General features: G+C 46.1%; 49 protein-coding genes and 1 tRNA gene (1 of these 50 running past the window's edge). 9 read left to right on the top strand and 41 right to left on the bottom strand.

Going from position 1 to position 49,279, the window contains the following annotated elements:
• Positions 1 to 180 precede the first annotated feature (180 nt).
• Genes Q7C_RS12950 through Q7C_RS12940 form a run of 3 tightly spaced genes read right to left on the bottom strand, consistent with a single transcriptional unit; the run spans position 181 to position 6,301 of the window.
• Complete coding sequence (locus Q7C_RS12950) at positions 181 to 3,633, bottom strand: DEAD/DEAH box helicase family protein (protein ID WP_014705238.1); 3,453 nt, start codon at positions 3,631 to 3,633, stop codon at positions 181 to 183.
• 29 nt (positions 3,634 to 3,662) lie between these two features.
• Positions 3,663 to 4,823 (bottom strand): restriction endonuclease subunit S, encoded by a 1,161-nt coding sequence (locus tag Q7C_RS12945; RefSeq protein ID WP_014705237.1) that lies wholly within the window; start codon positions 4,821 to 4,823, stop codon positions 3,663 to 3,665.
• Positions 4,820 to 6,301, bottom strand: a complete 1,482-nt coding sequence (locus tag Q7C_RS12940; protein ID WP_014705236.1) for a type I restriction-modification system subunit M — start codon at positions 6,299 to 6,301, stop codon at positions 4,820 to 4,822. Before Q7C_RS12940 ends, Q7C_RS12945 begins: the two co-directional genes overlap by 4 nt.
• A 382-nt stretch (positions 6,302 to 6,683) precedes the next feature.
• Here Q7C_RS12940 and Q7C_RS12935 point away from each other — a divergent pair, with 382 nt between their 5' ends.
• Together Q7C_RS12935 and acuI are read left to right on the top strand one after the other, a co-directional pair.
• Positions 6,684 to 7,316, top strand: coding sequence for a GTP cyclohydrolase II (locus Q7C_RS12935; RefSeq protein WP_014705234.1), 633 nt, complete (start codon positions 6,684 to 6,686; stop codon positions 7,314 to 7,316).
• Positions 7,317 to 7,326: 10 nt separating this feature from the next.
• Complete coding sequence (gene acuI / locus Q7C_RS12930) at positions 7,327 to 8,313, top strand: acrylyl-CoA reductase (NADPH) (protein ID WP_014705233.1); 987 nt, start codon at positions 7,327 to 7,329, stop codon at positions 8,311 to 8,313.
• A gap of 8 nt (positions 8,314 to 8,321) precedes the next feature.
• Here the strand turns inward: acuI and Q7C_RS12925 are convergent, their stop codons facing one another.
• The 28 genes from Q7C_RS12925 to Q7C_RS12790 form a co-directional block, all read right to left on the bottom strand.
• Positions 8,322 to 9,476, bottom strand: a complete 1,155-nt coding sequence (locus Q7C_RS12925) for a YbfB/YjiJ family MFS transporter (protein WP_014705232.1) — start codon at positions 9,474 to 9,476, stop codon at positions 8,322 to 8,324.
• The gene (ccoG, locus tag Q7C_RS12920) at positions 9,473 to 10,891 is read right to left on the bottom strand and encodes a cytochrome c oxidase accessory protein CcoG (RefSeq protein WP_014705231.1); all 1,419 of its coding nucleotides are present in this window, start codon (positions 10,889 to 10,891) and stop codon (positions 9,473 to 9,475) included. Before ccoG ends, Q7C_RS12925 begins: the two co-directional genes overlap by 4 nt.
• Before the next feature lie 32 nt (positions 10,892 to 10,923).
• Entirely contained in the window at positions 10,924 to 12,318 is a 1,395-nt protein-coding gene (locus Q7C_RS12915; protein ID WP_014705230.1) for an aminotransferase-like domain-containing protein, read from the bottom strand.
• Positions 12,319 to 12,577: 259 nt separating this feature from the next.
• Positions 12,578 to 13,207 carry an arylesterase gene (locus Q7C_RS12910; RefSeq protein WP_014705229.1) on the bottom strand — a complete coding sequence of 210 codons (630 nt, stop codon included), beginning with the start codon at positions 13,205 to 13,207 and terminating at the stop codon, positions 12,578 to 12,580.
• 2 nt (positions 13,208 to 13,209) lie between these two features.
• Positions 13,210 to 13,986 carry a TatD family hydrolase gene (locus Q7C_RS12905; RefSeq protein ID WP_014705228.1) on the bottom strand — a complete coding sequence of 259 codons (777 nt, stop codon included), beginning with the start codon at positions 13,984 to 13,986 and terminating at the stop codon, positions 13,210 to 13,212.
• A 31-nt stretch (positions 13,987 to 14,017) separates the two neighbouring features.
• Positions 14,018 to 14,371, bottom strand: a complete 354-nt coding sequence (locus Q7C_RS12900; RefSeq protein ID WP_014705227.1) for a PilZ domain-containing protein — start codon at positions 14,369 to 14,371, stop codon at positions 14,018 to 14,020.
• 8 nt (positions 14,372 to 14,379) lie between these two features.
• Positions 14,380 to 15,330, bottom strand: coding sequence for a DNA polymerase III subunit delta' (gene holB / locus Q7C_RS12895; RefSeq protein ID WP_014705226.1), 951 nt, complete (start codon positions 15,328 to 15,330; stop codon positions 14,380 to 14,382).
• Positions 15,331 to 15,332: 2 nt separating this feature from the next.
• The gene (gene tmk, locus Q7C_RS12890) at positions 15,333 to 15,959 is read right to left on the bottom strand and encodes a dTMP kinase (RefSeq protein WP_014705225.1); all 627 of its coding nucleotides are present in this window, start codon (positions 15,957 to 15,959) and stop codon (positions 15,333 to 15,335) included.
• Positions 15,956 to 16,966: an endolytic transglycosylase MltG gene (gene mltG, locus Q7C_RS12885; RefSeq protein ID WP_014705224.1), complete on the bottom strand. Its 1,011-nt coding sequence runs from the start codon at positions 16,964 to 16,966 to the stop codon at positions 15,956 to 15,958. The genes tmk and mltG overlap by 4 nt, the downstream gene beginning before the upstream one ends.
• Complete coding sequence (gene pabC / locus Q7C_RS12880; protein WP_014705223.1) at positions 16,963 to 17,796, bottom strand: aminodeoxychorismate lyase; 834 nt, start codon at positions 17,794 to 17,796, stop codon at positions 16,963 to 16,965. The genes mltG and pabC overlap by 4 nt, the downstream gene beginning before the upstream one ends.
• A 10-nt stretch (positions 17,797 to 17,806) precedes the next feature.
• Positions 17,807 to 19,048: a beta-ketoacyl-ACP synthase II gene (gene fabF / locus Q7C_RS12875; RefSeq protein WP_014705222.1), complete on the bottom strand. Its 1,242-nt coding sequence runs from the start codon at positions 19,046 to 19,048 to the stop codon at positions 17,807 to 17,809.
• A gap of 95 nt (positions 19,049 to 19,143) precedes the next feature.
• Positions 19,144 to 19,380: an acyl carrier protein gene (gene acpP / locus Q7C_RS12870; RefSeq protein WP_014705221.1), complete on the bottom strand. Its 237-nt coding sequence runs from the start codon at positions 19,378 to 19,380 to the stop codon at positions 19,144 to 19,146.
• Between the two features lie 140 nt (positions 19,381 to 19,520).
• Positions 19,521 to 20,264, bottom strand: a complete 744-nt coding sequence (gene fabG / locus Q7C_RS12865) for a 3-oxoacyl-ACP reductase FabG (RefSeq protein WP_014705220.1) — start codon at positions 20,262 to 20,264, stop codon at positions 19,521 to 19,523.
• 2 nt (positions 20,265 to 20,266) lie between these two features.
• Positions 20,267 to 21,199 (bottom strand): ACP S-malonyltransferase, encoded by a 933-nt coding sequence (gene fabD, locus Q7C_RS12860; protein WP_014705219.1) that lies wholly within the window; start codon positions 21,197 to 21,199, stop codon positions 20,267 to 20,269.
• Positions 21,200 to 21,219: 20 nt separating this feature from the next.
• Complete coding sequence (locus Q7C_RS12855) at positions 21,220 to 22,179, bottom strand: beta-ketoacyl-ACP synthase III (RefSeq protein ID WP_014705218.1); 960 nt, start codon at positions 22,177 to 22,179, stop codon at positions 21,220 to 21,222.
• Complete coding sequence (gene plsX, locus Q7C_RS12850) at positions 22,176 to 23,195, bottom strand: phosphate acyltransferase PlsX (RefSeq protein WP_014705217.1); 1,020 nt, start codon at positions 23,193 to 23,195, stop codon at positions 22,176 to 22,178. Before plsX ends, Q7C_RS12855 begins: the two co-directional genes overlap by 4 nt.
• 11 nt (positions 23,196 to 23,206) lie before the next feature.
• The gene (rpmF, locus tag Q7C_RS12845) at positions 23,207 to 23,386 is read right to left on the bottom strand and encodes a 50S ribosomal protein L32 (protein ID WP_014705216.1); all 180 of its coding nucleotides are present in this window, start codon (positions 23,384 to 23,386) and stop codon (positions 23,207 to 23,209) included.
• A 24-nt stretch (positions 23,387 to 23,410) separates the two neighbouring features.
• Positions 23,411 to 23,929 (bottom strand): YceD family protein, encoded by a 519-nt coding sequence (locus Q7C_RS12840; RefSeq protein ID WP_014705215.1) that lies wholly within the window; start codon positions 23,927 to 23,929, stop codon positions 23,411 to 23,413.
• Positions 23,930 to 23,971: 42 nt separating this feature from the next.
• Positions 23,972 to 25,480 carry an amidophosphoribosyltransferase gene (gene purF / locus Q7C_RS12835; protein WP_014705214.1) on the bottom strand — a complete coding sequence of 503 codons (1,509 nt, stop codon included), beginning with the start codon at positions 25,478 to 25,480 and terminating at the stop codon, positions 23,972 to 23,974.
• Between the two features lie 23 nt (positions 25,481 to 25,503).
• The gene (locus tag Q7C_RS12830) at positions 25,504 to 25,992 is read right to left on the bottom strand and encodes a CvpA family protein (protein WP_014705213.1); all 489 of its coding nucleotides are present in this window, start codon (positions 25,990 to 25,992) and stop codon (positions 25,504 to 25,506) included.
• A gap of 101 nt (positions 25,993 to 26,093) precedes the next feature.
• Positions 26,094 to 26,831, bottom strand: coding sequence for an SPOR domain-containing protein (locus tag Q7C_RS12825; protein ID WP_014705212.1), 738 nt, complete (start codon positions 26,829 to 26,831; stop codon positions 26,094 to 26,096).
• Positions 26,832 to 26,848: 17 nt separating this feature from the next.
• On the bottom strand, positions 26,849 to 29,278 hold the full coding sequence (gene lon / locus Q7C_RS12820; protein ID WP_014705211.1) for an endopeptidase La: 2,430 nt from the start codon (positions 29,276 to 29,278) through the stop codon (positions 26,849 to 26,851).
• A gap of 124 nt (positions 29,279 to 29,402) precedes the next feature.
• Positions 29,403 to 30,674 carry an ATP-dependent protease ATP-binding subunit ClpX gene (gene clpX / locus Q7C_RS12815; RefSeq protein ID WP_014705210.1) on the bottom strand — a complete coding sequence of 424 codons (1,272 nt, stop codon included), beginning with the start codon at positions 30,672 to 30,674 and terminating at the stop codon, positions 29,403 to 29,405.
• Between the two features lie 27 nt (positions 30,675 to 30,701).
• Positions 30,702 to 31,337: an ATP-dependent Clp endopeptidase proteolytic subunit ClpP gene (clpP, locus tag Q7C_RS12810; RefSeq protein ID WP_014705209.1), complete on the bottom strand. Its 636-nt coding sequence runs from the start codon at positions 31,335 to 31,337 to the stop codon at positions 30,702 to 30,704.
• An 83-nt stretch (positions 31,338 to 31,420) separates the two neighbouring features.
• Positions 31,421 to 32,719, bottom strand: coding sequence for a trigger factor (gene tig / locus Q7C_RS12805; protein WP_014705208.1), 1,299 nt, complete (start codon positions 32,717 to 32,719; stop codon positions 31,421 to 31,423).
• A gap of 60 nt (positions 32,720 to 32,779) precedes the next feature.
• A tRNA-Leu gene (locus Q7C_RS12800) sits at positions 32,780 to 32,864 on the bottom strand.
• 104 nt (positions 32,865 to 32,968) lie between these two features.
• A complete protein-coding gene (locus Q7C_RS12795) occupies positions 32,969 to 33,916 on the bottom strand; it encodes a 5'-nucleotidase (protein WP_014705207.1) in 948 nt (315 codons plus the stop codon).
• A gap of 5 nt (positions 33,917 to 33,921) precedes the next feature.
• Positions 33,922 to 34,503: a nuclease-related domain-containing protein gene (locus Q7C_RS12790; protein ID WP_014705206.1), complete on the bottom strand. Its 582-nt coding sequence runs from the start codon at positions 34,501 to 34,503 to the stop codon at positions 33,922 to 33,924.
• Positions 34,504 to 34,639: 136 nt separating this feature from the next.
• Between Q7C_RS12790 and Q7C_RS12785 the strand changes: the two genes are divergently transcribed.
• On the top strand, positions 34,640 to 36,274 hold the full coding sequence (locus Q7C_RS12785; RefSeq protein ID WP_014705205.1) for an alpha-D-glucose phosphate-specific phosphoglucomutase: 1,635 nt from the start codon (positions 34,640 to 34,642) through the stop codon (positions 36,272 to 36,274).
• A 6-nt stretch (positions 36,275 to 36,280) separates the two neighbouring features.
• On the top strand, positions 36,281 to 36,862 hold the full coding sequence (locus Q7C_RS12780; RefSeq protein WP_014705204.1) for a Maf family protein: 582 nt from the start codon (positions 36,281 to 36,283) through the stop codon (positions 36,860 to 36,862).
• A 7-nt stretch (positions 36,863 to 36,869) separates the two neighbouring features.
• Here Q7C_RS12780 and Q7C_RS12775 read toward each other — a convergent pair whose 3' ends face one another.
• Positions 36,870 to 37,262: a hypothetical protein gene (locus Q7C_RS12775; RefSeq protein ID WP_014705203.1), complete on the bottom strand. Its 393-nt coding sequence runs from the start codon at positions 37,260 to 37,262 to the stop codon at positions 36,870 to 36,872.
• Positions 37,263 to 37,378: 116 nt separating this feature from the next.
• Here Q7C_RS12775 and Q7C_RS12770 point away from each other — a divergent pair, with 116 nt between their 5' ends.
• Positions 37,379 to 38,353 (top strand): aminoglycoside phosphotransferase family protein, encoded by a 975-nt coding sequence (locus Q7C_RS12770; RefSeq protein WP_014705202.1) that lies wholly within the window; start codon positions 37,379 to 37,381, stop codon positions 38,351 to 38,353.
• A complete protein-coding gene (gene murU / locus Q7C_RS12765) occupies positions 38,350 to 39,039 on the top strand; it encodes an N-acetylmuramate alpha-1-phosphate uridylyltransferase MurU (protein WP_041366755.1) in 690 nt (229 codons plus the stop codon). The genes Q7C_RS12770 and murU overlap by 4 nt, the downstream gene beginning before the upstream one ends.
• Here the strand turns inward: murU and argF are convergent.
• The 9 genes from argF to Q7C_RS12720 form a co-directional block, all read right to left on the bottom strand.
• Positions 39,028 to 39,924 carry an ornithine carbamoyltransferase gene (argF, locus tag Q7C_RS12760; RefSeq protein WP_014705200.1) on the bottom strand — a complete coding sequence of 299 codons (897 nt, stop codon included), beginning with the start codon at positions 39,922 to 39,924 and terminating at the stop codon, positions 39,028 to 39,030. The genes murU and argF overlap by 12 nt on opposite strands.
• A 1-nt stretch (position 39,925) precedes the next feature.
• Positions 39,926 to 41,125, bottom strand: a complete 1,200-nt coding sequence (locus Q7C_RS12755) for an aspartate aminotransferase family protein (RefSeq protein ID WP_014705199.1) — start codon at positions 41,123 to 41,125, stop codon at positions 39,926 to 39,928.
• A gap of 148 nt (positions 41,126 to 41,273) precedes the next feature.
• The gene (sodB, locus tag Q7C_RS12750) at positions 41,274 to 41,855 is read right to left on the bottom strand and encodes a superoxide dismutase [Fe] (protein WP_014705198.1); all 582 of its coding nucleotides are present in this window, start codon (positions 41,853 to 41,855) and stop codon (positions 41,274 to 41,276) included.
• Positions 41,856 to 41,936: 81 nt separating this feature from the next.
• Positions 41,937 to 42,410 (bottom strand): ribosomal protein S18-alanine N-acetyltransferase, encoded by a 474-nt coding sequence (rimI, locus tag Q7C_RS12745; protein WP_014705197.1) that lies wholly within the window; start codon positions 42,408 to 42,410, stop codon positions 41,937 to 41,939.
• Positions 42,411 to 42,419: 9 nt separating this feature from the next.
• Entirely contained in the window at positions 42,420 to 42,836 is a 417-nt protein-coding gene (locus tag Q7C_RS12740; RefSeq protein WP_014705196.1) for a DNA polymerase III subunit psi, read from the bottom strand.
• A gap of 82 nt (positions 42,837 to 42,918) precedes the next feature.
• Positions 42,919 to 43,662, bottom strand: a complete 744-nt coding sequence (pssA, locus tag Q7C_RS12735) for a CDP-diacylglycerol--serine O-phosphatidyltransferase (RefSeq protein WP_014705195.1) — start codon at positions 43,660 to 43,662, stop codon at positions 42,919 to 42,921.
• Positions 43,663 to 43,775: 113 nt separating this feature from the next.
• Entirely contained in the window at positions 43,776 to 44,789 is a 1,014-nt protein-coding gene (ilvC, locus tag Q7C_RS12730) for a ketol-acid reductoisomerase (protein WP_041367214.1), read from the bottom strand.
• A gap of 38 nt (positions 44,790 to 44,827) precedes the next feature.
• Positions 44,828 to 45,322: an acetolactate synthase small subunit gene (ilvN, locus tag Q7C_RS12725; RefSeq protein ID WP_014705193.1), complete on the bottom strand. Its 495-nt coding sequence runs from the start codon at positions 45,320 to 45,322 to the stop codon at positions 44,828 to 44,830.
• Positions 45,322 to 47,064, bottom strand: coding sequence for an acetolactate synthase 3 large subunit (locus tag Q7C_RS12720; protein WP_014705192.1), 1,743 nt, complete (start codon positions 47,062 to 47,064; stop codon positions 45,322 to 45,324). The genes ilvN and Q7C_RS12720 overlap by 1 nt, the downstream gene beginning before the upstream one ends.
• Before the next feature lie 171 nt (positions 47,065 to 47,235).
• Here Q7C_RS12720 and pyrC point away from each other — a divergent pair, with 171 nt between their 5' ends.
• The 3 genes in view from pyrC to Q7C_RS12705 are tightly spaced (at most 58 nt apart) and all read left to right on the top strand, a layout consistent with a single transcriptional unit that may run on beyond the window.
• Entirely contained in the window at positions 47,236 to 48,294 is a 1,059-nt protein-coding gene (pyrC, locus tag Q7C_RS12715) for a dihydroorotase (protein ID WP_014705191.1), read from the top strand.
• 58 nt (positions 48,295 to 48,352) lie between these two features.
• On the top strand, positions 48,353 to 49,033 hold the full coding sequence (locus tag Q7C_RS12710) for a type 1 glutamine amidotransferase domain-containing protein (protein ID WP_014705190.1): 681 nt from the start codon (positions 48,353 to 48,355) through the stop codon (positions 49,031 to 49,033).
• A gap of 32 nt (positions 49,034 to 49,065) precedes the next feature.
• Positions 49,066 to 49,279, top strand: partial view of a peptidylprolyl isomerase gene (locus tag Q7C_RS12705; protein ID WP_014705189.1) — the 5' portion only. 65 nt of this gene lie beyond the right edge of the window; 214 of the gene's 279 nt are visible here — the first part of the coding sequence; its start codon is at positions 49,066 to 49,068; the stop codon falls past the right edge of the window.

The raw sequence follows: 49,279 nt of genomic DNA, 5'->3' as shown, positions 1-49,279 counted from the left end.
TTATAGGCGACATTCTCCAAGATCCTGCTTTAGAATCTGTCTGTTGGGATGTTCACATAATATGTGTTATGACAAAAAACACCGGGGTATTCGGATCGGTTTCAGATTTTAAAATCTGAGTCATTACACGCAGGATTGGCCTGTAGAATTTAAAATTCGAACTGTGCGTGTTCTCAGTCTCTAGCTGGCCGCTGCTGCCAAGGCATTTTGATTAACACGGTCAATCAAACTAATCACCTTGGTCGCGGCAGCATCATCAAACACGCCTAACAGGCCTTGATCGTGGATATGGGTAAATGGCGGTTCGAACAACATGGTTTTTTCAATCACACCATTTCTGTTCAGGTAGCTGATGATGTTATTGATAAACGTCATCTGATCAGCGCGTAAATTCCCAGCCTGAATAAACTCTGCAAAATGTGCCTGAGCAGCAGCCATATCCAGTCCGACAATATTCCTTATAAATACGCCTAGCGGTGTATCACCATAGGTGTCCACGTACTCCTGTCTGGTGCCGACTGTCTGACCATCAAAAAGAATGCTTTCCAGCAGATTGATTTCGGTTTCGGTAATCGGTTTATTGCTTTTCAGCTTTTGAATCACCAGGTGATCACTGTGACTTCGCACATATGACTCTACCCTGTCTTTGTAGCTTTGCAGAGTCACGTAGGTGCCAATGGGCTCATGGATGCTGATGCTATCGTGTTCCAGTGTGTCTTCAAATGAGGTGTTGACGATAGGCTGCTGATCTTTATCGAGATATTTCATCAAGTCGCGCAAAGCGACCCGCACATTTTCCAGTCGGTTGACACTGATTTCCTGCCAGAAAACCTCGGTTTGTAATTCATTCAGCAGGTCTTTTTGCAAAGCGATAGCAGGAATATTCTGCTTTTTTAACAAAGCATTCGCGGTGCTGCTTATTTTGTTAATAAACTGGCTCAGACTATGCGAGCCGGTTAATAAGGCTATCTGAAAATTCAGCACCAGCACATCGAAACGCCGGGCAAACTCATCATCGTTTTTATCAGCCAGCACCAGCTTGGCGAGTTCGGTATTGATATCCAGCAAATCACTTTTGGACAGATTCTGCCAACGGTCTTTGTCGCTGAACTCAACCACATACCTTAGCTTGGCTTTGACCACGAAGCGGTTTCTGTCTAAACCGGCAATCGCCTGATACAGCTCGTTGATATAACTTTCGGCCAGGTCTGCCTGCTCATCTGTCCTGGCTGTGTCGCCGCGAATCAGCATGGCGACTTCCAGTTTCGCTTCAAATACCTGCTGGATCAGGCTTTTAACGATTTTGCCCTGGACACCATCGGGGTTGGCATCAAAAAACTCAAAGTTCTGGCAGTAATCAAAAATGACAAAATGCGTTTTATGCTCACCAATGCCAAATAAATCCGGGCATAAACGTGTACCCCGGCCGATCATTTGCCAGAATTTAGTGGGTGATTTCACCGGTTTGAAAAACACCAAGTTGACCACGCGCGGCGCATCGACACCGGTATCCATCATATCCACCGAGACGGCGATTTGTGGATCGCGTTCTTCATATTCATCCACAAAGACTTCCAGCAAATCCTGGGCTTTGCTTTCGTAGTTATCGATTACCCGTAAAAACTTGCCCGCATATTCGGGGTAATTTTTATTAAAGCGTTCTTCGATGAACAAGGCATGGTCATGACTTTTGGCAAAAATAATGCTCTTGCCGAGCTTATCCCCGCCCTGCACTTTAATGCCGTGCGTCATAAGATGATCGAGCACCTTATCAACCGTATCGCCGTTAAATAACCATTTATTCAGGGCCGCACTATCAATCTCATCCGGCGCTTCGCCCTGAGTCGGATCGCCGAATTTCTCTTCATACTCGGCTTTTTCAGCATCAGATAACTGATTGTAATGCACCCCTTCGCGCATAAATTTCAGCGGCACCGACATCGCTTTGGGCGGTACTAAAAAGCCCTCTTCCACCGCTTTATCCAGTTCATAAGCAAAGGTCGGGTTGTTATCCTCAATGCCGAATAAACCATAGGTATTGTGATCGACCTCGGCTTTGGGCGTAGCGGTCAGGCCAATCAATAGGGCGTCAAAGTAATCAAAAATCGCTTTGTATTTCTGATAGACCGAGCGATGCGCCTCATCGATGATAATTAGATCAAAATGGCCGACTCCGTAAAAGCGGGTATCGCTGTCTCGCATGCCATCAATGCGGTTCATGATGGTCGGATAGGTCGAAAATACCAGGCGGGTGCCGTTATCTTCTTTTTCTTTGGTGAGATCAATCGATGATAACTGTGGCAGCAGCTCACTAAAATTATTTTTTGCCTGTGAGACCAGGGCATTACGATCTGCGAGAAACAACACCCGTTTGGCCCAGTTGCATTTGGTGAGCATATCGACAATCGCCGCTGCCGTGCGGGTTTTACCACTACCCGTTGCCATTACCAATAAGCTTTGCCGCGCCCTGCCCCGTAATTCGCCCTGGCTGTTTTGCGTCACCGTATTTTCAGCAACACGGGCCACGGCTTCTAATTGATAGGCGCGCCCGGCAATGGCTTCATTAACTTTAAAATCGCGACAATCGGTTCGGGTTCTGCGTCGCTCGATGAGTAACTGCAATTCATCTTTGCTATAAAAGCCCTGAACTTCGCGTTCCGGATAAAACTGGTCATCCCAGAGATAGGTTTCAAAGCCGCTGCTATAGAAAATAATCGGCCGCTGACCTTTCAACTGCTCCAGACAATCGGCATACAACTCCGCCTGATGTTTACCTTTGCGGGAATCGACCATGGTTTTTTTGGCTTCAATCACCGCCAGTGGCAAACCATCATCGCCCCACAGCACATAATCGACATAGCCCACGCACGAAGGGTTGGTGCTTTTAGGCATGCCGGTCACTTCATATTCGAGGTGATAACCGTCCTGCAAGTTATCCCAACCGGCTTCTTTCAGTGATAAATCAATATAACGTCGCCGGGTTTCGGCCTCAGAGACCAGTAATGGCACGGCCGCTTCGATATTGACTGTTTTTTCGCGGGCCTGTTTACGTTCAGCCAGCAGGGCTTTTTGTTGTTCGAGTTGTTGTTTTAACTGGGCGTTTTGTTCGGCCAGTTGACGTTGACGTTGCTCGGCTTCACGCTCAATGGCGTTTTTGGCTTCCACATCGGCGACAGTATCGGCAAGCTGCTGTGCATTGGGCTGAGTAGCCTGACCATGTGGGATTAAGGCTTCATCAAATACCTGCGGTTCGGGTGTGTGTTTACCGTAATAAATCGCCAGATGCCGCATAAAACGAAACAGGTATTTCAGCGAGGCCAAAGCATCCTGCTGACTGACCGATTTGCCGTGGGCAGCAATATTACCGGTTTTTCGAATCAGATTAAGTTCATTAAATAAAGTGTTGTTAAATAATGATTTAAAGCTGTGTTCGTGCAGTAAGGTGCTTAAATCAGCACGCCATGGGCGGTTAAGGGAACGGTCATTGTCATACAACCAGTTAACGGCATTTTCGAGGCTGGATCGGCAGAAAATCGCCGAAGCTTTCGGGGAGAGAAAAGTCAGTTGTTCTGCTTCTACGGCATCGGCATGGAGTGCCGGAAAATCGCTTTGCAGAAACTGAAAATTACTCATCAAACATTCCCTGTTGTGAACTCGTCTGCCTATGCTGCCCTATCTGCCGTTAATTCGCCAGTAAAAGCCCGTTGTAACAGGCTGTTAAATAAAGCTTCGGAGTTTTCTAGGTTGGCTTGGGCTTGTTGTTTTTGTTGTTCGATAATGGCGATACGTTCGGCGAATTGGTTTTGGAGCTCTTTTGGAGGTGTTGGCACAGGAAAGTTTCTCATTGTTTTGAGAGATACATTTTTTATAGTACTTCCTGTAGCCAGTCCAGATGCATACTTTATAAAATATGGACTTTCTATCAAACGATATAAAAAAATCTTATTTATCAATGTTTCTTGTACGTTGAAATAGCAAGCGCTTTTGCCAAGGACGATATTTTCACCTCTATAGAAAGCAACTTTCCCTATTGTGCCGTTTATTGATACAAGCATTGTCGACTCGTTAAGCTCTTTTTTGTGTTTATTGAACTCTTCTGAGGAGACTTTTTTAGTCTGAGAATTTATTTGAATTACACCATTTTGTAGATTGTTACCATTGATAAAGTAGTATTCACCTTCTTCGCTATAAGTTGGAGTACCGTGTAAACCGTCGCCTAGTTTTGATACTAGTTCATTTAACGTTCGACACTCCCACCTCATAGGATTAGTCTCTGGATCACCAAACATCTCCAAAAACAGGGATTGGCTGAGTGCGGTGTAATGCTCGACCAGTTGCTGATCTTTTTGTCTGAGGCTATCCGCTGCATCCAAAATCGCTGCAATCTGCTTTTGCTCTGCCAATGGTGGATATGGAATTTGAAAGTTATCGAACCTAGGCTTGGTAATATGTTTCATTGTTGAACCATGAGTTTCTCTACCCATAGCATCTAATGACATCGCGATTAGATGTTTAAAAAAACTTTTATCAAACTCCTTTTTATCAAAAACAACCTTGAATATATGCTGATTTAACCAAGCATCATTCCCTCGCCACTCAAAAATTCCTAAGGTAGCGGACCATGAGATCAGAAAGTCACCTTTTATCACCTTGTATCTTGGGTCTAGCTCACCATCATAGTAATTACTTAAGCCATTACTTTTAGTTAGGTTTTGAATTCTTATTATTTCTAAGCCTTCAGTTTTCCAATCTTTTGGCTTAAATGCATAACCATTGATGAATCTGGCCGCATCACCGAGCCTGATTGTTTCCCAATTATTCAACCCAATAACTCCTTGAGCAATTTCAACGCCTGCCCACGCTCTTTATCCAGTTCCTCTATCTCAGCGATAATCTTGGTCGGTGGGTCATATTCCACCTGCTCATATTCCACTTCTTTATAGCGGTTAATGCTTAAATCCCAGTCGTTTTGTTTGATTTCTTCAAACGGCACCATAAAGCTTTGTTCGGTGCGTTTTCGCTCTGTTTCTTTATCACGCAGTTTAAAGCGCTGGATGATATCGGGAATATCGTTGTGTTTAACCGGGCCGCGTTTATCGTCAAGTGAATAACCATCGGCCTGCATATCGTAAAACCAGACATTATCGGTGCCGCCGTTATTGGTTTTGGTGAAAATCACCACTGCCGTGCTGACCCCGGCATAGGGTTTAAACACACCACTGGGCATCGAGATCACCGCTTCCAGGCGTTGTTTTTCCACCAGGGTTTGCCGCAGTTGTTTATGGGCATTGGATGAGCCGAATAACACGCCATCGGGAATAATCACCGCACTGCGGCCACCGACTTTGAGCATGCGTAAGATCAGGGCGATAAACAGCAGTTCGGTCTTTTTGGTTTTGACGGTTTTAAGTAATGTTTTCTCAACGCCGTCGTAATCCAGTGAACCTTTGAACGGGGGATTAGCCAGAATCAGACTGAATTGTTCACGGCTGCTGGCATTGCTTTCGCCCAGCGCATCGAGACCAATCAGATTGGGTTTATCGACGGCATGCAATTGCAGGTTCATCGCGGCAATGCGCAGCATGGTGCTATCAAACTCAATGCCGGTAAACATCTCGCTGTTGAAGTGTTCACGGAAAGTCTGATCATGCAGCCAGTCGGGATGGTGATCGTAAATATATTCACCTGACGCCACCAGAAATCCGGCGGTGCCACAGGCTGGGTCACAGATTGTGTCTTCGCGATTGGGCTCCATCATTTCCACCATCATTTTGATGATATGACGCGGGGTACGGAACTGGCCGTTGGTGCCAGCGGTGGCGATTTTTGAGAGCAGGTATTCGTATAAATCGCCTTTGGTATCGCGATTGTCCATCTGGATTTTGTCGATCATCTGCACGACCTGATCCAGCAGCTTGGGCGTCGGGATCATAAAGGTTGCGCCTTTCATGTACTGCGCGAATACCCCGGCCTGATTGCCCACCTGTTTCATATGCTCAAACACGGTGAGGTTGTCGGCCTCTTCCTGTGGCTGCGTGAACAAGGCAAACATCGATTGCGGATCGAGTTCCCGGAAACTATGCCAGCGGAAGCCTTGATGCTGTTTTTGATAGAGCGGGTTTTTAAGCTGCCCGCCTGTCATATTGGCTTTTTTTTCTTCCAGCAACTGGGTTTCATCCAGACGGCGTAGAAACAGCAGATAGGTGAACTGTTCGATAACAGTCAGCGGATTACTGATGCCCCCTGTCCAGAAGGTTTCCCATATTTTATCGACTTGGCTTTTCAGTTCACCGGTGACCATCTAATAACTTTTCCATTTGACAAAATAAAGGGATTGATTCTCCCCGATTGATCTCTGGCTGACAAGCGCAGATATGCCCGCGACTGCGCATTCTGCTGTGCTCGAATAGTTGTTTACCCTTAGCTGTCAGACGTTGTTAAATCGTCACCGATTGGCCAAATATCTGCTGGATACTATAAATAAGCCTTATAGACCGAATGTGACTGCTTCAGATGCTCAGGAAAACATTATCCGCATCAAGTTAGCTTGCCAGGCAGCGATCGTCACGCGATATTTGACTCGCGGTTAGACGTTTTACGGTGATACAAATGCGGCATTAGCCCTTTAATTTTCTGGTCTTGCCCCCACTTTCGAAGCTCGAACTTTAATCCACGCTGATATCATGGCCAAAATTAGACAATCTGTTCCCTTAAAAGTGGGCGCTGCACAAGTTGATGCTGAGATCATTTCTTTTTTTGGTCTTGAGTCAGGTCTTGAACATATTGCAATCAAGTTTGTTCGAAAATCTGCTGATGTAACGTCGCCAATCATTCGAATTCATTCTGAATGCCTGACAGGCGATATTTTCCATTCATCGCGGTGCGATTGTGGCGAACAGTTGGAAGAATCCCTGTCTCTTTTGGATAACGCCGGTGGCATTCTGCTCTATTTACGCCAAGAAGGTCGCGGTATTGGTCTCTACAATAAGCTGGATGCTTACGCGCTACAGGATAGTGGCCTGAATACCTATGAAGCGAATGTACGTTTAGGGTTTGCTGAAGATCAACGTCAGTTTTCAGAAGCAGCCGAGATGCTTAAAGCCCTTGATATTGATCGCGTTCAATTAATCACCAATAACCCGGTAAAACGCGAACAACTTGAAGCAAACGGCATCATCGTTGAAAAAACGATTCCCACTTCAGCACATACCAAACCGGGTAATCTGGCCTATCTCAAAGCAAAACAGGCTCAGGGTAAACACAGCCTGAATCTAAATGAGGATCCAGAAACAGAGATAACGCATTTTATCGATTAAGGAGCATGATATGTTCAATGGCTGGTTAATTGAAAAGACGCAAGATCAGAGTCAGGCAACGTTTAGCCAAATAGATGATGATGCCTTACCCGATGGGGAGATATTAGTTGAAGTCGATTATTCGACGATTAACTATAAGGATGCGCTCGCTATTACAGGTGCTGGCCCCGTAGTTCGATCCTTTCCGATGGTGCCCGGTATCGATTTTTCAGGTCGAGTTCTGGAATCAAAGCAGGCGAATATTGCTGTTGGTGACGCGGTTATATTGAATGGCTGGGGCGTTGGTGAATCACACTGGGGTGGCCTTGCCGAAAGAGCGCGTGTTAAAGGCGATTGGCTGACTCCCCTGCCCGATCAAATTTCTGCGCAACAAGCGATGGCGATTGGTACAGCTGGTTTTACTGCCATGCTATGCATTATGGCGCTTGAAAAACACGGCGTTACCCCCGCCTCTGGTGACGTTCTGGTAACGGGCGCTACAGGTGGCGTTGGCAGTATTGCTATCACGATTCTTGCCAAGCTTGGTTATGATGTGGTCGCCCTGTCAGGCCGAACAGAAGAAGCGTATGAATACTTAACCGACCTTGGGGCAAAACGTGTCTTGCCGCGCTCAACATTTTCTGTGCCGGGTAAGCCCTTACAAAAAGCGAATTGGGCCGGCGTGATTGATGTGGCTGGTTCACATGTTTTAGCCAATGCCTGCGCCTCTACGCAATACGGCGGTGTTGTTGCTGCTTGTGGCCTTGCCGGAGGGATGGATTTTCCATCGACGGTCGCGCCCTTTATTTTACGTGGTGTCACACTTGTTGGCATTGACAGTGTCCTGTGTCCACAACCCTTGAGAAATCAGGCATGGCAACGGTTAGCAAGGGATCTCGATATGCAAAAGCTGGAGATGATGACAAAAACTATCCGCCTGGCTGACGTAAAACACCATGCAAAAGCCTTATTAAATAATCAATCTCAGGGTCGGCTGGTCGTCAAGGTGAAAGAATAATGACGACGTCATTTGATGTTTACTAAACAGATAATCCCGACCAGCATGCAAACCGCCGCCATCCATAAGGCACTGACATAAGAACCGGTGTGCATTGCCATGTAGCCTGCGATGGCAGGCGCGCTGATTTGTGCTACGCCATAACTAATGGTTAGTTTTGCCATAGCTTTCGCTGGATTGGCCGGAAATTGATTACCAATGTACATCAACATCAAACTGACAATACCGGCAAAGGTTAAACCAAACAACATTGCGCCCACAATATTCGCTTGTAAGCTCTGAAACTGAGCGGGAATGAGAATGGCAATCAGCAATGTGGCAAAGGAAGCGATGAGCGCGGTTTTTTCATTTGTCTGCTTGGCAACTTTATCCCAGAACAGGCACGATGGAATCGCCGTGATACCCAGGATCACCCAAATTAAGTTGCCCCGCCCGATGAGTGCCGGCATGGATTCAAGAATGGCCACAATAAAGGTGGCACTAATCACATAACCGACCCCAGCACAGAAATAAGCCAGCATCATCAATCTAAGCCATGATTTATTAACCCTTGGCGCTGAAACCACGTTATCACTACTGATTTTCTGCGGCCTCGGCATCCAGACCCAAGCCGGTATAAGAAAAATCAGGCCAAACATTGCCATGATTTGCCATTGCATCGCCCAGCTAAAATCGGTGTTGATGAAAACAATCAATATGCCAGGGATGGCAATGCCTAAACCAAGACCAGAAAAGTGCATGCCTAACTGGGGTTTAAAACCATGCACTTTAAGCCAGTTCATCACAAACCCAGCGGCCAATATAATCCCTGCGGTGCTCGACACCCCGGCAATAAAACGAGAAAGACTCCATAGCATGAGATCACTTGTGATCCCCATCAGGCTGGTGCTAATCACGGCAATCAGTAAATTCAGTCGATAAAACGTGTATTTACTTTGCAACTCTTGCATTAGCGAGATCAAAATGACGCCAAATAAGTAACCAAGATAGTTTACCGTTGCCAGCCACCCTCCCATTGCATTAGATAAACCAGCCTCATCAATCATCAAAGGGAGAAATGGCGTATAAGCAAAACGCGCAATGCCCACTGATAAGATTAATGAGCAGATACCGCCTGCGATAACCTTTTTACGCTGCTGCAGGGTTTCATTTTTACTCATCATGGCGGCGTGATAAAAACACTCTCATAAGTATCTGTTATCTCAGGGTTATTTACTGCCGTCGCCACAAACTCAATTTTATGCAGATTCGACTCGTCTTGCATGTACACCGGCAAACGGACAAATGCAGTAATCGGAATGACCCTACCCGGTTCAACTTTGAAGGTTTTATCTAAACCAATCACCGTGGCCTCTTCTAAACCCGAAACGTGATATTGAATTTCCAAAACAGCATCTGTTTTATTCAACAGTTTCAATGTGTATTTGTTTTGAATATCGCCATTACTCATACGAATATAGAGCGGTTTTCTTTGTTGCGTGACGGTAAACTCGGTTGGAGAAAAACTGCTAAAGCCATAAATTACGCCAGATACCGATAACAACAGGATAAATCCATAAACCAATGCACGCGGACGTTTGAACAGCGAGATAGTTTTTTTGCCTTGATGCAGCTCTTTATAAGAAGCATAGCGGATCAAACCACGCGGCTGATTAATTTTGTCCATAATGCTATCGCAAGCATCAATGCATAGCCCACAGGTTATACACCCCTCCTGCTGTCCTTTACGAATATCAATTCCCGTCGGGCAAACTGCAACGCAAAGCTTACAATCAATACAAGCGCCTTTATTATCAGTAGCTTGACGGGTAAACTTGCCACGCGGCTCCCCCCGAGTTGCGTCATATGCTGGTAATACCGTGTCCTGGTCATACATGACACCTTGTAATCGGGCATAGGGACAAAGCCAAAAACACACTTGCTCACGCATGAACCCCGCAAACCAATAGGTAAAGAAGGTAAATATTGCTAAAGCCACCCAGACTGGTGTGGCCGCTTGTAATTGCAAGACATCCCCCCATAATTGGTAGGCATCGGTAAACCAGGCGGAGAACGTCAGCCCCGTTAGCAATGAAATACCAATCCATAAACCATGCTTGACCACTTTTCTGGTCAGTTTCATTACTGTCCAAGGCATCGCGGTGAACTGGCTGCGTTTAAATGGTGTATTGCCCTCAAGTTTTCCTTCGATAAAAGTAAACACATCTGTCCAGACGGTTTGAAAGCAAAAGTAACCACAAAACACCCTGCCGGCGATACTGGTCGCTGCGGCGAGTAAGATAGCAAAAAACAACAGCGTTAAAGACAACACCCAGATGTCCTGTGGGTAAATAGTGGCGGCAAAGATATGAAATTGCCGGTCAGGAATATCAAACAAAATGGCCTGTCGATTATCCCAACGCAAATAGGGCATTAAAAAATAGATTAACCACACACACATGCCGTAATTTTTCAGCGTGCGATACCGACCTTTCATCCGCCGGGGGACAACTTTTCCTTGTTCACCTGTATTGACTTCCCATTCATTCAAGTGGTCATAGAGTTCAACTCTGACCGGAATATCAATTGGTTTAGACATAACAAACTCTCACTGACTTTGTATTTTTTTATTTATATTATTGACTTAGACCTGTTTTCTCTGTTCAGGTATAGATTTGATAGCAACTGCAAACCTTGTTCAAGTGAGGTGTAATCTCGCGCACCACCTAATGAAATTCTCACCCCTTGACGTTGGCTTCGGGTGCTGACAAACGCTGTTGATGGCACGACAGAAACACCAAGTCTTCCTGCCTGCTCTGAAAAATTTAACGCTGTCATACCACGCGGCAATGGCAACCACATATGTGGCGCAGCAGAGGCATTTTTGGTTGTCAGGTTGAATATTGATGACGCTAATGCTTGCCGCTGACTATTTTCCGATTTGATTGCTTCTATTAGCGGCAATATCCGTCCCGTTTGGATCCATCTGGCAACAACGGCACTCATTAACGGCGGAGACATAATATTGTTAACGCGAGTTTCTTCAGCTAACGCCAATGCTTCTGTCACGTTTGGCGTTACAACAAAAGCGACACGTAAGGCTGGCGATAAACACTTGGATACTGTCGCGATATGCCAGGTCTGCGGCGGCACCAATGTATAAAGTGCTGGCAGAGGTGTATCCAGAAAAACATAATAGGGATCATCTTCTATCAGTTGAATCTGGTACTTTTGAGCAATATCCGCAATCTTGATTCGACGCTCGGATGGCAGTGTTGTTGACGTTGGATTATCAAAATTTGGCGTAACGTAAAACGCACCAACCCGATAATACTTAATTACTTTTTCCAAAGCCTCAGGAATCACGCCCTCACCATCCATTGCCACACTGTAAACTTCCAGTTGTAGCTGATCAGCAATTGCGCGCAGCCCCGGATAACAAAGTTCTGGCGCGGCTATTGATTTAATTCCCGAGCGCTTTAAATAACTGAGAATGGAATAAATCGCATTATGCGCGCCACTTGTGACCAAAATGGCATCGGCTTTCTCCTGCCCGAGCTTGTCGAATAACCAAACACGACCGGCTTCTCGGTCATCCGGGTGGCCTGCTGTTTCCTGATAACTGAGGTGGTTGAGAGGTTGTTCACCTGTTTCACTAAGTTGTGTTAAGGCCTCAGCAATTTCAAGTTCTAGTTTGAGATTTACTGGATTTGGCGGGTTATTCATGGACAAGTCCAGATGCTTGCCTTCAGTCAGGTGTAGGACGTTGTATTGATTGTAAGCCGTTTGCGCAATAAAGGTACCATTGCCAATCTGTGCTTCCACGAGCCCTTTACTGGCCGCCTCTTTCATCGCCCGAGTAACGGTTGTCAAATCTACACCGAGCACATTGGCTATCTGACGCTGTGTCGGCAATCGATCTCCAGGTTTAACCTGACGATTTTTGATATCTGATTCCAGCGCTTCAACAATGCCGACATATTTGACCCGAGCCTGAGCGTTGATTCGCGGTTGCCATATGCTCATCTTGCTATCCCTCTTCCCCCTTTAAGGTCTGGTCTAAGGAAAACTAACTTAACGGCTATTTGTATGCAATAAACAAAGACAAAACCAAGCTAAAAAGAGGGATTGATGGGATTGTTTGCCTGATTTATGCAGACAATGACGCGTCATCGCTTACTGAAAACGACACTATTTGCGCAATATTAATCTTAGGTAATTAAACGCAAGTAATCAGCTTTGATCTGACTAGGGCTGAATAAGTCAGAAATCGCAAAATCGTCGATTAATTGTCGATTAAGGATACCGCGCCCGCATCAACCAAAATGTCGCTGATGGCATCGGCTATCATTTGATAGCCTTGTGCATTGGGGTGGATGGGATCTGATTTTAACGCTCGGTTTGCGAGCACATCTGACAATACCGTGGTTTCGATATTTAAATCATACGTTTCGGCTAATTCAGCATACAAATCCGGCGGCGATAGCAACATACCAGGCTCTGGAACCGCAATTAACACCACATCCGCCCCGCTCTGCTGAATCATTTCTATCATGGCGATAAGATTGCGTTTGGCTTGCTGTTTGCTCAGCTTACGCAGTAAATCATTCCCACCGTGACATAAAATCACTAAAGCCGGCTGAATATCCTCAATCAAGGCCGGTAGCCGTGAACGTCCCTCACCGCTTATCTCTCCCGGCACGCCTGCATTGATAACTTTTTGATCCAATAAGCTATCAAGCCGAGCAGGATAACTTTCACTCAAGCTGGCACCACTGCCGAAAGTCAAACTATCCCCAAAGGCGAGTATTACATCATCTGAATCAAGTGGTACTAGGGGGTGAACCTTATCGCACCCTGTAATAAAACAGATTAAAACAACCGTAAAAGCCATTGTTTTAATGTGATTTTTCATGATTATGCAGCGCGCGCCGTAGGAAATAACCGATAAAAGTTGTCGGTTGTCTGTTGGGCAATTTGCTCTAACGGTTCTTGACGCAGTTCTGCCAAAAACTCGGCAACATGGGTAACAAACGCTGGTTTATTGGTTTTACCACGGTGCGGCACTGGCGCAAGATAAGGTGAATCGGTTTCTATCAAAATCCGATCAGCCGGGAGTTTTTTTGCCACGTCTTGAAGTTCTCGAGCGCTTTTAAAGGTGACGATCCCGGATAGAGAAATATAAAACCCAATATCGAGCGCTCTTTTGGCTGTTTCCCAATTTTCGGTAAAACAATGAATGATGCCCCCGGCGTCACGCGCCTGGTGCTGCTCAAGCATTGTCATCGTATCTTCCCGGGCTTCACGTGTATGAATGATAAGGGGTTTCTTGGTTTGTTTGGCAGCTTCAATATGAATACGAAACCGCTCACGCTGCCACGCTAAATCACCCTCGCTGCGAAAATAATCCAGGCCCGTTTCACCAATCGCAATAATTTTATTGTCGCTTGCAGCCTCAACTAACTCTTCAATGGTGAATTGTTCTGCAGCATCTACATTGGGATGAATCCCGACACTGGCAGAAATATGGGGATAAGCCTTAGCAATGTCATAGACAGACTGACAACTCGCCTTGTCGATAGCGATACAAAGCATATGTTCAATTTTTCTTGCTGTGGCTTCCGCAACCAGGGCCTCAATGCCGCCTGGCTCATCTTGTAATAAGTTGAGGTGACAGTGTGAATCAACAAACATGCATTTTTCCGAAAAGTATTGGGTAAACAGATTACATCGTGTAGGTAGCTTTATCAGACTTGAGCTTATCCACCAGATAATTTTCGATTTTGCCTCGAACAACTGCTGCACTGCCATCGATATCACTGAAATGCACACCGATACCGGCGGCGTGATTCCCTTGAGCACCGTTGGGCGTTAACCAGACAATATTACCCGCGACAGGAATTTTTTCTGGTTCATCCATCAGATTAAGAAGAATAAAAACCTCTTCGCCCAAGGCGTAAGACTTATTGGTTGGAATAAACAGCCCGCCATTTTTCAGAAATGGCATATACGAGTGATACAGCATATTCTGATCGCTGATTTTTAAAGATAAAATGCCTTTTCTCGGGTTTGAACTCATAATGCTAATCAGCCTGTGTGCCGGATCCGATGGTCATGGACAGATAACTGCCTGATGCGAACAACAAAATCCTCAATTAACAAGGTTTTATTGTAATTATTTAGTGAAGATACTAGCTTTATTGTCGCTTGTATACAATCCATTAGCTGCCATTCGATTGATAACCGTTCTGAATTATCTGCTGCCATTAACTGTTGATGTTGATAAAAATAAAGACCATGCAATATGCCGAGCAGATCCTGTTGCTGCCAGTTAGCGGCAATATGCACCGGGTTGTCATTACCAGCCCGAATCTGTTGATATTGTGACACTACCTGCGCGTAATGTTCATCCATGTTTTGATCAAGCATCTGCTTTATTTGTAACGGTGCATAAGCGGCGATGCGAGCAAGCAGTTGCCATTGTTGATCCGATAAAGCATAGCCATTTTGTTGCAACCATTGTCGGCTTTCATCAGGCGTTGGCGATGCCATATGCCAATGTTGACAACGACTACGAATCGTAATCGGTAATTGCTCTGGTTGACTGCTGATCAGAATTAAAAAGCTGTCTTTAGGCGGCTCTTCAAGCAACTTCAGCAAGCTGTTCGCAGCATTGATCGTCATTTTATCTGCAGGAGCGATCAATAATGTTTTCCACTGACTTATATGGGCGGTTAAGGCTAATTTTTCGTGGACGCTCCGTATTTGATCAATCTTAATCGCCTTGCCTGCCTCTTCAGGCGCAATCACTTGATGATCCGGATGGCTACTTGTCGCCATTAAACGGCAGCTTTGGCAACGACCGCAAGCCATTGTTTTGTCTTTTTGATGACAGAGCAAATAAGTAATGGCGGCATTTGCAAAACCTGTCAAATCCAGCCCCGGTACACCTGTCAATAACACACCATGAGGCAGTCGTTGTTGCTGACAAAGTTTCAGAAAATCTTGCCAGAGTGGTTGATGCCATGGGTAAACCATCGTCACAGCCGGATCAACTTATCCAGACAGGTTTTTAACTGCTGCTGAATAAGGGGCACACTTTGGCTTGCATCGATAACCTGTATGCGCTCAGGTTCATTTGCTGCACGCTGTAAATAGCAATGCCGAACCTGTTCAAAAAAGGCATTACGCTGCTGTTCAAATCGATCTCGCGCATTACCACGAGACTGCACACGTTGTTGGCCGGTAGCCACAGATAAATCAAATAACAGCGTTAAGTCTGTTTTCACGCCTTGCAGACTCCACTCCGATAATGCCTGGATTCGCTCTGCACTCACGCCTCGCCCGCCACCTTGATAAGCAAACGTCGCATCCAAAAATCGATCCGATAACACCCATTTCCCGGCAGCCAGCGCCGGTAAGATTTTTTGTTGTACATGCTGGACCCGTGCCGCAAACATCAGTAAGAGCTCGGTATCATCTGCCATGGTTTCTTCGCGTGGCGATAACAGAACAGCGCGAATTTCTTCACTTAACGGCGTTCCACCGGGTTCACGTGTTTCAACAACGGTGAGCTGATGCTGGCGCAGGTAATCTGCGATAAACGCCATTTGGGTTGACTTTCCGGCGCCTTCGATGCCTTCCAAACTGATAAATTTACCCGTCATTGTTTTAACTGATACTTTCTGACAGCGCGATTATGATCATCGAGATTAGTCGAAAATTGGTGCCGCCCGTCTTCACCCGTGGCGACAAAATAAAGGTAATCGCCTTGTGCTGGATTTAAAGCCGCTTCAATCGCCGCTTCACTGGGCAGGCAAATCGGTGTCGGCGGCAAACCATGACGTGTATAGGTGTTATAAGGCGTGTCGGTACGCAAATCCTGACGCCGAATATTGCCGTCATACAACTCGCCCATGCCATAAATCACGGTCGGATCGGTTTGCAATCGCATGCCTTTATTTAAACGACGAACGAACACACCAGCAATTTCAGGCCGTTCCTCGGCGATACCGGTTTCTTTTTCTATAATCGACGCCATAATCAAGACCTCATAGGGCGTGCTATATGGCAAATCGTCATGCCGTGATTGCCAGGCCGAATCTAAAACAGTCTGCATCTTTTGGTAGGCACGATTAAGAAATTCAATATCAGTCGTCCCAGCAGTAAACTGGTAGGTTTCCGGTAAAAACCACCCTTCGGGATGTGATTGTTGCGCATCAATTTCATGCAGCATCGCCTCGAGTGTCATGGCCGGATCGACAGTCGTAATTTTCGGATGCTCACGCACTTTGATTAATAGTTGCTGGGCTGTCATCCCCTCAATGACCGTAATGCGATATTGCATGACGTGACCACTGACAAACTTATCCAATAGCGCTGGCATCGTCATGCCGGAGGTAATTTCATACTCTCCCGCCTGAATCTTACCGGCAACACCTTGCCAACGGCCATACAAATCCAAATATAAACTGGGCGTGGCGCTCAGCCCTTGTTGAAATAATCGTTGGCTGACTCTGCTGAGATTATCGCCTTTATTGATTTGAAACAGTTGCGAATCATCGAGATCAAGAGGTGTTTGGACAAAACGTTGATACTCATTCCAGACAATAAAAGCGGGAATAGCCAAAACAAATATTACCGAGAAGATTTTGACGGAGACTGGCAGTTTCATGAGGCTATTATCGTTTGCCCAAGCAAGGTCTGCAATTGCTTTGTCATCGGCCCTACCTGCCAATAAGTGTCGGTTTCTGAAACATGATGAATCGGCCAAATGCCGATAATACTGTTACAAACAAAGCATTCATCCGCGTGCAACAACTCATCTGGTGTGATGGGTTTAACCTGGACAGTCCAACCCAGTTGTGTTGCCAACTGCATTAAATGCGCTCGCATAACGCCCGCAACACCGCAGTGCGACACGTCAGGTGTGGCGATAATGCCATCCTGGATGACAAACAGATTACTCATCGTGCCTTCAATCAGGAAGCCGGACTGATCATGCATCAATCCCTCGGCAATAGCGATATCACGCCATTCGCTGCGTGCTAAAACCTGATCTAAACGGTTTAAATGTTTTAAGCCGGCCAAGACAGGGTTTTCAGATAAAGCATGGTGGCAAAATCGGACTGTGATCCCGTTAGTACTTCGCTCTGGCCATTCCGGCATAGCGGAACTGCTGATAATACGGTTTGCAGACAGATCCTCAGGATAACCATAACCGCGCTCTGTAATGCCGCGACTAATCATAACTTTAACGATTAAATCCGATGCTTCGCCAGACTGAGTAACCAAATCAATTTCCTGACGCAGTAGCGCCATATCAGATTCATTGAAATTAATTTTAAGCGCCGTTAGCCCTTTTTGTAGCCGCTGTAGGTGTGCCTCAAGAAATGGCATTTTGCCTGCTCGAACAGCAATGGTTTCAAACAAACCATCACCATACTGCAACCCTCTGTCACGACTATCAATGTGCTCAGAGGGCTGACCGTTAAGCAGTCTCATGAAAGTGACTTCAGCTTAGTTTCCGAAAAATAATAGTACCGTTGGTCCCACCAAAGCCAAATGAATTAGACATTGCGACATCAATAGGCATTTCTCGCGCCGTATGCGGCACATAATCCAAATCGCATTCCGCATCCGGGTTATTCAGGTTAATGGTTGGTGGCGCAACTTGATCTCTTATGGCTAAAACGCTAAATACCGCTTCAACGCCACCGGCAGCGCCTAAGAGATGACCAATCATCGACTTGGTTGAACTTACTGCGACACTTTTAGCCGACTCCCCTAATGCTAATTTAATCGCCATCGTTTCAGCGACATCACCCGCGGGCGTTGACGTACCATGGGCATTGATATAATCAACTTGATCGCTATTAAGACCCGCATCTTGTAAAGCATTACGCATGCAACGAGATGCCCCCTCGCCACCTTGCGAAGGCATGGTCATATGATAAGCATCACTGCTCATGCCACTACCCGCCAATTCGGCATAAATAGTCGCACCCCGTTTAACGGCATGGTCGTACTCTTCAAGCACTAACACACCCGCACCATCACCGAGTACAAAACCATCACGATCTTTGTCCCAAGGGCGACTGGCTGCTGTCGGATCATCATTACGCGTAGATAAAGCACGCGCAGCGGCAAAACCACCCAAACCTGTAGGTGAGGTAGCCATTTCGGCACCACCGGCAATCATGACATCGGCATCACCGTATTGAATCATTCTGCCTGCAGCTGAAATACTGTGCGTACCCGTTGAACAGGCCGTTACAATCGCTGTGTTCGGCCCTTTCATGCCATACATGATGGACAGGTTGCCCGAAATCATATTGATAATGTTACTCGGCACAAAGAACGGAGAAATTTTTCGGGGACCACCTTTGAGGAAACTGTCATAACCTGCTTCGATGCCAGGCAAACCACCAATACCCGAACCGATCGCAACCCCAATCCGCTCCGCATTTTCTTCGGTTACCGTCAGACCGGCATCGTTAATCGCTTCCACAGCAGCCGCAATGCCATAATGAATAAAAGTATCCATTTTCTTGGCATCTTTACGGGACATGACGGTTTCAACGTCAAAGTTTTTGACGCTGGCACCAAAGCGGACTGAAAAATCACTGACATCAAAAGCCGTAATTTCATTAACACCGCTTTGGCCTGCCAAAATATTCGTCCAACTTTCGCTAACCGACAAGCCCACTGGCGTTACGGCACCAAGGCCAGTCACGACAACACGTCTTTTAGACATTTGCTTTCCTCATGCAAATCAACGGTTCAGACATAACATAGCCGCCTAGCGTGCATTCACACTAGACGGCTACAGTAAAATTCGAACAGCGAAATTTAAGACTGAACAGAATTAATATAAGCAACGGCTTCTTTAACTGTGGTGATTTTCTCAGCTTCTTCGTCTGGAATTTCACACTCAAACGCTTCTTCCAGCGCCATAACCAGTTCTACCGTATCCAGTGAGTCTGCGCCCAAATCGTCGATAAAAGAGGCATCTGCAGTCACTTCTTCTGCATTCACACCCAGCTGTTCGACAACGATTTCTCGTACGCGAGCTTCGATATCACTCATAACTAAAATTTCCTTTGGTAGTTTAAGTACAACAAACAACGTGCAGGCATTTTATAGTGCGTGCACCGCAGAGACAAGCCAAAAGCATTTTCTGGCCTCACTGCCGCCTAAAAAAACCAGCACGAAATGCGTGCCAGCCATTAATTCATATACATTCCGCCATTGACGTGCAGCGTCTCACCCGTAATATAACCGGCCAATGGGCCCGCCAAAAAAGCTACCGCTGCCGCAATTTCATCAGCTTCGCCTAATCTTTTAACTGGTACATTTTCAAGCAAAGCCGTTTTATGCGCTTCTGGCAGATCCCGGGTCATATCCGTATCAATAAAGCCCGGCGCAACACAATTGACCGTGACACCGCGTGCCCCTGTCTCTCGTGCTAAGGATTTACTAAAACCAATCACACCGGCTTTCGCGGCAGCATAATTAGTTTGTCCTGCATTACCCATCGCGCCAACAACAGAAGTGATATTGACAATACGTCCCCAACGCGCTTTAGTCATTGCACGCAGACAGCGCTTACTCAGCTGATAGATTGGTTTCAGATTGGTTTGCATAATGGCATCCCAATCTTCATCTTTCATGCGCATTAATAAGGTATCTCGTGTGATACCGGCGTTATTCACTAAAATATCTGGGGCGGCGAACTCAGCTTCAATTTGACTGATCACAGCTTCAATCGCATCGGCATCGGTAACATCTAAAACCATTCCCGAGCCTTTTATGCCAGCCTCTTTCAAGAATGTAGAAATTGCCTCGGCACCACGCGTTGACGTTGCCGTACCAATTACAACGGCACCTTGCTCACCTAATTGCAACGCAATGGCTTTGCCAATACCACGTGTTGCGCCAGTTACTAACGCCGTTTTTCCCGTTAAATTCATTTTTACCCCACTAACTGTCTGGTTTTTTCAAGGCTTGTTGTATCAAATAAAGGTTGCGCAACCAATGTTTTATCAATTCGTTTTGCCAGGCCTGCCAAGACCTTCCCGGGACCACACTCAACCAGTGTATCGACGCCTTGGTCAGCCAAAAACTGCACTGATTCAACCCAGCGTACGGGGCTGTATAGTTGACGAGCCAATAGCTCACGTATTTCTGATGCATCAGCAGCTTGTCTTGCCGTCGTATTGTGAATCACGGGAACAGTAGGCAACGTAATCTCAACCTCACTTAATGCTAATGCCAGTTTATCGGCTGCTGGTCGCATCAATGCACAGTGCGATGGCACGCTCACTGGCAGTAACAAGGCACGTTTAGCCCCAGCATCGGAGGCAAGTGTAATGGCCTGTTGCACCGCTTCAGCACGACCGGCAATAACGATCTGCCCTGGCGAGTTAAAATTAACCGCTTCGACAACACCAATCTGACTTGCCTCATCACAAATTTTCATCACAACCGCATCATCTAATCCAAGTATGGCAGCCATGGCGCCCTCGCCTTCGGGCACGGCTTGTTGCATTAGTTCTCCACGCTGAGCGACCAGCTTGATGGCATCTTGAAAGTTAAGGGCATCCGAAGCGACCAGCGCAGTATATTCTCCCAGACTATGCCCCGCTAAATAGTGCGGTTGAAAATTAGCCTGTTGTTGCCAAACACGCCATGAGGCAATGCCTGCTGCGAGCATCGCTGGTTGGGTCCGATATGTCTGGTTAAGATCCGCTTCGGGTCCATTGCTGACTAACTGCCACAGATCGTACCCCAGCACCGATGAGGCCTCTGCAAACGTTTCTGTCACACAGGAAAAGTTTTCAGCCAGATTTGACAACATACCAATAGATTGTGAGCCTTGGCCTGGAAAAACAAAAGCAGCTTGCATGTAAACTTCCTGAGTTAGATTTAAAACTGAATTAAGGCTGAGCCCCAGGTGAAACCGCCACCAAACGCTTCCAGAAGCAAGGTTTCACCGCGTCGAATACGACCATCACGCACTGCTGTGTCCAGTGCCAACGGGATAGAAGCCGCTGACGTATTGCCATGCTGATCTACCGTCACCACGACTTTTTCCATCGGCATATTCAGCTTTCTCGCTGTCGCAGCAATAATCCGAATATTTGCTTGATGTGGTACCAACCAATCAATATCCTGTTTTTCAAGCTGACTAGCAGCAAGGGTCTCATCAACAATACTGCTCAGGGTTTTCACGGCAACCTTGAATACTTCGTTACCCTGCATATCAATATAGGCGGCATCCTCACTGACCACAGCACCAGGACCCGTAGGTACATGAAGAAGTTGATTGTAACTGCCATCACAATGAATATGCGTTGCTAATACGCCTGGCGTTTCGCTGGCTTGCATCACAACAGCGCCAGCACCATCACCAAACAGAACGCAGGTGTTTCTATCGGTCCAATCAACAATTCGAGATAAAGTTTCAGCACCAATAACCAACACATTCTGCGCGGAACCATTGCGAATAAATTGGTCTGCGACCGTCAGTGCGTATACAAATCCGGTGCACACTGCCTGAATATCAAATGCCGGACAACCCTGAATACCCAACTCATGCTGAACCAATGCAGCAGTACTCGGAAAAATACGGGTTGGTGTTGTTGTGGCGACGATAATCAAATCAATACTGTCAGTCGCAATACCAGCCGCTTCAATTGCTTTCCGCGCAGCTTGGGTCGCCAAATCGGTGGTTGTTTCATCATCAGCCGCAATATGACGTTTGATAATACCTGTCCGCTCACGAATCCATTGGTCACTGGTATCAACACGCTGTTCCAAATCTGTATTGGTCAGAATGTTTTCTGGTAAATAACTACCTGTACCAATGATTCGAGAATAGGTCACAGCACCTGGCCCTCGATTAAGGTTTCAAGTTGTTTGCTGATCTGGTTGGGTAAATCTTTACGCGCTTCGATAATGGCAATATTAATCGCATTAGCAAAAGCAAAACTGTCTGCACCGCCATGACTCTTAATCACAATACCCTGCAAGCCAATTAAATTAGCACCGTTGTAAGCGCGGGGATCCAGCTCGCGGCGAAAATGTTTTAACACCGGCCCAGCGATCAGTCCGGAGAGTTTTGTCAGCCAATTTCGCATAAAAGATTGCTTCAAATAATGGCGAATCATATGGGCAACGCCTTCACTGCCTTTCAGCAGAACGTTGCCAACAAAACCATCGCAAACCAAGACGTCAACCTCGCCGTGATATAAGCCATCGCCTTCTACAAAGCCCTGATAATTCAGATCGCTGTCAGCCAAGAGACGTGACGCTTCTTTGACACGTTCGTTACCCTTGATTTCTTCCGAGCCAATGTTCAACAAACCGACACTGGGCTGTTTTTTACCGTCAACAATGCTCGCCAACACAGAGCCCATTAACGCGAACTGAACGAGATGCGCTGCGCTGGAATCCACATTCGCGCCCAAATCCAACACATAGGTATGCCCAGTCATGGTGGGAATAGCAGTAATGATTGCCGGTCGCTCAATACCAGGTAGCGTTTTCAATACAAATCGCGCGGTTGCCATCAACGCACCAGTATTGCCAGCACTGACACTGGCTGCAGCGATGCCCTGCTTAACCAAATCAATAGCAACGCGCATTGAAGAATCTTTCTTCGTCCGCAGTGCACTAGCCGGGGACTCATCCATTGCGACAAGCTGAGAAGCATGATGTATTTGCAAACGCGCCACTTCGTCAGAATGATGTTCTGCTAAAGCCGGCTCCAATACCGATTTATCACCGACAAGGATCAGTTCCACGTCAGCGTGTTTTTGTAATGCTGATATGGCAGCGGGGATCACAACCTGAGGTCCGTGATCCCCGCCCATTGCATCGATAGCGATTTTAAGCGTCAATGCTTATCACCTTATTCGCTCTTATCAGCGACAACCTTGCGGCCACGGTAAAAACCGTCAGCAGTAACATGATGACGACGGTGCAACTCACCTGATGTGCTGTCTACTGCCAACGTAGTTGAAGACAATGCATCATGTGAACGGCGCATACCGCGACGTGATTGACTTTTTTTACTCTTTTGAACCGCCATGGGTTAACTCCTAAACCAAATAAATTATTTTTTCGTTTTTAATGCTGCTAACACAGCAAAAGGTGAAGCTGGTTTTTCAACTTCAATTTCAGTCTCACCTGCTTGCCAATGTTCATCTGGCAGACAGGCAAAATCATGTTTTGGCACTATCGGCAGTGCTAATATCAATTCATCCTCAACAACATCAGCGGGATTGACAGTTTTTGCATCATCCAGCACCCACGGTTCGTATTGTTCCGCCAATCCTTCTACAGCATGTTCAAACCGAACAATACCCAGCAAAGATTGCAAGTCCAGAACCAAGGTCATCGGTGACAAGCAGCGCTCACACTCAAGCTGAACCGATGTCTTGAACCTGCCTCGCATAAAAGGCAAGCCAGTCTCATCAATATCAAACTGCATTTCAACCGCCACTTCACCATCACTACTCACCAGCAATTCGGTAAGTCTGCGCATTGACGACAGTGGAATTTGCCCTTGTAAATACAAGCCATTGTGCGCAAAACGCACGGGATCGATGTCTTTGGGCAATTGTTGGTGCATAATCGACGGGATTATATAAGAATTCAGCTTAAACAGCAAAATCTAAGCGTCATTGTGCAGCTCGATAATCGCATTATTTTTTTGATTATCCTGCTTAGAATTATCATTACGCAAAGCATCAATGTAATACAAGTAATCTGCATCGATATCACCGGTAATATAATCCCCATCAAAACAGGAAGTATCAAAACAGGTGACCTCGCTTTTTTTGTTAATTGCCGCCACTAGATCTGCTAAATCCTGATAAATCAGCTTATCCACGCCGAGCTCTTCGGCAATGTGATCGACATCTCTGTTATGAGCAACAAACTCTGCCGGCGAAGGCATGTCAATGCCGTAGACATTGGGAAAGCGAACGGGCGGCGCAGCTGAGGCAAGATAGACTTTTTTGGCGCCGGCATCCCTAGCCATCTGGACAATTTGTTGCGAGGTGGTACCTCTGACAATCGAATCGTCGACCAACAACACATTTTTGCCTTGAAACTCTAAACCGATTGGATTGAGCTTTTGACGAACTGATTTTTTCCTCTGGGTTTGACCGGGCATAATAAAGGTGCGGCCAATGTAGCGATTTTTGATAAAGCCTTCACGATAAATAACCCCCAAGTCATATGAGAGCTGCAGAGCCGCACTGCGACTCGTATCCGGAATTGGGATGACCACATCGATATCATGGTCTGGCCACTCACGGGTGATTTTTTCCGCCAACTTGGTGCCCATACGCATCCGGCTTTTATGAACAGAAATCCCATCCATCATCGAATCAGGTCGCGCAAAATAGACATATTCGAAAATACAGGGCGACTTTATCGGATTATCAGCACACTGCTGACTGTGAAATTGACCTTGGTTATCAATAAAAACACACTCGCCTGGCTCTATATCACGCAATAAATGATAATCCTGAGAATCAATGGCGACACTTTCTGAAGCCACCATATAATCTCGACCATCGGCCGTATCTCGATAACCAATCACCGCCGGCCTAATGCCATAGGGATCACGAAAGGCCAACATCCCCACGCCAGCAATCATAGCCACGGCGGCATAAGCACCTTTACAACGCTTATGAACTTGCGCCACAGCGTTGAAAATATCTTCGGGTTGAGGCTGTAATTTTGCTGAAGTCTGTAATTCATGCGCCAACACATTCAATAACACTTCAGAATCAGAATTGGTATTCAGGTGCCGGCGATCGCTTTTAAAGAGCTGATCGGTTAATAACTTCGTGTTAGTTAAATTGCCGTTATGGGCCAATGCAATCCCATAAGGAGAATTAACATAGAAAGGCTGACTTTCCGCTGACGTAGAACATCCCGCTGTTGGATAGCGAATGTGACCAATACCCATGTTACCTTTAAGGCGAATCATGTGGCGTGTGTGGAAAACATCTTTAACCAAACCATTATCTTTTCGCAGATAAAAGCGCCCCGCAGCATCACAGGTCATGATACCCGCCGCATCCTGTCCGCGATGCTGCTGAATGGTCAGCCCGTCATACAAAGCCTGATTGACTTCGGTATGGGCGACAATACCAATAATTCCACACATAAAATCAGTCCTGCCAGGATGAATTAAAAATTGACATGCGCAGCAATATCAGCCGGCACAAAACCTAATGCCCAAGTTGCCAGCCTTTCAAATTGTGGCAACAACAGGGCATTCTGCCACCAATCGTCAGTTGGCATTGGTGTCAGACCAGCCAGAATCACCAGCACAGTGACAATAGCGATGCCACGCAATAAACCAAAAATCACGCCAAGTGCACGATCGGTACCACTTAATCCGGTTTTATCAACGAGCTGAGCAATCGTGTGATTTACCAGTGCACCCAAGATCAAGGTCACCGCAAACAACACAAAAAATGCCGCAAACAAACGTATTGAAAGAGTATCAATATAAGGGACAAGAAGGCCGGCCAGATAGGTATAGAAAGTCAGCGCTACCCAAAAAGCCAACACCCAGCTTATCAAAGATAATACTTCCCGGACGAAGCCTCTAATAATACTAATACCAGCGGACAGCAGAATTATGGCGATAATCAGAAAATCAACCCAGTTCATCGACGATGTCACCACGCTGCAAACTAAAAGCGTATTTTAACAGATTGCCCAGACTAGCCACAGAAAAATATCGAAATCGAGACAAGGGCCGACTAATAAAATCAGGGTTGCATCACTTGAGTTTTAATATTGAGGGCTTGGGCCAGTTTTGCTGCCAAATCATCTGCAGCGGACCGGTTAGCCGATGAAGGCATGCGCACACGATAATTCACCACGCCCGCGAGGGTTATTTTTTCAATATGCGCCTCGAATCCCGCTTGTTTTGCCTTATTCTGCAGCGTTAAGGCATTTTCCTGAACTGAAAAACTGCCGAGTTGAACTTGCCAACGCTCAGTGGGTGACGTCGAATCAACCGTTGTCGACGTCAGCGCTGTTTCGTTTTTGTTAGCATCGGCCGAAACTGACGACTGAGCCGTTTCCGGTGTCGCTGGCACTTTTTCAACCGGTTTTGGCGTCGGTACTGGTGATGGCAGATTCTCCTGCTCGGATGCGCTTGATGATGATTCGTTGAATTCACTTTCAACATCAGCTGCTGCTGACGTTGTCACTTGCTCCGGATCAGCTTCAGTGGCTTGACTTACCCTGTCAGGTAAACTTTCCGAGTCATTTTCAGCGAGGGGATCTGCGTCTTTCAAGGTGTCCGCATCCACCATTGTTTCCGTTGGCGGAGTCGATTCGAGTGGCTCAATAACCGAAGTAAAGTCAATTGGTTCAGGTAGCGTGACATCCTTTTCACGCTGATGTTCACCCACTTTGTTCAACACCGTAAAGGCTAAAGCCACAATAATCAGCAGCAAAACTGCGGCACCTATCAGGCGTTGTTGTTGCGTCGGTGTCATGACTGTTCCCCGTTAAATTAATGCCGGTTTTGTGTGTTCACCTCGTGAAATCCCGGTTTTTCACCACTCATCACGGCCGGTGATGGTTCAGACGTGTTGCGTGGCTCTGGCAATTGCTGCAAAGCCACTTCCAGCACTTCCTGAATCCAGCGTACCGGTATGATTTTCAATCCTTTTTTAACATTATCCGGAATCTCTCGGAGATCTTTCACATTATCTTTAGGTATTAAAACGGTATCAATCCCCCCACGATGCGCTGCCAGCAGTTTTTCTTTTAGTCCGCCAATGGCAAGAACTTCACCTCGCAAGGTAATTTCACCGGTCATCGCGACATTCGCTTTAACGGGAATACCCGTAATCGCAGACAGTAAGGCAGTACACATTCCGATACCAGCACTTGGACCATCTTTCGGCGTTGCGCCTTCTGGCACATGGATATGCAAATCATGGTTTTGAATAAAATCATCTGCAACGCCCCACTCCGCTGCACGAGATCGCACTACTGTGGTCGCTGCCTGAATAGATTCTTGCATGACATCGCCCAGCTTACCGGTATAACTTGCCTTGCCCTTGCCTGGCATCACGGCCGATTCAATCGTTAATAACTCACCACCAACTTCCGTCCAGGCGAGCCCGGTGACCTGACCAATACGATCACTTTCCTCAGCGACCCCATATTGATAATGGTAAACACCAAGATAATCTTCCAGGTTATCGGCTGTCACAACAATTTTGTCTGAGTCTGACGTTTTCAGAATTTGCTTCAATACTTTTCGACAAACCTTGGCAATTTCACGTTGTAAACTGCGCACGCCGGCTTCGCGGGTGTAGCGCCGAATAATTTCCATGACAGCCTGGCTGGTAATGTCAACTTCTGAAGGTTTTAATCCTGTGTCTTTCAGCGCTTTTGGCAACAGATATTGCAGCGCAATGTTGAGTTTTTCATCTTCGGTATAACCCGCCAAACGAATAATTTCCATCCGATCACGCAATGCATCAGGGATATTCAGTGTATTCGCCGTGCAGACAAACATTACATCGGACAGATCGTATTCCACCTCAAGATAATGATCTGCAAAGGTTGAGTTTTGCTCAGGATCCAGCACTTCAAGTAACGCTGATGCAGGATCACCACGAAAATCCATTGCCATTTTGTCAATTTCATCCAGCAAGAAAAGTGGATTTTTAACTTCTGTCTTGGCGATATTCTGCATCACTTTGCCGGGCATTGAACCGATGTAAGTGCGGCGGTGACCACGTATCTCGGCTTCGTCACGAACGCCGCCAAGTGCCATCCGCGTAAACTTACGATTGGTTGCTCTGGCGATAGACTGCGCGATAGACGTTTTACCCACACCCGGTGGACCGACCAGACACAAAATAGGGCCTTTGATCTTTTTGACCCGTTTTTGTACTGCAAGATACTCGACAATACGTTCTTTGACTTTTTCAAGGCCAAAATGATCTTCATCAAGAATCGTTTGAGCACGATCCAGATCCAACGTCACCTTGGAACGCTTCTTCCACGGCACTTCAAGCAATGACTCAATATAATTTCGCACTACAGTCGCTTCCGCGGACATCGGCGACATCATTTTTAGTTTTTTCAGCTCAGACTCGGCTTTTTCACGTGCCGCTTTCGGCATGCCAGCTTCAGCAATTTTCTCAGCTAACTCATCATTTTCGTTGGCTGTTTCATCAAGCTCACCAAGCTCTTTTTGGACAGCTTTAAGCTGCTCATTAAGATAATACTCGCGCTGGCTTTTCTCCATTTGTTTTTTGACACGGTTACGAATGCGCTTTTCGATTTGCTGAATATCGATTTCCGATTCCAGATAAGCCATCAGCTTTTCGATACGTTCTTTGACGTCTGCCATCTCCAGCAATTGCTGTTTATCTTCCAGTTTGAGCGTCATGTGCGCAGCAACTGTATCTGCCATCCGCGCAGACTCTTCTATACCGGAAAGTGAGGCAATCACTTCAGGCGGAATTTTTTTGTTTAATTTTACGTATTGCTCAAATTGCGTGAGTAGCGTACGCATCAGAACATCGGCTTCTCGCTCTTCAGGAAGCGCATCACTGAGCATGACAATGTCGGCTTCGAAATACTCTTGACTATCGTCAATACGTGTCACTTGAGCGCGTTGCGTCCCTTCTACCAGTACTTTTACCGTACCATCAGGCAGCTTTAGAAGCTGCAGGATATTGGCAACGGTACCGGTATCGTAAAGATTGTCAGCAGATGGCGCATCTTCACCAGAGTCTTTTTGCGCAACTAATAAGATAGGCTGATTTTCATCGGTGGCCACTTCAAGCGCTTTAATGGATTTTTCTCGGCCAACAAACAATGGAATAACCATATGCGGATAGACCACAACATCCCGCAGGGGTAACACGGGTAATTTTTCCAGTGTGTCTTCGGTCACGGTGGTCGTTTTATTTTCCATCAAGGGAACCTCATTGCCCTGCAATAAGCAGGATTATTTAAAGATGTAAGGGATATTGGGGCAGCCACAAAAAAATCAAGCGGCCGAACTCGACCACTTGATATCAGGCATAGCAGAGCAACGACTATTTATCGCTTGCTGCGAGATTTTTCTCAGTATCTTGATACATCAAAATAGGTGGATTTTCACCATTAATCACACTTTCATCAACTACAGCTTTACTCACACTGCTCAATGAAGGCAGATCAAACATCGTATCTAACAGGACATTTTCAATGATAGAACGAAGGCCCCGTGCACCCGTTTTACGTTCCATTGCTTTTTGCGCAATGGCGCGTAATGCATCTTCGCGAAACTCCAGTTCACACTCTTCAAGTTCAAACATTTTTTGATATTGTTTGGTCAAAGCATTCTTGGGTTCAGTCAAAATCTGAATCAATGCTGCTTCGTCCAACTCATTAAGCGTCGCAACGACCGGTAACCGGCCAACAAACTCTGGGATTAAGCCATATTGAATCAAATCTTCAGGCTCAACGGTTTGCAAGGCTTCACTAAAGCTTCTTTGCGTTTCGACACTTTTTACTTCAGCTGAAAAGCCAATACCGCCTTTGTGCGATCGATTACGAATGACTTTATCTAGTCCCGCAAAAGCGCCACCACAGATAAACAAAATTTTACTGGTATCAACCTGCAAAAACTCCTGCTGAGGATGCTTGCGCCCGCCTTGAGGTGGAACAGATGCAATCGTGCCTTCGATCAGCTTTAATAGCGCTTGCTGTACGCCTTCACCTGAAACATCACGGGTGATCGACGGGTTATCCGATTTCTTGGATATTTTATCTATCTCATCGATGTAGACGATACCCGTTTCCGCTTTGTCAACGTCATAATCACATTTTTGCAGTAATTTCTGAATAATGTTTTCAACGTCTTCACCCACATAACCGGCTTCGGTCAGCGTGGTCGCGTCGGCCATCGTAAAGGGGACATTTAACTGACGCGCCAAGGTTTCAGCCAATAAAGTCTTACCGCTACCCGTTGGCCCTATCAACAGGATATTACTTTTTGAAAGCTCAACATCGTCTGACTTTTGCCCATGACGAAGCCGTTTGTAGTGGTTATAAACAGCCACTGATAAAACGCGCTTCGCTTTTTCCTGACCGATAACATAATTATCCAACGCCGTATTGATTTCATGCGGTGTTGGCAGTCGAGCCTCAGCCGAGTCGGTCTTTTGTTCCTGTAATTCTTCGCGAATGATGTCATTGCACAGTTCGACACATTCATCACAAACGAATACGGAAGGACCCGCAATCAGTTTTTTAACTTCATGCTGACTTTTGCCGCAAAAAGAACAGTAAAGTAATTTCTCGTCGTTTTTTTTGTCGTCACTCATTGCAATTCATTCCTAACGATGTCGGGTTCAGGAAGTAGTATCTGGTCTTTCTGTCAATACTGAGTCAATTAAGCCATATTTTGCCGCTTGCTCACCATTCATAAAGTTATCACGATCCGTGTCTTTTTCGATCTGCTCAATTTTTTGACCCGTATGGTGTGACATGATTCGATTTAACCGGTCACGAATACTAAGAATTTCTTTGGCGTGAATATCAATGTCAGAGGCCTGCCCTTGAAAACCACCTAAGGGCTGATGAACCATCATGCGCGAGTTAGGCAAAGCAAAGCGTTTACCTGCCGCACCGGCAGTCAGCAACAAGGCCCCCATACTAGCCGCCTGACCAATACACAGCGTACTGACATCCGGCTTGATAAATTGCATTGTATCGTAAATTGCCAAGCCAGCGGTTACCGCCCCACCTGGTGAATTAATATACAAGTGAATATCTTTATCCGGATTTTCCGACTCAAGAAATAACAGTTGCGCCACAATTAAGTTGGCCATGTGATCTTCAACCTGACCGACCAGAAAAATAACACGTTCTTTAAGCAGTCGGGAGTATATGTCGTAAGAACGTTCTCCACGAGAAGTTTGCTCAACAACAATAGGAACCAGTGCATTACTGACCGATTGGGTTTCTCCACTAAAAATATTGCTCATAAAATTCCTGTTATTTCACCCCAAAAAAATAAGCCCGCGCCCAGTAATCTGAGCTCGGGCCTGATTCAGTCTTGACAATCGACTTACCGTGCCGCGTTCATCACCTCAGAGAACGTTGACGTTTTTTCCGTTACTTTAACATTGTCAAAGATCCAATCAACAACACTATCTTCCACTACCATCATCTGAATTTCAGAAAGTTTGTCTTGATTGTTACGGTAATAGTTCACAACATCTTCAGGATCTTCGTAACTGGCGGCAATAGCATCAATCGCCGATTTAACTTTATCTTCGTCAGGCTTAATGTCATTGTCAGCGATAATTTTACTGACCAGCAGGCTTAGCTTAACCCGTTTTGTGGCATTGCCCTTGAAGGTTTCCAACTCAAAAGGCAGTCCTTCGACGTTAACGCCTTGTTGGCGCAGGTTGTTTTTAGCTTGTTCCATCAAATGCTGAGCTTCACGTTCTACTGCCGCTTCAGGGAGTGCAAACTGATTATTGTCAGCTAATTTGTCCAGTGCTTGACGTTTGTTGAGATTTTTTAAGGTATTAGCAAGTTCACGTTCCATATTGGTGCGAACTTCTTTTTTCAATGCGGCCAAGCCACCCTCAACACCACATAACTCAGCAAATGATTTGTCTAATTTAGGAAGTTTTTGCTTAGCAACTTGCTTAACCGTTACCGCAAATTCGGCTGTTTTACCACGCAGGTGCTCAGCTCGGTAATCATCTGGAAAGGTCAATGTAACGGTTGTGTCTTGACCAGCTTTAACGCCAACAAGTTGTTCTTCAAACTCCGGCAGCATACTGCCGTTGCCGATCACAACCAGCACGTCCTGACCTTTACCACCTTGAAACTCTTCACCGTCAATCCGGCCAACAAAATCAATGGTAACGCCATCTTCTTCTTTCGCGGCGCGTTTTAGCGGATCCCAGGTTGCTCGTTGCTCACGTAAGGTGTTAAGCATGTTATCGACATCTTCATCCGTCACTTCAGCAACAGATTTGTCGAGCTCAAGCCCTTTCAGTTCTACCGTTTTTACTTCCGGAAAAATTTCGTAATTCAGCGTATATATCAGAGAAGAGTCTTCTTCCTTCAAGCTATCAACTTGTGGCGTGCTCGCTGGATTGACTTTCTCTTTCTCAAAAGCTTCACGCATGCTTTTTTGCACCAGTTCATCAATGATTTCACTGCGTGCTGACATACCATGTGTTTTTTCCACCATTTTCATAGGCACTTTGCCCGGGCGGAAACCAGCCATTTTGACTTTTGGACGAATTGACGCCAAGCGCTGCTGAACTGCTTCTTTAATATTGACGTCTTCAACCGTGATCGTCATTTTTCTGCCCAGCTCGCTGACATTTTCTACTGTTACTTGCATTCTTTACCTCAAATATGGGGGGTCAGAATATTGGGTGATTTAACCCCACAATCTTTATGATGGTACGAGAGGAGAGACTCGAACTCTCACAGGTTGCCCTACTGGAACCTAAATCCAGCGCGTCTACCAGTTCCGCCACTCTCGCAAAACTCTTGTTAGGGTAACCCCTAATGAAATTCAGTCGCGTATTATAGCCCGTTAAAGCGGCTAAAACCAGCCTATGCTAGTGGTAAATAAATTGTAGCAAATTCACTGCTGTTTAGTTTCCGGCGGCTCGGCCTGCGCAGTATTAGCAATACCATGAGGTACATGACCTGTCGCAACGTGCGCCTTTGCCGACTCACAATGCTGCTCCTGATCATCAAAGAAAATATCTGCACCAAAAGCTTTAAGAAACGGTCCCTTGGCCATTCCGCCCAAAAAAATGGCTTCATCGATCCGAATCCCCCACTCTCTCAGCGTACGAATAACCCGTTCATGCGCTGGCGCTGACCGTGCCGTGACCAGCGCCGTTCGAATGGGCGCGGAGTTTTCTGGATACTCAGTTTGAATGCGGTTTAAAGCCATTAAGAAATCTTTGAATGGCCCGCCGGTCATGGGTTGGCGGGCTGTTTTCTGTTCATTTTGGGTAAATGCTTCCAGACCACGTTCTTTAAAAATGCGCTCTGATTCATCTGAAAACAAAACCGCATCGCCATCAAAGGCGATGCGTAACTCATCAAATTCCGTATTATTGCCAACATCTGAAGGAAAAATCGTTGCTGCTGCAATACCCGCATCCAGGGCCATTCTGACATCTTCCGGGCTGGTTGACAGAAACAGATTCGCACTAAATGGGGAAACATAGCGGTAAGGACTATCCCCTGAAGTAAATACAGCGCGACTGATACGCAAATTATGATATTGAATTGAATTAAACACCCGCAACCCGGTGTCAGCACTATTACGAGACAACAGAATGATTTCAACCCGCGGTGTTTTGGGGTTGTTATCGTTTAAAGAAAGCAGCTTCCTAACCAGATTGAAGGCACCGCCTGGCGGTAAGGGTTTATCTTCATTCGCTATCTGATACTGGCAGTAAGCCTCGGTACCCTCCTGCTCGTAGATGCGATGGCTTTCGTCCAGATCAAATAAAGCACGAGAGGAAATGGCAACAACCAGTGGTTTGGCAACAGATGCTGTTGAGGATTGCGTCATTTCTTTTACCCCACTGACTCCAATTTAATACTTTCGGTGACCGTTTCCCAGGCTTCATTTAACACGGCTTCCGGCAATGGTTTGGCGGAAAATACTGAAGATAAGTCCGCTTCCAGAGTATTGATCAGCGATGCTCGTGCCGGTTTGTCTTTAGGAAAGTTACAACGACCGGTAAACACGATATGCGTATAGACTGGAATCTGTGGCACCAATACCGTTAAAGATTGCTGCATATTTTGCAGATAATGCAGTGGATTTGTAAAAGGATAGCTACGACCCTCTGTTAACTGGGTCCATTGTGCGGTCTGATCCGATCCAAACAAATGTCCATTTAAAGGTAATGATTGCAAGATAAGAAAGCCTTGCCGAAGCAAAATAAGATGATCAATTTCCATTAAACCACCAATGCCATCTGGCACCAGTACCTTTCTTGATTGCGCTACCAGATAAGGCTTCAGAATTCGCTGAATTTGTTGTTCTGGAGAAAAATCACGACGTCGGATCCGGATATACAACCAAATACATAAACAGATTAAAATTAAAACCGCTGCCCACAACCACTCATCGTTAAACCACCTATGCTGCAAATTTATCTCCTGAATAATTTAATTGCCTCACCCTTAACACAAATGCAGAGTTGTTGAGACTGGATTCGGTAGTCAGTATAGTGCATTAGCATGGTCAGGCTAGCTTGTCCGACTATTTTCTATTATGGGATAAATTATGACAGTTGTTCAGGTTGCAACCCAGCCCTTTTCTGATCAGCGCCCTGGTACATCAGGCTTGCGCAAGAAAGTAAGGCAATTCCAGAAGCCCCATTATCTGGAAAATTTTGTCCAATCCATGTTTGATGCTTTAGGCGATATTTCGGGAAAGACCCTAATACTTGGCGGTGATGGGCGTTATTACAATGACACCGCGATTCAGACTATTGTCAAAATGGCTGCCGCAAATGATGTTGGCAAACTCATCATTGGTCAAAACGGTTTATTGTCAACGCCAGCAGCATCCTGTGTTATTCGTAAAACGCATAGCTTTGGCGGCATCATCTTATCGGCAAGTCATAATCCAGCTGGCGCTGATGGCGACTTTGGTATCAAGTTTAACGTGGCAAATGGCGGCCCAGCCCCCGAAAAAATTACCGAAACAATGTACCAGAGAAGTCTGGAAATAACGCAATACCAGATCTCACAGACCCCGGATATTGAACTAGGTCTTATAGGCGAGCAAACTGTCGGCAACTTACAAATCGAAATTATTGACCCGGTCATTGATTACGCCGATCTAATGGCTTCTTTATTTGATTTTTCAGCAATACGTGCCCTGCTTACGCAAGGCCAGTTTCGCATGCGATTTGACGCGATGCATGCCATCACAGGCCCTTACGCAACTGAAATTCTGGAAAATCGCTTAGGGGCGCCCACCGGCACAGTAATGAATGCCATCCCGAGCCCTGACTTTGCTGGTGGTCATCCAGACCCGAACCTAACCTATGCAGAAGATCTGGTAAATATTATGTTTGGTGAGGACGCACCTGACTTTGGCGGCGCATCAGATGGCGATGGCGATCGGAATATGATTCTGGGTAAACATTGTTTTGTTACCCCGTCCGACAGTCTTGCCATCATCGCTGCAAATAGCCATTTAATTCCGGCATACCAGTCTGGTTTGAAGGGGATTGCTAGATCGATGCCAACCAGTCAGGCACCAGATCAAGTAGCCCGAAAACATCAGATCCCGTTGTACGAAACACCAACCGGTTGGAAATTTTTTGGCAATCTGCTCGATGCCGGGCTGGCAACATTGTGTGGTGAAGAAAGTTTTGGCACAGGCTCAGATCACATTCGCGAAAAAGACGGCTTATGGGCCGTATTATGCTGGTTGAATATTATCGCGGCACGCCAGCAATCGGTTGACACCATCATGACAGCGCATTGGCAGGAATTCGGTCGGCATTATTACAGCCGGCATGATTATGAAGCAATTCCGACAGAGAAAGCGGAAAAACTGATGTCTCAGTTGAATGATAGTTTGTTTAAGTTGCCTGGAAAAATATGCGGTGACCGCACCATTCGTTATGCAGATAATTTTAGTTACCATGATCCAGTCGACCAATCAGATACAGAAAAACAAGGCATTCGTATCGGATTTGATGATGGTGCGCGGATTATATTTCGCCTCTCTGGCACTGGCACCGATGGTGCCACCTTACGAGTATATCTGGAACAATATGCGGATGACTCATCGCAACTGGCTTTTGAAACGCAGACCGCACTTGCCGATTTAATTAAACTGGCCGACAAATTAGCTCACATTCGCGAGTTAACGGGCCGTAATGAACCCACGGTTATTACCTGACAACTTATGCAAACCTTGATTCTTGGCTCTAGCTCCCCATATCGGGCTACCTTACTCGACAAGTTACACCTTGATTACCAAGTGGCCTCACCGCAAATTGATGAATCCCCGCTTTTGGGCGAATCCCCAGCACAGCTTGTGTTGCGTCTTGCTGAAAACAAAGCTCGTAAAGTTGCTGAAAGTCATCCCGATTCACTGATAATCGGCTCGGATCAGGTGGCCGTTTTAAATAATAAAATAATGGGCAAACCCGGCACTACAGAAAAGGCCATCAAACAGTTGACTGAAGCGAGCGGCAATATGGTGACCTTTTTAACCGGGCTAGCATTGTTTAATGCAAGAACCGGCACCATGCAATCCTTGGTCGAACCTTACGAAGTGCATTTTCGCTCACTCACCACCCAACAAATTACGCGCTATATTGAAAAAGAACAGCCGCTGGATTGTGCCGGCAGCTTTAAATCCGAAGGCTTGGGAATCAGTCTTTTTCAGGCATTAAATGGTCAGGACCCTAATAGCTTGATTGGGTTACCATTGATTCAACTGGTTAATTTTCTCGCTTCCGAAGGGGTTGATGTGTTGCGTTAGGCAATCATTATTTTTTGGCGTTTTCAGCTGCCATTGCTTGTGCAGCAAGGTTGTTCATCGTTTGTGCCATTAACTTTCTTGCTGCTCTGGACCGTAGTGTTTTAATCATGCCAAAAGAAAGTGATGCATTAACATTTTGCTCATCAAGCAGGTTCTGCAATTCAACTAAATGGTTTTCACAAGACTGCAAAATCTCGTTAGCATGGTTTTGCGCATCTTTACCATTGGCAGCCACATCTAACCGGGATGACATCATACATTTATTATATTCAGTTATGAGCGTTGTCATGGCAAATTGGGCCGCCTCAGGCATATCGGCCGGGGCGGTAATATTTTCAGCACGTGCCGTAAAGGGCAACATGATCAACATTGGGACATGCCAAAAAGATACTTTTTTCATTGATAACTCCGATTACTTTACGTACTCACTGAAACTTTCATTTTATAACGTCATTATCGCTATATCTAATTGATACTATACACTGAGTTTTTTTAAATTTATCTGTTTCACAAACAATGTCTAATACAACCCGATATCAACTGATGCTGAAATGGCTACAACTGTTTTACAAAGGAAATAATTTTCAAATATCTGTCGCTTCAAATGACGCAAGTTTCCGACGGTATTTTCGTTTAAAAGTTGCAAACGGCAGTAAAATTATCATGGATGCGCCGCCAGAGCATGAGGATGTACGCCCTTTTGTCACAATAGCCCGCCTCTTAAGTCGGCATGATGTACCCGTACCTCACATTTATGCCGAAGACGCCCAGCAAGGTTTTTTATTGCTTGATGATTTTGGCACAACACCCTATTTGGATATTCTGACAGCCGATTCTGCTGATCGGCTATATCATCAAGCAATTGACCAGATCATTCAGATGCAGGCAATTGCGCAGCCGCCAGACATCCCGCTTTATGACGCATCATTATTAATGCGCGAGTTAACCCTGTTTGATGAGTGGTTTCTGGAACGGCATTTACAACTCAAGCCGCCTGCGTTACTCCAAAAGCTATATCCGCTGCTGCTTGATAATGCACTGAGTGAGCCACAATGTTTTGTTCACAGAGATTATCACTCACGTAACTTAATGCAGTTATCCGATGGTTCGGTCGGTATTATTGATTTTCAAGATGCTGTTTGGGGGCCAGCAAGCTACGATTTGGTTTCGCTGTTAAAAGATGCTTACATCCAATGGCCAGCCCATAAAATCACCCAATGGCTTAGGTATTATTATGAACGATCCAATCATCATAACGTGACGTTTACCGACTTTGATAATTTTAAAAAATCATTTGAATTTATGGGATTACAAAGACATTTAAAGGTATTAGGTATCTTTTGCAGGTTGCACTATCGTGATAATAAATCACAATATCTAAATGATTTAAAAGTCGTACTCAACTATGTTACCGAGGTGTGTAGCCGGTATCCTGAACTACAACCTTTGGCCGCATTTTTAGACGAAAATAAAATAGAACAACGCGTATGAAAGCTATGATTCTTGCTGCAGGACGAGGCGAACGACTCCGGCCGTTAACTGACCATACGCCAAAGCCCTTACTTCTCGCCGGCAATAAACCCTTAATCGTTCATCTTATTCAGCAACTTGTCAGTGCCGGTTTTAACGAAATCGTCATTAACCACGCGCATTTAGGAGAACAATTTCCAGCGGTGCTTGGCGATGGACATCAATGGCATGCCAATTTGACTTATTCGGCAGAAAATAACGGTGGACTTGAAACAGCAGGTGGAATTATCCATGCATTACCGATTCTAGGCTCTGCACCGTTTCTTGTGGTAAATGGTGATATATGGACAGATTATCCGTTTAGGAAACTCCGTCATGCCCTGGCCGATAACAAAGACTGCCATTTGATCCTAACCCATAACCCAGCACACCATCCTGATGGCGATTTTGCACTTACTCAGGCTGGATTACTTGATTTAACGGGCGACAAAAAATATACCTATAGCGGTATCGGGGTGTATCACCCGCGCTTATTTGCGGGGCTCGATGATCGAAAAAGGCCACTCAAACCTTTACTTTTAGAGGCTATTGCCACTCAGCGGGCTACAGGAGCGTATTTCGATGGCACTTGGTCAGATATTGGTACAGTCGAAAGATTAGAAGCCTTAAATAGGCATTTACTTAGCCGCAATACCTCAAGCGCATAATAGTTCTAATAACGCTTTTTGAGCATGCAGGCGATTTTCCGCTTCTTGCCACACAACACTTTGTGGTCCATCAATGACTTCTGCTGACACCTCCTCACCCCGATGAGCCGGCAGACAATGCATAAATAAAGCATCATTGTCAGCCAAGGCCATCAGTGCAGAATTAACTTGAAAGTCTGCAAAAGCAGCTTCTCGTTTTCGCTGCTCTTCTTCCTGGCCCATACTGGCCCAAACATCAGTCACAACCAAATCCGCGTTACTGACGGCTGCTTTGGGATCATGACAGATAAACAGCTCGGCATCAGCTGCGTCAATCACTGACTGCTGCGGTTCATAACCAGCCGGTGCCGCAATATTTAATTTAAAACCAAATTGCTGCGCTGCATTAATGTAGGAGTGACACATATTATTACCATCACCAACCCAGGCAACCGTTTTACCTCGAATATCACCACGCTGCTCAAAATAGGTTTGCATATCTGCCAATAACTGACATGGGTGAAATTCATCGGTCAACGCATTAATGACTGGCACGCTGGAGTATTTGGCAAAGGTCTCAACTTTACGATGCTCAAAAGTCCGAATCATCACGACATCAACCATGCTGGAAATAACACGCGCAGAATCTTCAACCGGCTCGCCACGCCCCAGCTGCGTGTCATGAGGTGACAAAAATATCGATCCGCCCCCAAACTGAATCATTGCAGATTCAAACGATACCCGGGTACGAGTCGATGATTTTTCGAAAATCATCGCCAATACTTTATTTTTCAGAGGCTCATAAACCTCCCCCTGTTGTTGCATTTTTTTTAGCTCGGTTGCACGCTCGACCAGCCGGGTCAGCTCTGATGGGGTCAAATCACGCAAAGTTAAAAAATGTTTCATTTCAGGCAACACTCACTTCAGCTTGTTTAGCCAGAAACGCAATAACCAGCGTGCTGACTTTGTTTACAATCAAATCGGCTTGATCTTCATTGATAATCAAGGGTGGCAAAAGGCGAATCACTTTTTCCGCTGTGACGTTGATAAGAAGCTGCTCTGCCAGCGCCGCCTTGACGAGTTCGGCACAGGGATAAGCCAACTCAATACCAATCATGAAGCCTTTCTGGCGAATCCGTTTCACCCCATCCACACCGCCCAATTTGGCCTGAAACCCAGTATTCATTCGTTCAGCCAGCGTTTCGACCTGGTGCAACACCCCCTCGGAAGCAATGGTTTCCAGCACAGCTAATGCCGTTCTTGCCGCAAGCGGATTTCCACCAAAAGTTGAACCATGGTTGCCCGCTTCCAATACTCCCAGGGCCGGCCCTGCTGCCAAGCAGGCACCAACAGGCATGCCATTTCCCAATCCTTTAGCCAAGGTCATGACGTCCGGCAGCAGTTCCTCGCTATGTTGAAATGCAAACCATTTTCCTGTTCTGCCAATACCCGTCTGCACTTCATCCAGCATCATTAACAGCTTGCGTTGCGTACAGAGCTCGCGTACTAAACGGAGATAATCAGCATCTGGAATTTTGATCCCACCTTCTCCTTGAATCGGTTCCAACAACACCGCAACCGCTTCGGGCCAGTGACTTATTGCCATTCGTAACGCGTCCAGATCGTTATAAGGAACACGCACAAAACCCGGCACCAATGGTTCGAAACCAACTTGAACCTTGCTGTTACCCGTCGCCGTTAAGGTCGCCATAGTACGGCCATGAAAACTGCCATCCATAACGATAATAACCGGCTTCTCAATCCCTTTTTGATGACCATATTTGCGTGCCAGTTTGATTGCCGCTTCGTTTGCTTCCGCACCAGAGTTACAGAAAAAAACCTGATCCATCCCGGATAGCTGGGTTAATTTATCCGCCAACTGCTGTTGTAAAGCAATGTGGTAAACATTTGAGGTATGGATCAATGTGGCTGCTTGCTCACAAATTGCTTGTGTTACCTTTGGATGACAATGGCCCAGATTGGTCACTGCGATACCGCTCAACGCGTCCAGATAAGGGGTATCGTTGGCATCAAACAGCCAAGCCCCCTCGCCCCGTTGAAAGCTAACCTCTAAACGACCATAAGTCGGCATGACACTCTCAGCCATGACTTTGCACTCCCTGCCATCCTTCTAATGGCGATGTTGGCAATTTATGCCAGTAATAAAATAAAAAATGGCAGTCTCAGGAGAAACTGCCATTATTCAGTATGTACGTTAATTAATGATGGCGCTTCATCGCGCCTGGATTCATTGGCTAAGCTGCATAATTTGCAGCAACAAACTCCCAATTAATCAGGCCCCAAAAATTTTCCAGGTATTTAGGTCGTGCATTACGATAATCAATATAGTAAGCATGCTCCCAAACATCGCAGGTCAAGAGCGGCGTTTGGCCGTTGGTCAGTGGGCAACCAGCATTGCTGGTATTGACAATTTCAAGGTTGCCGTCGGCATTTTTTACCAACCATGTCCAGCCTGAGCCAAAATTGGTTGTAGCCGACTTAGTAAACTGCTCTTTGAAGGCATCAAACGAACCAAACGTCTGGTTAATTGCTTCAGCAAGCGAACCTGTTGGCGCTTCGTCGGCATTCGGCGTTAAACAGTTCCAATAAAAGGTATGATTCCAGATTTGTGCTGCGTTATTAAAAATACCGCCTGACGAATTAGTAATAATTTGTTCCAGCGTCTGTCCCTCAAATTCGGTGCCCGGAACAAGGTTATTCAAGTTGTTCACGTAAGTCTGATGATGTTTGCCGTAATGAAATGCAATTGTTTCAGCAGAAATATGTGGCTCAAGTGCATTTTCAGCATAAGGCAAGGCTGGCAATTCAAAAGTCATAAAAACTCCCATCAGTCTTTGAAAAGTAATTGCTAAGTCTAAGCCAGCACGGCATTTAAGGCAAGTTTAGACACCATAGCTTCACCCATTAAACCAACCTTCCTCACGCAGCGATAAGCTTAATCCCAGCAATAAAGCATCTTCTCTTCCATGCTGTGTTGGATAATAATTTCGCCTCGTAGCCATTTCGTTGAATCCACAAGAAAAATACAGCTGTTGTGCCCGCTGATTACTTGCACGCACCTCAAGCACGATTAATGTGGCTGATTGTTCAGCAGCTTGGGCAATAATGGCTTCAAGAAGACAGCGTCCGATCCCATTACCCTGATGCGCGGGTGAAACGCAGATATTCAAAATATGTAATTCATCCAGCACCGTTTGTGTTATCGAAAACCCAACGATTTGCGCGCGCTGTCGCCATACGTAGTTTTGATAACCTGACTGCAAACAATCTCGAAAATTCTGCGCGCTCCAGGGAAATTGATTGGCCGCTTGCTCAATCGCGATAACAGCTGGCAAATCCGTATTAAGCATCACTTGGCGTGACTCAGCCATGATCTAATGTTACTGACATAGTGGTTGTAATAACGACCAGATTTCTGCTTTTTGGGCCGGCTGATGTATGACATGCTCCAAGTCTGGCAGGTGAATCAGCTTGCCGGTATCAGTCAACAATGAAGCTGGCACCTGCGCCGAAAAATAGAGCACGTGATGAAGTTGACTTTGCGGATCGGATAGCTCAGAAAATGTCTGTTCTACTTCAACTTGCGTGTTGGCATCACCGATATTGACCGCCGTTAATATGTTTACCAACAAACGTTGCGCCATAGCAGATAACGGGGTTGTCAACAAAATCAGATAAGGCGCTTGAATAACCAGCTGTTTTGTCGACATCGCCTGCGCAGCAGCCTGCCCTCGTTGCTGCCAGGCAGGGATCCCCATCTCGCGTAGAACTTGACGCTGCAACGTCGTCAGTGTCATTAGCGAGATACCTCAGTAACGCTACGTAGCAAATAATACAGATTCATCAGAAACCATTTTGTAAGCACAAATACAAAGCCACTTACCGATTGTATTGCGTTCGCTCATGCCGACGTTTGCGAATCAAAATCAACGTCAATACAGGCCCCGAAACAGCGTAGAGTAAAAAAGCCGAAAATAATATCAGCGGCGGATCAATCGCAATCAGCGCAAACAGCAAAACCAAACCCAAGATCACCATAAAGGGCACCCTGCCACGCAGATCAAGCTCTTTGAAGCTGTGGTAGCGCACCGTACTGACCATTAAAATCGCAGTAATAAACGTTAATGGAACGGCGACGGTTGAAATCACTGATAAATCGACTTGATAAGTGTCACCAACCCAGACCCAACCGGCAACACATGCAGCCGCAGCCGGGCTGGGTAAGCCCTGAAAAAAGCGTTTATCTGCATGATCAGCTTGCGTATTAAATCGGGCTAAACGCAGTGCACCACATGCCGCATAGATAAAAGCAACCATCCAACCAAACTTACCGGTTGCCGACAGTGCCCACTCGAAAATCACCAGCGCCGGCGCCAAGCCAAAGGCTACCATATCAGCGAGACTGTCGTATTCTGCGCCAAAAGCACTTTGCGTATTAGTCAATCGGGCAATGCGTCCATCCAGACCATCCATCAGCATCGCAACAAAAATGGCAATGGAAGCGGTCGCAAAATCACCCCGCATCGCTGCGACAATGGCATAAAAACCAGCAAACAAACCTGCCGTGGTAAACAGGTTAGGCAACAAATAAATACCGCGATTTTGCTGCTTGTGCTGAACCATAAATACTCCCCGTAACCGGTAAACTAATCTTGCATTATGACAGGCGAAAACAACACTTACAAAAAAGGCCGACCGCGTAACGCGACCGGCCTTTTTGGGAGAGCAAAAAACGTTTAGTTTTTATTTTTATCAACGATTTTTTGGATCCAAGGCATCATTTCACGCAGTTTGGCACCGGTTTGTTCAATCGGGTGCTCCGCATTGATACGACGCATCGCCGTCATTTCAGGGTAGCCAGTTTGACCTTCAGCGATGAACTGTTTTGCGTACTTACCTTCCTGAATGTTTTTCAATGCTTCACGCATCGCCCAACGGCTTTCTTCGTTGATAACGCGTGGGCCCGTGACGTACTCACCATACTCGGCATTGTTCGAAATCGAGTAGTTCATGTTGGCGATACCGCCTTCGTACATCAGGTCAACGATCAGCTTCAGTTCGTGCAGGCATTCGAAGTAAGCCATTTCAGGCGCATAACCCGCTTCAGTCAGCGTTTCAAAACCGGCTTTAACCAGTTCAACCGCACCACCACACAACACAGCTTGTTCACCGAACAGGTCGGTTTCAGTTTCGTCACGGAAGGTGGTTTCAATGATACCAGTACGACCACCACCCACACCTGAGGCGTATGACAGCGCGATGTCTTTTGCTTTACCAGACGCGTCTTGTTCGATAGCGATCAGGTCAGGAATACCGCCGCCTTTAACAAATTCGCTACGTACAGTGTGACCAGGCGCTTTTGGCGCAATCATGATAACGTCCAAATCAGAACGCGGGGTGATTTGGTTGTAAACAATGGCGAAGCCATGGGCGAAAGCCAGCACCGCACCTTGTTTCAGGTTTGGTTCGATTTCTTGCTTGTACAGTTGTGACTGGAATTCATCCGGAGTCAGAACCATCACCAGATCTGCACCTTTTACTGCTTCTGAAACGTTGTCAGAAACTTTCAAACCAGCGCCCTCGGCTTTAGCAATAGACGATGAACCAGCACGCAGTGCCACAGTTACATCAACGCCAGAATCTTTCAGGTTGCAAGCATGGGCATGGCCTTGTGAACCATAACCGATGATCAAAACTTTCATGCCACGAATGATCGACAAATCACAATCTTTATCGTAGTAAATATTCAAACTCATTTTGTATTCCTTGGTTTTTAAATTGGTGTCGGTCAGATGTGTAGACTTCTGTCGCCCCGTGCGATCCCTGAAACGCCGCTGCGTACGGTTTCAAGAATCTTATGTTCGGACAATGATTCAATAAACGAATCGAGCTTGTTACCTGATCCGGTAAGTTCAATCGTGTAAGTTGCTGAAGTCACATCGATAATCCGACCACGAAAGATATCTGCCAGACGTTTGACATCTTCACGTTGGTCCATCGTTGCTGCCTTGACTTTAATCAGCAGCATTTCTCGCTCGATATGCGGACCTTCGGAAAGCTCCATTAACTTGACCACATCAACCAGCTTATTTAACTGCTTGGTGATTTGTTCAATAACCCGATCTGTGCCGGTGGTAACTATCGTCATCCGCGATAAGGAACCATCTTCTGTTGGTGCAACCGTCAACGATTCAATGTTGTAACCACGCGCTGAAAACAATCCGGCAACCCGCGATAATGCGCCTGCTTCATTTTCAATCAGAATTGAGATGATATGACGCATCACGATAGCTCCCGCTCAGGATCTTGTGGTGGCTCGCAGTGTGGTGACATATGCATTTCGTTATGTGCTTTGCCTTGCGCAATCATTGGATAAACATTTTCTGTTTGGTCGGTCACGATATCGAGAAAGACCAATCGATCTTTAAGTGCAAACGCTTCTTCCAGTTTGGGACGAAGATCTTCAACACGTTCAATACGAATCCCGACATGGCCATAAGATTCTGTCAGTTTTACAAAGTCAGGCAACGACTCCATATAAGAATGCGAATAACGATTTTCGTAGAAAAATTCTTGCCACTGACGAACCATGCCTAAATATCGATTATTAAGCGCAACGATCTTCACTGGCAGTCCATACTGAAGACACGTTGACAGTTCCTGGATACACATTTGAATACTGCCTTCACCTGTCACACAGATGACGGTTTCTTCAGGAAAGGCCAATTGAACACCCATTGCCGCAGGCAGCCCAAACCCCATGGTGCCTAGCCCACCGGAGTTAATCCAGCGATTTGGCTCACTAAAACCATAATATTGCGCCGCCCACATTTGGTGTTGTCCGACATCCGAAGTCACATAGGCATTACCGCCCGTAATTTCGTGCACCATCTCGATAACCGCTTGAGGTTTAATTTTGCTACTACCACGGTCATAGCTCATGCATTGTTTCGCACGCCAACTGTTAATTAATGTCCACCAATCATCAATGGCTTGCCTATCTGGTGCTGACTTACTGATATCGAGCAGATGATTCATGTCATTTAAAACATCCGCGACTCCGCCGACAATCGGCACATCAACTTTGATCGTTTTCGAAATGGAAGAAGGGTCAATATCAATATGGATGATTTTTGCATCCGGGCAAAATTCCGCGATTTTCCCGGTTACCCGGTCGTCAAAACGGGCGCCAATCGCAATGAGGACATCGCATTGATGCATTGCCATATTGGCTTCATAGGTGCCATGCATCCCCAACATACCCAAAAACTGATCATCATTCCAAGGAATGGAGCCTAAGCCCATCAGAGTCGTTGTTACCGGGTAACCCAGTTTTTTCACAAACTCACGTAACGGCGCAGCTGCTTGACCTAAAACAACCCCACCACCGGTATAAACCATTGGTTTCTTGGCCGTTAACAATAACTCAATCGCGCGTTTGATTTGCCCCGGATGTCCTTTGGTTACCGGCTGATACGAGCGCATTGAAACACTTTCAGGATAAACATAAGGAATTTTAATATTCGGATCGGTAATATCCTTAGGCACATCAACAACAACGGGGCCAGGTCTGCCGGTTGTCGCCACGTAGAAAGCTTTCTTAACCGTCGCAGCAAGATCGTTGATATCTTTAACAAGAAAGTTGTGCTTAACACAAGGCCGCGTGATACCAACGGAGTCGACCTCCTGAAACGCATCACTGCCAATATTCGCGGTGGCAACCTGACCGGTTATTACCACCATCGGAATGGAATCCATATAAGCAGTTGCAATACCCGTTACGGCATTTGTCGCACCAGGACCTGAAGTCACCAAGACCACACCTGGCTTGCCTGTCGCACGCGCATAGCCATCAGCAGCATGGGTTGCTGCTTGCTCATGGCGGACGAGTATATGCTTGACCGCATCCTGCTGGTACAGTGCATCATAAATATGCAATACGGCACCACCCGGATAGCCAAACAAAAACTCAACGCCCTCGTCTTTTAGACAATGGACCAGAATTTCGCCACCGCTTAATTCCACGTCTTCCTCTCTCGAATCGCACACGCGATTATGCTGCTTGATATTAAACGGGTAAAGTTACTTTGTCTGACTAAAACGGTCAAGAAAAAACGCCGTCAATCGACGTCATGACGCCATCACAAGAAGATTCTTGTCACCGCCTGAGCCACTGCTATGGCATAATGTTCAACCATGATATCAAGCTCAACAAACACACTTACCATCACGCGGCCTGACGATTGGCATTTACATCTTCGCGATGATACTGCGCTCCAACGCACCGTCACCGATACAGCGCGCCAATTTGTTCGTGCGATTGTTATGCCGAATTTAAGACCGCCCGTTACGACAACGGCCATGGCCAATGATTATCGGCAACGTATTCTCGCGGCTCGCCCTGACAACAGCGATTTTGAACCGCTGATGACACTATATCTGACCGACAATACGCCCGCTTCAGAAATTGAAATGGCCGTAGACAGCGAGTTTGTCAAAGCGGTCAAATTATACCCTGCTGGGGCGACAACCAATTCCGATGCTGGGGTAACGCACCTACGACATTGCGCCAATACTTTGGAAATGATGCAAAAACTTGGCATGCCATTGCTCATCCATGGAGAAGTCACTGACCCGGAAATTGATATTTTCGATCGAGAAAAACGGTTTATTGAAGATAAGCTGATTCAGCTGCGCCGAGATTTTCCAGAACTAAAAATCGTTTTTGAACACATTACGACCAAAGATGCCGCAGATTACGTTAATGAAGCAAACGCCTACTTAGCGGCAACGATCACGCCCCATCATTTACTCTATAACCGAAATGATTTGTTGGTTGGCGGTATTCGTCCACATTATTTTTGCCTGCCGATTCTGAAACGCAATATTCATCAGCAGGCTTTACTTAAAGCCGCAACCAGCGGCAGTAATAAGTTTTTCCTTGGCACGGATAGCGCGCCACATCCACGACACGATAAGGAAAGCAGTTGTGGCTGTGCAGGCATTTACAGTGCTCACGCAGCACTTGAGTTTTATGCCGAAGCATTTGAATCCATGAATGCCTTAGATAAATTAGAGGCATTTGCCAGCTTTCATGGGCCAGATTTTTATGGTTTACCGCGTAACAAAGGCACCATCACCTTACACCGCAAAGCTTGGCAAGTCCCAGAGTCACTAGACTTTGCGGACTCGCAATTGATTCCACTGCGTGCCGGCGAAATGCTGCAGTGGCAATCCCAAGCCACAATGACTTGAGATATCGATCTGACAACCCCATGTCTGATAACTATCTTTTAGCTTGGGAGAAATCGTCATGAAAGTTTTAATGGTACTCACCTCGCATGATGCGTTGGGGAATACCGGTGAAAAAACCGGTTTTTGGCTCGAAGAATTTGCAGCACCTTACTACGTTTTAAAAGATGCAGGTGCGGAAATCGTTTTGGCATCACCTAATGGCGGTCAACCCCCACTGGATCCAAAAAGCGATCAACCTGATTTCCAAACAGCGGACACCGATCGATTTAATCAAGATGAACAAGCCAAACAGCATCTGGCTAATACGGTTCGTTTGGACAGTGTTAATTCAAGCGATTTCGATGCTGTTTTTTACCCTGGTGGTCATGGCCCGCTTTGGGACCTCACCAATCATCCTGCTTCAATAAAACTCATTGAACAGCTTTATGCCGCGGGTAAACCAGTAGCGAGCGTCTGTCACGCACCAACCGTCCTGCTAAATGTGAAAACCAGCGATGGCGAGTATCTGGTCAAAGACAAAAACGTCACAGCTTTTTCTAATAGTGAAGAATCAGCAGTTGGTCTGGCCCAAGTTGTGCCATTTTTACTAGAGGACGCGCTTAAAGAACGCGGCGCAATTTATCACAAAGGTGAAGATTGGGCGTCATTAGTCCAAGTCGATGGCAAATTGATCACCGGTCAAAACCCGGCCTCTTCTGCCGAAACGGCGCAGGCACTGCTCGACGCCTTAAATTCATAAAATCTATAACTTTTCTAACCATAGGATTGATCATGACTAAAGCAACTGCGAGACATATTCTTGTTGAAAGTGAAGAAATTTGTAACGAATTAAAACGTGAAATTGAACAAGGCGCAGACTTTGCTGCTGTTGCCAAAGAACATTCATCTTGCCCATCATCAGCGCAAGGCGGTGATCTGGGTGAATTTGGCCCGGGAATGATGGTACCTGAGTTTGATAAAGTCGTCTTCTCGGCGCCAGTGGGTA

The organism is Methylophaga frappieri, from assembly GCF_000260965.1.
In the GTDB taxonomy this organism is placed as follows: domain Bacteria; phylum Pseudomonadota; class Gammaproteobacteria; order Nitrosococcales; family Methylophagaceae; genus Methylophaga; species Methylophaga frappieri.
This window is presented reverse-complemented; position numbering and strand designations above follow the sequence as displayed.

Bases quoted from the DNA above. Each gene is read 5' to 3' on its own strand.
- argF (WP_014705200.1), bottom strand. From the start codon at position 39,924: ATGAAACATTTTTTAACTTTGCGTGATTTGACCCCATCAGAGCTGACC.
- Q7C_RS12830 (WP_014705213.1), bottom strand. From the start codon at position 25,992: ATGAACTGGGTTGATTTTCTGATTATCGCCATAATTCTGCTGTCCGCT.
- Q7C_RS12795 (WP_014705207.1), bottom strand. From the start codon at position 33,916: ATGACGCAATCCTCAACAGCATCTGTTGCCAAACCACTGGTTGTTGCC.
- tmk (WP_014705225.1), bottom strand. From the start codon at position 15,959: ATGACGGGTAAATTTATCAGTTTGGAAGGCATCGAAGGCGCCGGAAAG.
- Q7C_RS12755 (WP_014705199.1), bottom strand. From the start codon at position 41,125: ATGGCTGAGAGTGTCATGCCGACTTATGGTCGTTTAGAGGTTAGCTTT.
- Q7C_RS12940 (WP_014705236.1), bottom strand. From the start codon at position 6,301: ATGGTCACCGGTGAACTGAAAAGCCAAGTCGATAAAATATGGGAAACC.
- Q7C_RS12710 (WP_014705190.1), top strand. From the start codon at position 48,353: ATGAAAGTTTTAATGGTACTCACCTCGCATGATGCGTTGGGGAATACC.
- fabG (WP_014705220.1), bottom strand. From the start codon at position 20,264: ATGAATTTAACGGGAAAAACGGCGTTAGTAACTGGCGCAACACGTGGT.
- rimI (WP_014705197.1), bottom strand. From the start codon at position 42,410: ATGGCTGAGTCACGCCAAGTGATGCTTAATACGGATTTGCCAGCTGTT.
- lon (WP_014705211.1), bottom strand. From the start codon at position 29,278: ATGGAAAATAAAACGACCACCGTGACCGAAGACACACTGGAAAAATTA.
- holB (WP_014705226.1), bottom strand. From the start codon at position 15,330: ATGGTTTACCCATGGCATCAACCACTCTGGCAAGATTTTCTGAAACTT.
- Q7C_RS12785 (WP_014705205.1), top strand. From the start codon at position 34,640: ATGACAGTTGTTCAGGTTGCAACCCAGCCCTTTTCTGATCAGCGCCCT.
- Q7C_RS12905 (WP_014705228.1), bottom strand. From the start codon at position 13,986: ATGTTTGTTGATTCACACTGTCACCTCAACTTATTACAAGATGAGCCA.
- clpP (WP_014705209.1), bottom strand. From the start codon at position 31,337: ATGAGCAATATTTTTAGTGGAGAAACCCAATCGGTCAGTAATGCACTG.
- pyrC (WP_014705191.1), top strand. From the start codon at position 47,236: ATGATATCAAGCTCAACAAACACACTTACCATCACGCGGCCTGACGAT.
- Q7C_RS12780 (WP_014705204.1), top strand. From the start codon at position 36,281: ATGCAAACCTTGATTCTTGGCTCTAGCTCCCCATATCGGGCTACCTTA.
- Q7C_RS12925 (WP_014705232.1), bottom strand. From the start codon at position 9,476: ATGATGAGTAAAAATGAAACCCTGCAGCAGCGTAAAAAGGTTATCGCA.
- pssA (WP_014705195.1), bottom strand. From the start codon at position 43,662: ATGGTTCAGCACAAGCAGCAAAATCGCGGTATTTATTTGTTGCCTAAC.
- Q7C_RS12825 (WP_014705212.1), bottom strand. From the start codon at position 26,831: ATGACACCGACGCAACAACAACGCCTGATAGGTGCCGCAGTTTTGCTG.
- sodB (WP_014705198.1), bottom strand. From the start codon at position 41,855: ATGACTTTTGAATTGCCAGCCTTGCCTTATGCTGAAAATGCACTTGAG.
- Q7C_RS12770 (WP_014705202.1), top strand. From the start codon at position 37,379: ATGTCTAATACAACCCGATATCAACTGATGCTGAAATGGCTACAACTG.
- mltG (WP_014705224.1), bottom strand. From the start codon at position 16,966: ATGAAACTGCCAGTCTCCGTCAAAATCTTCTCGGTAATATTTGTTTTG.
- Q7C_RS12900 (WP_014705227.1), bottom strand. From the start codon at position 14,371: ATGAGTTCAAACCCGAGAAAAGGCATTTTATCTTTAAAAATCAGCGAT.
- fabF (WP_014705222.1), bottom strand. From the start codon at position 19,048: ATGTCTAAAAGACGTGTTGTCGTGACTGGCCTTGGTGCCGTAACGCCA.
- clpX (WP_014705210.1), bottom strand. From the start codon at position 30,674: ATGAGTGACGACAAAAAAAACGACGAGAAATTACTTTACTGTTCTTTT.
- acuI (WP_014705233.1), top strand. From the start codon at position 7,327: ATGTTCAATGGCTGGTTAATTGAAAAGACGCAAGATCAGAGTCAGGCA.
- purF (WP_014705214.1), bottom strand. From the start codon at position 25,480: ATGTGTGGAATTATTGGTATTGTCGCCCATACCGAAGTCAATCAGGCT.
- Q7C_RS12775 (WP_014705203.1), bottom strand. From the start codon at position 37,262: ATGAAAAAAGTATCTTTTTGGCATGTCCCAATGTTGATCATGTTGCCC.
- Q7C_RS12935 (WP_014705234.1), top strand. From the start codon at position 6,684: ATGGCCAAAATTAGACAATCTGTTCCCTTAAAAGTGGGCGCTGCACAA.
- rpmF (WP_014705216.1), bottom strand. From the start codon at position 23,386: ATGGCGGTTCAAAAGAGTAAAAAAAGTCAATCACGTCGCGGTATGCGC.
- ilvN (WP_014705193.1), bottom strand. From the start codon at position 45,322: ATGCGTCATATCATCTCAATTCTGATTGAAAATGAAGCAGGCGCATTA.
- murU (WP_041366755.1), top strand. From the start codon at position 38,350: ATGAAAGCTATGATTCTTGCTGCAGGACGAGGCGAACGACTCCGGCCG.
- tig (WP_014705208.1), bottom strand. From the start codon at position 32,719: ATGCAAGTAACAGTAGAAAATGTCAGCGAGCTGGGCAGAAAAATGACG.
- Q7C_RS12915 (WP_014705230.1), bottom strand. From the start codon at position 12,318: ATGAGCATATGGCAACCGCGAATCAACGCTCAGGCTCGGGTCAAATAT.
- pabC (WP_014705223.1), bottom strand. From the start codon at position 17,796: ATGAGACTGCTTAACGGTCAGCCCTCTGAGCACATTGATAGTCGTGAC.
- Q7C_RS12910 (WP_014705229.1), bottom strand. From the start codon at position 13,207: ATGAAAAATCACATTAAAACAATGGCTTTTACGGTTGTTTTAATCTGT.
- Q7C_RS12950 (WP_014705238.1), bottom strand. From the start codon at position 3,633: ATGAGTAATTTTCAGTTTCTGCAAAGCGATTTTCCGGCACTCCATGCC.
- fabD (WP_014705219.1), bottom strand. From the start codon at position 21,199: ATGCAAGCTGCTTTTGTTTTTCCAGGCCAAGGCTCACAATCTATTGGT.
- Q7C_RS12840 (WP_014705215.1), bottom strand. From the start codon at position 23,929: ATGCACCAACAATTGCCCAAAGACATCGATCCCGTGCGTTTTGCGCAC.
- ccoG (WP_014705231.1), bottom strand. From the start codon at position 10,891: ATGTCTAAACCAATTGATATTCCGGTCAGAGTTGAACTCTATGACCAC.
- Q7C_RS12740 (WP_014705196.1), bottom strand. From the start codon at position 42,836: ATGACACTGACGACGTTGCAGCGTCAAGTTCTACGCGAGATGGGGATC.
- acpP (WP_014705221.1), bottom strand. From the start codon at position 19,380: ATGAGTGATATCGAAGCTCGCGTACGAGAAATCGTTGTCGAACAGCTG.